Annotated in this window: 52 protein-coding genes, 1 tRNA gene and 2 pseudogenes (2 of these 55 running past the window's edge); 26 read left to right on the forward strand and 29 right to left on the reverse strand. The window is 69.0% G+C overall.

Annotation, left to right across the window (positions count from 1 at the left end):
* The 3 genes in view from ACFY1H_RS23820 to ACFY1H_RS23830 are tightly spaced (at most 21 nt apart) and all read left to right on the forward strand, a layout consistent with a single transcriptional unit that may run on beyond the window.
* On the forward strand, positions 1-145 hold the 3' end of the coding sequence (locus tag ACFY1H_RS23820; RefSeq protein ID WP_386949636.1) for a sensor histidine kinase. 1,202 nt of this gene lie to the left of the window's left edge; the window shows 145 of its 1,347 coding nt (coding positions 1,203-1,347); the start codon falls outside the window, past its left edge; the stop codon is at positions 143-145.
* Positions 142-768 carry a response regulator transcription factor gene (locus ACFY1H_RS23825; protein WP_366581488.1) on the forward strand — a complete coding sequence of 209 codons (627 nt, stop codon included), beginning with the start codon at positions 142-144 and terminating at the stop codon, positions 766-768. Before ACFY1H_RS23820 ends, ACFY1H_RS23825 begins: the two co-directional genes overlap by 4 nt.
* A 21-nt stretch (positions 769-789) precedes the next feature.
* Positions 790-1,365, forward strand: coding sequence for an HD domain-containing protein (locus ACFY1H_RS23830; RefSeq protein WP_386949639.1), 576 nt, complete (start codon positions 790-792; stop codon positions 1,363-1,365).
* Positions 1,366-1,369: 4 nt separating this feature from the next.
* Here the strand turns inward: ACFY1H_RS23830 and thrS are convergent, their stop codons facing one another.
* Both thrS and coaE read right to left on the reverse strand, forming a co-directional pair.
* Positions 1,370-2,611 carry a threonine--tRNA ligase gene (gene thrS, locus ACFY1H_RS23835; protein WP_386949641.1) on the reverse strand — a complete coding sequence of 414 codons (1,242 nt, stop codon included), beginning with the start codon at positions 2,609-2,611 and terminating at the stop codon, positions 1,370-1,372.
* 151 nt (positions 2,612-2,762) lie between these two features.
* Positions 2,763-3,950, reverse strand: a complete 1,188-nt coding sequence (coaE, locus tag ACFY1H_RS23840; RefSeq protein ID WP_386949643.1) for a dephospho-CoA kinase — start codon at positions 3,948-3,950, stop codon at positions 2,763-2,765.
* Between the two features lie 215 nt (positions 3,951-4,165).
* On the opposite strand from coaE, the gene ACFY1H_RS23845 reads away from it, so the two are divergent.
* Positions 4,166-4,381: a hypothetical protein gene (locus ACFY1H_RS23845; protein WP_220242033.1), complete on the forward strand. Its 216-nt coding sequence runs from the start codon at positions 4,166-4,168 to the stop codon at positions 4,379-4,381.
* 16 nt (positions 4,382-4,397) lie between these two features.
* Here ACFY1H_RS23845 and ACFY1H_RS23850 read toward each other — a convergent pair whose 3' ends face one another.
* Positions 4,398-5,387 carry a DJ-1/PfpI family protein gene (locus ACFY1H_RS23850; RefSeq protein ID WP_366581480.1) on the reverse strand — a complete coding sequence of 330 codons (990 nt, stop codon included), beginning with the start codon at positions 5,385-5,387 and terminating at the stop codon, positions 4,398-4,400.
* Positions 5,388-5,404: 17 nt separating this feature from the next.
* A complete protein-coding gene (locus tag ACFY1H_RS23855; protein WP_366581478.1) occupies positions 5,405-5,845 on the reverse strand; it encodes an OsmC family protein in 441 nt (146 codons plus the stop codon).
* Positions 5,846-6,069: 224 nt separating this feature from the next.
* On the opposite strand from ACFY1H_RS23855, the gene ACFY1H_RS23860 reads away from it, so the two are divergent.
* Positions 6,070-6,702 carry a TetR/AcrR family transcriptional regulator gene (locus tag ACFY1H_RS23860; RefSeq protein WP_386949647.1) on the forward strand — a complete coding sequence of 211 codons (633 nt, stop codon included), beginning with the start codon at positions 6,070-6,072 and terminating at the stop codon, positions 6,700-6,702.
* Between the two features lie 141 nt (positions 6,703-6,843).
* Here ACFY1H_RS23860 and rpsA read toward each other — a convergent pair whose 3' ends face one another.
* Complete coding sequence (rpsA, locus tag ACFY1H_RS23865) at positions 6,844-8,346, reverse strand: 30S ribosomal protein S1 (protein ID WP_364060441.1); 1,503 nt, start codon at positions 8,344-8,346, stop codon at positions 6,844-6,846.
* 302 nt (positions 8,347-8,648) lie between these two features.
* On the opposite strand from rpsA, the gene ACFY1H_RS23870 reads away from it, so the two are divergent.
* From ACFY1H_RS23870 to ACFY1H_RS23895, 6 genes are all read left to right on the forward strand, one after another.
* Positions 8,649-9,509 (forward strand): class I SAM-dependent methyltransferase, encoded by an 861-nt coding sequence (locus ACFY1H_RS23870; protein ID WP_386949651.1) that lies wholly within the window; start codon positions 8,649-8,651, stop codon positions 9,507-9,509.
* A gap of 19 nt (positions 9,510-9,528) precedes the next feature.
* Positions 9,529-10,446, forward strand: a complete 918-nt coding sequence (locus tag ACFY1H_RS23875; protein WP_366581472.1) for a GNAT family N-acetyltransferase — start codon at positions 9,529-9,531, stop codon at positions 10,444-10,446.
* A gap of 153 nt (positions 10,447-10,599) precedes the next feature.
* Positions 10,600-11,316, forward strand: coding sequence for an ABC transporter ATP-binding protein (locus ACFY1H_RS23880; RefSeq protein ID WP_386949654.1), 717 nt, complete (start codon positions 10,600-10,602; stop codon positions 11,314-11,316).
* 26 nt (positions 11,317-11,342) lie between these two features.
* A complete protein-coding gene (locus ACFY1H_RS23885) occupies positions 11,343-13,238 on the forward strand; it encodes a YhgE/Pip domain-containing protein (protein ID WP_366581648.1) in 1,896 nt (631 codons plus the stop codon).
* Complete coding sequence (locus ACFY1H_RS23890) at positions 13,235-13,807, forward strand: TetR/AcrR family transcriptional regulator (protein WP_366581468.1); 573 nt, start codon at positions 13,235-13,237, stop codon at positions 13,805-13,807. Before ACFY1H_RS23885 ends, ACFY1H_RS23890 begins: the two co-directional genes overlap by 4 nt.
* 278 nt (positions 13,808-14,085) lie before the next feature.
* Positions 14,086-14,913, forward strand: coding sequence for a DUF72 domain-containing protein (locus ACFY1H_RS23895; protein WP_366581647.1), 828 nt, complete (start codon positions 14,086-14,088; stop codon positions 14,911-14,913).
* Between the two features lie 103 nt (positions 14,914-15,016).
* Here ACFY1H_RS23895 and ACFY1H_RS23900 read toward each other — a convergent pair whose 3' ends face one another.
* From ACFY1H_RS23900 to polA, 3 genes are all read right to left on the reverse strand, one after another.
* On the reverse strand, positions 15,017-15,514 hold the full coding sequence (locus ACFY1H_RS23900; RefSeq protein ID WP_366581467.1) for a MarR family transcriptional regulator: 498 nt from the start codon (positions 15,512-15,514) through the stop codon (positions 15,017-15,019).
* A 57-nt stretch (positions 15,515-15,571) separates the two neighbouring features.
* Positions 15,572-16,126 carry an EF-hand domain-containing protein gene (locus ACFY1H_RS23905; protein ID WP_386949658.1) on the reverse strand — a complete coding sequence of 185 codons (555 nt, stop codon included), beginning with the start codon at positions 16,124-16,126 and terminating at the stop codon, positions 15,572-15,574.
* A gap of 195 nt (positions 16,127-16,321) precedes the next feature.
* The gene (polA, locus tag ACFY1H_RS23910; protein WP_366581463.1) at positions 16,322-19,084 is read right to left on the reverse strand and encodes a DNA polymerase I; all 2,763 of its coding nucleotides are present in this window, start codon (positions 19,082-19,084) and stop codon (positions 16,322-16,324) included.
* Positions 19,085-19,146: 62 nt separating this feature from the next.
* On the opposite strand from polA, the gene ACFY1H_RS23915 reads away from it, so the two are divergent.
* Positions 19,147-19,590: a hotdog fold thioesterase gene (locus tag ACFY1H_RS23915; RefSeq protein WP_366581461.1), complete on the forward strand. Its 444-nt coding sequence runs from the start codon at positions 19,147-19,149 to the stop codon at positions 19,588-19,590.
* Between the two features lie 58 nt (positions 19,591-19,648).
* Here ACFY1H_RS23915 and ACFY1H_RS23920 read toward each other — a convergent pair whose 3' ends face one another.
* From ACFY1H_RS23920 to ACFY1H_RS23945, 6 genes are all read right to left on the reverse strand, one after another.
* On the reverse strand, positions 19,649-20,362 hold the full coding sequence (locus tag ACFY1H_RS23920) for an ABC transporter ATP-binding protein (protein WP_366581459.1): 714 nt from the start codon (positions 20,360-20,362) through the stop codon (positions 19,649-19,651).
* Positions 20,349-21,278: an ABC transporter ATP-binding protein gene (locus tag ACFY1H_RS23925; protein ID WP_386949662.1), complete on the reverse strand. Its 930-nt coding sequence runs from the start codon at positions 21,276-21,278 to the stop codon at positions 20,349-20,351. Before ACFY1H_RS23925 ends, ACFY1H_RS23920 begins: the two co-directional genes overlap by 14 nt.
* Positions 21,275-22,423, reverse strand: coding sequence for a branched-chain amino acid ABC transporter permease (locus ACFY1H_RS23930; RefSeq protein ID WP_386949665.1), 1,149 nt, complete (start codon positions 22,421-22,423; stop codon positions 21,275-21,277). The genes ACFY1H_RS23925 and ACFY1H_RS23930 overlap by 4 nt, the downstream gene beginning before the upstream one ends.
* Positions 22,420-23,430, reverse strand: coding sequence for a branched-chain amino acid ABC transporter permease (locus ACFY1H_RS23935; RefSeq protein ID WP_386949668.1), 1,011 nt, complete (start codon positions 23,428-23,430; stop codon positions 22,420-22,422). Before ACFY1H_RS23935 ends, ACFY1H_RS23930 begins: the two co-directional genes overlap by 4 nt.
* A 93-nt stretch (positions 23,431-23,523) precedes the next feature.
* A complete protein-coding gene (locus ACFY1H_RS23940) occupies positions 23,524-24,702 on the reverse strand; it encodes a branched-chain amino acid ABC transporter substrate-binding protein (RefSeq protein ID WP_386950508.1) in 1,179 nt (392 codons plus the stop codon).
* Positions 24,703-25,151: 449 nt separating this feature from the next.
* Entirely contained in the window at positions 25,152-25,763 is a 612-nt protein-coding gene (locus ACFY1H_RS23945; RefSeq protein ID WP_220242049.1) for an ANTAR domain-containing response regulator, read from the reverse strand.
* Positions 25,764-25,935: 172 nt separating this feature from the next.
* Between ACFY1H_RS23945 and ACFY1H_RS23950 the strand changes: the two genes are divergently transcribed.
* Positions 25,936-26,009: transfer RNA gene (locus ACFY1H_RS23950), tRNA-Leu, on the forward strand.
* A gap of 821 nt (positions 26,010-26,830) precedes the next feature.
* Here the strand turns inward: ACFY1H_RS23950 and ACFY1H_RS23955 are convergent.
* Complete coding sequence (locus ACFY1H_RS23955; protein WP_386949671.1) at positions 26,831-27,541, reverse strand: TetR/AcrR family transcriptional regulator; 711 nt, start codon at positions 27,539-27,541, stop codon at positions 26,831-26,833.
* Between the two features lie 162 nt (positions 27,542-27,703).
* On the opposite strand from ACFY1H_RS23955, the gene ACFY1H_RS23960 reads away from it, so the two are divergent.
* On the forward strand, positions 27,704-28,714 hold the full coding sequence (locus tag ACFY1H_RS23960; protein WP_366581449.1) for an NAD(P)-dependent alcohol dehydrogenase: 1,011 nt from the start codon (positions 27,704-27,706) through the stop codon (positions 28,712-28,714).
* Positions 28,711-29,472, forward strand: a complete 762-nt coding sequence (locus ACFY1H_RS23965; protein ID WP_386949675.1) for a DUF4389 domain-containing protein — start codon at positions 28,711-28,713, stop codon at positions 29,470-29,472. Before ACFY1H_RS23960 ends, ACFY1H_RS23965 begins: the two co-directional genes overlap by 4 nt.
* 350 nt (positions 29,473-29,822) lie before the next feature.
* Here the strand turns inward: ACFY1H_RS23965 and ACFY1H_RS23970 are convergent, their stop codons facing one another.
* From ACFY1H_RS23970 to ACFY1H_RS23980, 3 genes are all read right to left on the reverse strand, one after another.
* Complete coding sequence (locus ACFY1H_RS23970; RefSeq protein ID WP_366581447.1) at positions 29,823-30,266, reverse strand: nuclear transport factor 2 family protein; 444 nt, start codon at positions 30,264-30,266, stop codon at positions 29,823-29,825.
* A 53-nt stretch (positions 30,267-30,319) separates the two neighbouring features.
* On the reverse strand, positions 30,320-30,967 hold the full coding sequence (locus ACFY1H_RS23975) for a nitroreductase family protein (RefSeq protein WP_386949678.1): 648 nt from the start codon (positions 30,965-30,967) through the stop codon (positions 30,320-30,322).
* Positions 30,968-31,028: 61 nt separating this feature from the next.
* The gene (locus tag ACFY1H_RS23980) at positions 31,029-31,376 is read right to left on the reverse strand and encodes a GNAT family N-acetyltransferase (protein ID WP_386949680.1); all 348 of its coding nucleotides are present in this window, start codon (positions 31,374-31,376) and stop codon (positions 31,029-31,031) included.
* 501 nt (positions 31,377-31,877) lie between these two features.
* Between ACFY1H_RS23980 and ACFY1H_RS23985 the strand changes: the two genes are divergently transcribed.
* Entirely contained in the window at positions 31,878-32,801 is a 924-nt protein-coding gene (locus ACFY1H_RS23985) for a LysR family transcriptional regulator (protein ID WP_386949684.1), read from the forward strand.
* Between the two features lie 214 nt (positions 32,802-33,015).
* On the opposite strand, the pseudogene ACFY1H_RS23990 reads toward ACFY1H_RS23985, so the two are convergent.
* Positions 33,016-33,961: pseudogene (locus tag ACFY1H_RS23990) on the reverse strand (NADP-dependent oxidoreductase).
* A 283-nt stretch (positions 33,962-34,244) separates the two neighbouring features.
* Complete coding sequence (locus tag ACFY1H_RS23995) at positions 34,245-35,198, reverse strand: helix-turn-helix domain-containing protein (RefSeq protein ID WP_366581437.1); 954 nt, start codon at positions 35,196-35,198, stop codon at positions 34,245-34,247.
* A 166-nt stretch (positions 35,199-35,364) separates the two neighbouring features.
* On the opposite strand from ACFY1H_RS23995, the gene ACFY1H_RS24000 reads away from it, so the two are divergent.
* From ACFY1H_RS24000 to ACFY1H_RS24010, 3 genes are all read left to right on the forward strand, one after another.
* The gene (locus ACFY1H_RS24000; RefSeq protein WP_366581435.1) at positions 35,365-36,879 is read left to right on the forward strand and encodes a GMC family oxidoreductase N-terminal domain-containing protein; all 1,515 of its coding nucleotides are present in this window, start codon (positions 35,365-35,367) and stop codon (positions 36,877-36,879) included.
* Positions 36,880-36,923: 44 nt separating this feature from the next.
* Positions 36,924-38,411, forward strand: a complete 1,488-nt coding sequence (locus ACFY1H_RS24005) for an aldehyde dehydrogenase family protein (protein ID WP_386949688.1) — start codon at positions 36,924-36,926, stop codon at positions 38,409-38,411.
* Between the two features lie 233 nt (positions 38,412-38,644).
* Positions 38,645-39,439 (forward strand): IclR family transcriptional regulator, encoded by a 795-nt coding sequence (locus tag ACFY1H_RS24010; protein WP_386949691.1) that lies wholly within the window; start codon positions 38,645-38,647, stop codon positions 39,437-39,439.
* A gap of 117 nt (positions 39,440-39,556) precedes the next feature.
* Here ACFY1H_RS24010 and ACFY1H_RS24015 read toward each other — a convergent pair whose 3' ends face one another.
* The 7 genes from ACFY1H_RS24015 to ACFY1H_RS24045 form a co-directional block, all read right to left on the reverse strand.
* Positions 39,557-40,096, reverse strand: a complete 540-nt coding sequence (locus tag ACFY1H_RS24015; protein ID WP_386949694.1) for a hypothetical protein — start codon at positions 40,094-40,096, stop codon at positions 39,557-39,559.
* Positions 40,097-40,330: 234 nt separating this feature from the next.
* Positions 40,331-41,797: an aldehyde dehydrogenase family protein gene (locus ACFY1H_RS24020; protein ID WP_366581427.1), complete on the reverse strand. Its 1,467-nt coding sequence runs from the start codon at positions 41,795-41,797 to the stop codon at positions 40,331-40,333.
* A 28-nt stretch (positions 41,798-41,825) separates the two neighbouring features.
* Positions 41,826-42,587, reverse strand: coding sequence for an SDR family oxidoreductase (locus ACFY1H_RS24025; protein ID WP_366581426.1), 762 nt, complete (start codon positions 42,585-42,587; stop codon positions 41,826-41,828).
* A complete protein-coding gene (locus ACFY1H_RS24030) occupies positions 42,584-42,877 on the reverse strand; it encodes a hypothetical protein (protein WP_366581424.1) in 294 nt (97 codons plus the stop codon). The genes ACFY1H_RS24025 and ACFY1H_RS24030 overlap by 4 nt, the downstream gene beginning before the upstream one ends.
* A complete protein-coding gene (locus ACFY1H_RS24035; RefSeq protein ID WP_386949698.1) occupies positions 42,874-44,868 on the reverse strand; it encodes a hydantoinase B/oxoprolinase family protein in 1,995 nt (664 codons plus the stop codon). Before ACFY1H_RS24035 ends, ACFY1H_RS24030 begins: the two co-directional genes overlap by 4 nt.
* Before the next feature lie 13 nt (positions 44,869-44,881).
* Positions 44,882-46,981 carry a hydantoinase/oxoprolinase family protein gene (locus ACFY1H_RS24040; RefSeq protein ID WP_386949701.1) on the reverse strand — a complete coding sequence of 700 codons (2,100 nt, stop codon included), beginning with the start codon at positions 46,979-46,981 and terminating at the stop codon, positions 44,882-44,884.
* Positions 46,982-47,749: 768 nt separating this feature from the next.
* A complete protein-coding gene (locus ACFY1H_RS24045; protein ID WP_386949704.1) occupies positions 47,750-49,132 on the reverse strand; it encodes a PLP-dependent aminotransferase family protein in 1,383 nt (460 codons plus the stop codon).
* Positions 49,133-49,205: 73 nt separating this feature from the next.
* Here ACFY1H_RS24045 and ACFY1H_RS24050 point away from each other — a divergent pair, with 73 nt between their 5' ends.
* Genes ACFY1H_RS24050 through ACFY1H_RS24060 form a run of 3 tightly spaced genes read left to right on the forward strand, consistent with a single transcriptional unit; the run spans position 49,206 to position 50,769 of the window.
* The gene (locus tag ACFY1H_RS24050; RefSeq protein WP_386949707.1) at positions 49,206-49,358 is read left to right on the forward strand and encodes a hypothetical protein; all 153 of its coding nucleotides are present in this window, start codon (positions 49,206-49,208) and stop codon (positions 49,356-49,358) included.
* 14 nt (positions 49,359-49,372) lie between these two features.
* Positions 49,373-49,843 carry a pyridoxamine 5'-phosphate oxidase family protein gene (locus tag ACFY1H_RS24055; protein ID WP_386949710.1) on the forward strand — a complete coding sequence of 157 codons (471 nt, stop codon included), beginning with the start codon at positions 49,373-49,375 and terminating at the stop codon, positions 49,841-49,843.
* Complete coding sequence (locus tag ACFY1H_RS24060; protein ID WP_386949713.1) at positions 49,843-50,769, forward strand: zinc-binding alcohol dehydrogenase family protein; 927 nt, start codon at positions 49,843-49,845, stop codon at positions 50,767-50,769. The genes ACFY1H_RS24055 and ACFY1H_RS24060 overlap by 1 nt, the downstream gene beginning before the upstream one ends.
* A 34-nt stretch (positions 50,770-50,803) precedes the next feature.
* On the opposite strand, the gene ACFY1H_RS24065 is transcribed toward ACFY1H_RS24060, so the two are convergent.
* Together ACFY1H_RS24065 and ACFY1H_RS24070 are read right to left on the reverse strand one after the other, a co-directional pair.
* A complete protein-coding gene (locus tag ACFY1H_RS24065; RefSeq protein ID WP_386949715.1) occupies positions 50,804-50,998 on the reverse strand; it encodes a hypothetical protein in 195 nt (64 codons plus the stop codon).
* 294 nt (positions 50,999-51,292) lie between these two features.
* The gene (locus ACFY1H_RS24070; RefSeq protein ID WP_386949718.1) at positions 51,293-52,243 is read right to left on the reverse strand and encodes a LysR family transcriptional regulator; all 951 of its coding nucleotides are present in this window, start codon (positions 52,241-52,243) and stop codon (positions 51,293-51,295) included.
* 83 nt (positions 52,244-52,326) lie between these two features.
* On the opposite strand from ACFY1H_RS24070, the gene ACFY1H_RS24075 reads away from it, so the two are divergent.
* From ACFY1H_RS24075 to ACFY1H_RS24090, 4 genes and pseudogenes are all read left to right on the forward strand, one after another.
* Positions 52,327-53,088 carry a sulfite exporter TauE/SafE family protein gene (locus tag ACFY1H_RS24075; RefSeq protein ID WP_386949721.1) on the forward strand — a complete coding sequence of 254 codons (762 nt, stop codon included), beginning with the start codon at positions 52,327-52,329 and terminating at the stop codon, positions 53,086-53,088.
* A gap of 252 nt (positions 53,089-53,340) precedes the next feature.
* Positions 53,341-55,326, forward strand: coding sequence for a SulP family inorganic anion transporter (locus ACFY1H_RS24080; RefSeq protein WP_386949724.1), 1,986 nt, complete (start codon positions 53,341-53,343; stop codon positions 55,324-55,326).
* Positions 55,327-55,329: 3 nt separating this feature from the next.
* A complete protein-coding gene (locus ACFY1H_RS24085) occupies positions 55,330-55,710 on the forward strand; it encodes a hypothetical protein (RefSeq protein WP_386949726.1) in 381 nt (126 codons plus the stop codon).
* A gap of 252 nt (positions 55,711-55,962) precedes the next feature.
* Positions 55,963-56,350 (forward strand): annotated as a pseudogene (locus tag ACFY1H_RS24090) (ATP-binding cassette domain-containing protein); its annotated part runs 53 nt beyond the window's last position; the annotation flags it as partial.

Genomic DNA, 56,350 nt, shown 5'->3' on the forward strand with positions numbered 1-56,350 from the left:
CGTGCAACGGCTCGCGGGCACGCTGCACGTGGAGTCGGAACCCGGTAGCGGCACGGCGATCTCGGTGAACCTGCCCGCCGTCCCGGCTGCCACACTGGGCGGGCTGAAAGACGGCGGGATCGACCACCAGGGGGCGTCAGCATGACCGTCACGCTGCTCATCGCCGACGACCACCCCATCGTCCGCGACGGCCTGCGCGGCATCTTCACCGGCGAGCACGGTTTCGAGGTGCTCGGCGAAGCCGCGAACGGCGCCGAGGCCGTGACGCTCGCGGAGTCGCTCAAACCCGACGTCGTGCTGATGGACCTGCGCATGCCGGGCACCGACGGCGTCTCCGCCATCACCGAGCTCGCCCGCCTCGGCAACCCGGCGCACGTGCTGGTCCTGACCACCTACGACACCGATTCGGACGTCCTGCCCGCCATCGAGGCCGGCGCCACGGGCTACCTCCTCAAGGACGCGCCGCGCGAGGAGCTGTTCCGCGCCGTGCGCGCGGCCGCCCGCGGCGAGGCCGTGCTCTCCCCCGCCGTCGCGAGCCGGCTCATGGGCCAGATGCGCGCGCCGGCGAAGGAACCGTTGTCGCAGCGCGAGATCGAGGTGCTCACGCTCGTCGCGCGCGGCTCCACGAACAAGGACGCGGCGAAGAAGCTCTTCATCAGCGAGGCGACGGTGAAGACCCACCTGATCCACGCGTACGCCAAGCTCGGCGTGAAAGACCGCGCCGCCGCGGTCGCCGTGGCCTTCGAACGAGGCCTGCTCGGCAGCTGATTCCTGTGCGAAGCTGAGCCCATGTTCCCGGAGACGCCCGCCGCCGCGGCCGCGCTGGCCGTGGCCACGCGGTTCTGCTCGCCCGCCCTGCTCAACCACTCCGTCCGCTCGTACCTCTGGGGCGCGCACTACGCGGCGGCCCACGGGATCGCGTTCGACGACGAGCTCTACTACGTGTCGGCGCTGCTGCACGACCTCGGGCTCACCGCCGAGTTCGACAACCACCGCCTCCCGTTCGAGGACGCGGGCGGCCACCTGGCGTGGGTGTTCGGGGCCGCCGCGGGATGGTCGGTGGACCGCGCCGCACGCGTCGAGGAGATCATCGTGCTGCACATGCGCGCCGACGTGCCCGCGAGTGCCGACCCCGAATCCCACCTGCTCCAGGTCGCCACGAGCTGGGACGTCTCCGGCAGCCGCCCGGAGGAGTTCCCGCTCGAGGTGCGGGCGGAGGCCCTCACCCGCTACCCGCGGCTGGACTTCGGCCCGGAGTTCCTGGCGTGCTTCGAAGACCAGGCGGCGCGCAAGCCGGACAGCGCCGCCGGCGGGGCCGTCGCACACGGCATCGAGGGCCGGATCGCGGCGAACCCGCTCGGCTGAGGCGTCAGGGCCAGAGCACCGCGCCACGGGCCGCGACTCGCTCCGCGACCGCGGCCACGAACTCCGCCGCGGGCAAGGGATCCAGGCGCCGGGCATCACGCAGCCGGGGTGCGACGAGGTCGGACTCAGCCTCCCGGGCGCCGATCACCGCCTGGTACGGCACGAGCCGGTGGTCCCGGACCCGGGCACCGAGGCTTCCGCGATCGGGTGCGGCGAGCTCCACCCGAAGACCGGCTTCCTGACCGCGCCGCACGAGCGCGTCGGCCTGCGGGAGCTCGGCGTCGGACACCGGCAGCACCACCACCTGCACCGGCGCGAGCCACGGCGGCAGGGCGCCGCCGTGCTCTTCGAGCAGCTGAGCCATCGCGCGTTCGAGGCTGCCGAGCAGGCTGCGGTGCACCAGCACGGGCCGGTGGACGGCGCCGTCGGGGCCGACGTAGCCGAGGTCGAACCGCTCGGGCTGGTGGAAGTCGACCTGGACGGTGGAGAGGGTGGCCGAGCGCCCGGCGCTGTCGATGACCTGGACGTCGATCTTCGGGCCGTAGAACGCCGCTTCGCCCGGCGCCACGTCGTAGTCGAAGCCGTCCAGCGCCTCGACGAGCAGCGCTTCGGCACGCGCCCAGTGTTCGGCGGAACCCACGTAGTCCCCCGAGCCGCCGGCGAGCGAGAGCCGGTAGCGCGCCGGACGCAGCCCGAGGTCCGCGTGGACGCGGCGGATGAGCTCCAGCGCGCCGCGGGCCTCGTCGGCGACCTGGTCGAGGCAGCAGAACAGGTGGGCGTCGTTGAGCTGGATGGCGCGCACGCGGCCGAGCCCACTGAGCACCCCGGACAGCTCCGCCCGGTACATCCCGCCCAGCTCGGCGATCCGCAGCGGCAGCTCGCGGTGACTGCGTGACCGGGAGCGGTAGATCAGCGCGTGGTGCGGGCACAGGCTGGGCCGCAGCACGAGCTGCTCGCCGCCCACGTCCAGCGGCGGGAACATGTCGTCGCGGTAGTGCGCCCAGTGCCCGGACATCTCGTACAGCTCGCGTTTGCCGAGCACCGGCGAGTACACGTGGCGGTAGCCCGCGCGGCGCTCGACGTCGCGGACGTACTCCTCCAGCTCGTGCCGGATCACGGCACCGTCGGGCAGCAGGTAGGGCAGACCGGCGCCGAGCAGCGGGTCGGTGCCGAACAGGCCGAGCTCACGGCCGATCCTGCGGTGGTCGGGCATCGGGGTCTCCTCGTGGACGGCCGAGGCGGGCACCCGGGGACACGACGAAGCCCCGGGGTGACCACCCCGGGGCTTGGTTCGCTCAGGTTTCAGCGCGCCGGGACGGTGTCCGGCGTCGTCGTGCTGGCCGAGCGCTGCATGCCGGCGACGCTAACAGCGCCACCGCCGGCCGCGCACCCGGTTTTCACGGCTGCCACGACGTCTGCCCGGCCCAGACCTCCGCGCGGGTGAACGCGTCGTTGACCCAGCCCTGCTTGGCGTCGGCGTACGGCGCGACGGTGCCGTCGGCCGCGTGCTCGCGCGCGAGCTGCTCCTTCACCGCCGCGTACGCGTCGCGCTCGGCCGGGTTCGCGCGGATCCAGTCGCGGAACAGCAGCGCGAGGCGCCACGCCGGCGTCTCGGGCGTGCGGACGTGCAGGTTCACCGGGCGCTTCGGGTCGGCGCCCACGTGCAAGCGCTTCGGCCACGGTGACGCCGAGCCGTCCTGCGGGTCGTCCCACCAGTCGCCCTCCAGACGAGGGAAGCCGGCGTCGGCCAGAGGCTCGGCGAGCGCGTCGGCGTCGGCCAGCGTGGGGACCGTGAGCTGCAGGTCGAGGACGTCCTTGGCGGGCAGCCCGGGTACGGCGGTGGAGCCGATGTGGTCGGCGCGCAGCAGGCGCTCCCCCGCGATCTGCCGCAGGCGCGCGAGCCGGCGTTCGGCCTGCAGCGGCCACGTCGGGTCGGACGGCGCGATCATCGGCGACATCGGCGGACGCGGCTTGCGCAGCCGCAGGTTGGCCTCGTACGGCACGAGCCGGTCGGCCCACAGCGCGTCGACCTCGGCGAGCACGGCGTCCTGCGCGCCGCCGTTGTCGAGCCAGACGTCGGCGACCGCGCGGCGCTGCTCGTCGCTGGCCTGCGCGCGGATCCGCGCCCGCGCGTCGGCCTCCGCCATGCCGCGCACCTCCACGAGCCGGCGCACGCGGACCTCCACGGGCGCGTCGACGATCACCACGAGGTGGTACGCCGGCGCCAGGTTGCCCTCCACGAGCAGCGGGATGTCGTGGATGATCACCGCGTCGTCGGCGGCCTCGGCCATCAGCTCGGCCGTCCGCTTGCCGACCAGCGGGTGCACGATCCCGTTGAGGCGCTTGCGCGACTCGTCGTCGGCGAACGCCCTCGCGGCCAGCGCCCGCCGGTCGAGCGACCCGTCGGCGGCGAGGATGTCCTCGCCGAACGCCTCCACCAAGGCCGCCAGCCCGGGCGTGCCCGGCTCCACCACCTCGCGCGCGATCCGGTCGGAGTCCACCAGCACGGCGCCGTGCTCCGCGAACCGGTTCGCCACCGTCGATTTCCCCGCGCCGATCCCGCCCGTCAGACCCACTCGCAGCATGACCTCACCCTAGCCAGACCCGGGCGCCACCCGATCAGGGGACGTCAGAGCCCTGCACGTGCACTCGCACGGGTACACGCACACCCCCAGTCGAAAATCAAGAACATTGTCCGGAACTCGCTGACTGATCCGGGTGACACGCCGGGCGGCTCCGCGGATTTACCGGCGCGATTGCGTACCGTGCGCGGCGGAAGGGTCGCCCACACGGAGGAACGATGGCGGAAAAGCACGTCGGGAAGCACCGGCTCGGAACGCCGGGACTGGTGCACTGCGTCGGCTACCGCCCCGTGGCGGAAGCCCTCGCCGAATACCGGCGAACGTGGCTCAGCGCCCTGCTCGTCCCCGCCCAGCACAGCTTCGCCGGCCTCCGCCGCCGCGCCCGCGCCGCGGCTCTGGAACGCATCTGGGTTCCGGTCGTCTCGACGTCTTGAGCGGTGCCCGCCTGACCTACCGACCCGCACCGGCCAGCGCCGGTGTGCCCGTGGTGCGGAAGCGCGCGCGGTAGGCGCTCGGCGGCACCCCCAGCTCACGCGTGAACACCCGGCGCAGCGTCTCCGCCGAGCCGAAGCCCGTGCGGCGCGCGACCACGTCGAGCGGGTCCGTGCCCGTCTCCAGCAGCTGCTGCGCCGCCTCCAAGCGCGTGCTCTCCACGAACCGGGCGACCGAGGTGCCCATCTGGTCGCGGAACAGCCGCGTGAGATGACGGACGCTGACGCCCGCGTCGTCGGCCAGCAGCGACAGGCTGTGGTCGGCCGAAGGATCGGCGGTGATGCGGTCCATGATCCCGCGCAGCAGGTCGTTGCGCGCGGGCTGGGCGGCCAGGCGCACGCTGAACTGCGACTGCCCGCCGGGCCGCTGCAGGAACACCACGAGGTGCTTCGCGACGAGCCGCGCGGCCTCGGAGCCGAGGTCCTCCTCCACGAGGGCGAGCGACAGGTCGATGCCGGAGGTGACGCCGGCCGAGGTGATCACCGGACCGTCGCGCACGAAGATCGCTTCGCAGTCCACCTCGACGCCCGGGTAGCGACGCGCGAGCTGGTCGGCGAGCTCCCAGTGGGTGGCCGCGCGGCGACCCTCCAGCAGGCCCGCGGCCGCGAGCGTGAAGGCGCCCGCGCACACCGACGCGGTGCGCCGCGCCTGGCGGGACAGGCGGCGGACCTCGTCGAGCAGGTGCTCGTCGGTCACGGTGATCTGCCAGTTCGGGCTGCCCGGCACCACGAGCGTGCCGCCCTCGACGTCGACGTCCTCGAGCGCCACGTCGGCACCGAGGCGCGTGCCGGTGGTGGTGCGCACGTCGGTGCCGCCCGGCGACGCGGTGAGCAGCTCGTACCGCGCGCCGTGCTCGTTGGCCATCCCGAACACCTCGAGCGGCCCGGTCACGTCCAGGAGCCGCACCGCGTCGTAGACGACCACGACGACCCGCTCGCTCCGCTCCATGGCGCGCACCCCGTTCCTCAGACCAGCTTGGTCTGGACGTCGATCTCGTGCTCCAGCGTGCGGTGCACGGGGCACTTGTCCGCGATCTCCAGCAACCGCGCGCGCTGCTCGTCGTCGAGGTCGCCCTCGAGCTCGATCTCGCGGGTGATGCGGCTGACCATGCCGACCTCGGTCTCGCAGCGCTCGCAGTCACGAGCGTGGATGCGGTCGTGACGAAGCCGGATGCTCACGTTCGCCAGCGGGATGTTCTTGCGGTCCGCGTACATCCGCAGCGTGATCGCCGTGCAGGAGCCGAGGGCGCCCAGGAGCAGGTCGTACGGAGTCGGGCCGGTGCCGTCGCCGCCGACCGACTTGGGCTCGTCCACGACGAGCTCGAAACCGCCCGCGGTCACGTGCTGGGTGAAGCGGCCTTCGCCTGCTTCGCTGACGACAACAGTGCCCGGTTCCGGCTCAGTCATCCGGTCTCCTCCTGCTCGGGGTTCTCGACGGCGCCACCGCGCCGCTCCACCTAACCGAACGTCGCTTGTGGACGAAGTGGTGCCACGCCGTGGCGAGGTCCACAGGACGAAGATCCCACAGATCCGGCCGCATGGCGAAGTTCCCAAGCGAGCGTGAATATCGTATCTTCGGCAGGCGAGACGCGGATCTGTCCTGCGCGGCACGGGCGAAGGGGGGAACGGTCGTGGCCACCCGCCATCTGTCGACGCAGCCTGCCGACCAGCACAACCGGAGCCGGTTCCTCGACGCCGCCTTGACCGTGCTCACCGACCGCGGCGTCGGCGGCCTGACCGTGCGCGGGGTGGCCGAGGCGGCCGGCGCGTCCACCATCACCGTCTACACGCGCTTCGGCGGCCGCACCGGTCTGCTCGACGCGCTGTACGAGCGCGCGTTCGACCTCCTGCGCGACGAGCTGCTCGACGTGCCGCCGGAGACCGACGACGGCGTCGCGGATCTCCTCGAGGTCGCGCTGGCCTACCGCCGGTTCGCGCTGGAGAGTCCGGCCCGCTACGCGATGATGTTCGAACGCTCGGTCCACGGCTACGACCCGGACCCGGAGCTGCGCACGGCGGTGCTGCGCACGACGTTCGCGATGTTCGTCGGGAAGATCCGCCGCGTCAGCGATCCCGGCACGGACTCGCGTGACTACGGCTATCTGCTGTGGACGGCCATGCACGGCCTGGTGAGTGCCGAGCTCACGATCCGCTCGCAGACGCCGCTGAGCGACTGGTTCATCGAGCCGACGGACGAAGCCAACGAGGCCATGTACCGCACCGGTGTGCTGTCGATGATCACCGGGCTCGGCCTCCACAACTGACCTCGCCCCACGCCGGCCTTCCGGCAACCCCTCGGGGTGGTCCACTTCGCACACCTCATACGCGAAAACACCGCGGCCCCGGTCCGAACTGGACCGGGGCCGCGGTGTCAGAGCTCAGTGCTGCTCGGCGTCAGGCTTGACTCAGCCCTGGCCGCCCGAGAGCTTCTCGCGCAGAGCCGCGAGCTGCTCGTCGCTGGCCAGCGTGCCGCCGCTCTTGGCCTCGGCCGGAGCGGAGGTGTAGGTCTGGTCGCCCCCGCTGCCACCCTCGATGCCGGTGGCGGCGTCGGCAGCGGCTTCGGCGTCGGCCTCGGCAGCCTTCTTGACCTGCGCCATGTGGGCCTCGTAGCGCGTGAGGGCCTCGGCGTACTGCCGCTCCCACTCCTCGCGCTGCTTGTCGAAGCCGTCCTGCCACTCCTGGGTGTCCGGGTCGAAGCCTTCGGGGTAGATGTAGTTGCCCTCGGCGTCGTACTCGGCGGCCATGCCGTACTGGGTCGGGTCGAACTCGGTGTCCGGCGTGACGCCCTCGTTGGCCTGCTTCAGCGACAGCGAGATGCGACGGCGCTCGAGGTCGATGTCGATGACCTTGACCATGACGTCGCCGTTGACCTGCACGACCTGCTCCGGGATCTCCACGTGGCGCTCGGCCAGCTCGGAGATGTGCACCAGGCCCTCGATGCCCTCCTCGACGCGCACGAACGCACCGAACGGGACGAGCTTGGTGACCTTGCCCGGCACGATCTGGCCGATCGCGTGGGTGCGGGCGAACTGACGCCACGGGTCTTCCTGCGTCGCCTTCAGCGACAGCGAGACGCGCTCGCGGTCCATGTCGACGTCGAGGACCTCGACCGTGACCTCCTGGCCGACCTCGACGACCTCGGACGGGTGGTCGATGTGCTTCCAGGACAGCTCGGAGACGTGCACCAGGCCGTCGACGCCACCCAGGTCCACGAAGGCACCGAAGTTGACGATGGAGGACACGACGCCCTTGCGGACCTGGCCCTTGGCGAGGTTGTTGAGGAACTCGCTGCGAACCTCGGACTGCGTCTGCTCGAGGTAGGCGCGGCGGGACAGGACCACGTTGTTGCGGTTCTTGTCCAGCTCGATGATCTTCGCCTCGAGCTCGCGGCCGACGTACGGCTGCAGGTCGCGCACGCGGCGCATCTCGACCAGCGAGGCGGGAAGGAAGCCGCGGAGGCCGATGTCCAGGATGAGACCACCCTTGACGACCTCGATGACGGTGCCCTTGACGGGCTCGTCCTTCTCCTTGAGCTCCTCGATCGTGCCCCAGGCGCGCTCGTACTGAGCGCGCTTCTTGGACAGGATCAGGCGGCCTTCCTTGTCCTCCTTCTGGAGAACGAGAGCTTCGACCTCATCGCCGACGGAGACAACCTCAGCCGGGTCGACATCGTGCTTGATGGAAAGCTCGCGCGAGGGGATGACGCCCTCGGTCTTGTAGCCGATGTCGAGCAGGACCTCGTCGCGGTCGACCTTGACGATCGTGCCCTCGACGATGTCGCCATCGTTGAAGTACTTGATGGTCTTGTCGATAGCCGCGAGGAAGTCTTCCTCCGACCCGATGTCGTTGATGGCGACCTGCGGGGCCCCGATGGGGGCGGTCGGGGCGGTGGCGGTGTCGGTGGTCATTAGGCGGGTTGCTCCGGTGGATGGGATCGTAGGGTGTCCAGTTGGCGGCGCGATGGGGCGTGAGACGGGAACATGCGACGACCCCACGAGCAACGTCCACCAGTGAACGACCGCGGCATGACCCGCAAACGGTGCGCTCCCCCGGCAAGTGAAGACCCAGGCAGCGCGAACCCACTGCGCTAACACGTATCGTACGCGGGCCCCGGTAGGGCACACAATCAGGGTCCCCACAGCTCCCGGTACCCTTCCGGCAACGTTTCGGCCGGTGCCGGCATTCCCCGTCATTCCCGGAAGGACCCCGCATGTCCGACCACTCGGCCGCCCCCGCGGGCACAGCCGACCGCCACGCGCACGCCGAGCTGCAGCTCGGCACGGCCGGCGTCGCGTACCGCGCGGTCGGCGGCGGCGAAGCGGCGGCCGCGAACCTCGCCTGGTGGGACGCCGACGCCGACGACTACCAGGCCACCCACGGCGAGTTCCTCGGCGACGCCGACTTCGTGTGGTGCCCGGAGGGCGTGCGCGAGGAGGACGTGCGGCTGCTCGGCGACGTCCGCGGCCGGCGCGTGCTGGAGGTCGGCTGCGGCCAGGCGGCGTGCTCGCGCTGGCTCGCCTCGGCGGGGGCCGACGCCGTGGCGACCGACCTGTCCGGCGGGATGCTGCGCCACGCGCGCGAGGGCAACGAGCGCACCGGCGTCGCCGTGCCCCTGGTCCAGGCCAACGCCGAGTACCTGCCGTTCGCCTCGGGCAGCTTCGACGCCGCGTGCTCGGCGTTCGGCGCGCTGCCCTTCGTGCCCTCGCCGGCGACGGTGTTCGCCGAGGTGCACCGCGTGCTGCGCCCCGGCTCGCCCTGGGTGTTCTCGGTGACCCACCCGATGCGGTGGATCTTCCCCGACGACCCGGGCCCGCTGGGCCTCACCGTCACGCAGCCGTACTTCGACCGTACGCCGTACGTGGATGTCGACGACGACGGCGAGGCCACCTACGTCGAGTACCACCGCACGCTCGGCGACTACGTGCGCGCACTGGCCGCCGGCGGGTTCGCGCTCGAGGACCTGCTGGAGCCCGAGTGGCCCGAGGGCCACACGCGCACCTGGGGCCAGTGGAGCCCGTTGCGCGGCAAGCTCTTCCCCGGCACGGCGATCTTCCGCACGCGCCGCTCCTGAGCGGCTACGCTGCGCTTCCGTGGCCACCACCGAACCCGCGGCGCGGTTCGCCGCGCTCGACCCGCTGCTGCCGCCGCCCGCGCCGTCGCTCGCCGACACCGCGGGCGAGCGCGTCAGCGCGGTGACGGGGGCGGGCGAACGCGTGTCCGGGATCGTGCAGCGCCACCGCCACGGCCCGGGCGACACTCCCCTGCTGTGGTCGGCCGCGCAGGTGTGGCAGCTGTTCCCCGACGCGGACACCGCCGGAACCGGGGGATTCGACCTCCTGCTGGGCGAGCTGCGGTCCCTCGTGGACACCGAACCGGCCGAAGCCGACTCCGCGTGCGTCGTGAACTGGCCGAGCCGCGACGCGGAGGCGATCCGGGCGTTCCTCGACCACGGGCTCGCCCCGATGTCCGCGCTCGCCGTGCGGACGGACCCGCCGCCCCGCACGCCCGCCGGAACCGACGGGATCGCCGTGCGCCTGGCCGGGCCGGCCGACTTCGACACCGTGCTCCGGCTGTGCGCGGCCACGTTCGACTACACCGGCCTGGTGGCGCACCGCCGCCGGGACCAGACCGCCGAACTGCTCGCGCCCGCGTTGCGCCGCGCGCTCGACGAACCGGCCACCTGGCTCGCGGAAGCCGGCGGGCGGCCGGTGGCCCTCGCCCAGTGCGCGTGGGTGGACTCGGCGCCGGGTACCGAGGCGGCCGAGCTCCTGCCGCCGGGGCTGTGGGCGTACGTGAACAACGTCGTGACCGCGCCCGGCCACCGCGGCGGCGGGATCGGGCGCGTCCTCATGGACCACGTACACCGCGAACTGCTGCGTCCCGGCACGGTCGGCGCGTACCTCTACTACAACCCGATGAACCCCCTCTCCTCGGTGTTCTGGCACCGGCAGGGCTATCGTCCACTGTGGACGTCGTGGGAAGCCCACCCGGCGACCGCGCTGCGCTGACCAGGACCGCCGACCGGCACCGCTGACCGGGACACCACCACCCCGTCGTGTGACGTGCGACCACCCGCCTTGCCGCCCGTTGATCATGTGCGCTAACTTTTTGCACTGACCGGTCAGTTCAAAATTCCGGTCAGTGGAGAAATTGGAGTCCCCGTGCAGGTACGAGCCGACCGGGTGTCCCTGGAGGGACCCCACGGCACACTGTTGCCACCCACCTCGCTGACCGTCGAGGACGGCTGCGTGACGCTGGTCCACGGCGAGCCCGGCGTCGGGATCACCGCGCTGGGCCTCGCGCTGGCCGGCCGCGTCAAGCCGAGCACCGGCACGGTCACCGCCGACGTCCCCGGCCTGCTGCGCGACCTCGTCGCCGTGGTCGACGCCCCGGGCGTGAGCGAGCCCGACGAGGCGCTGACGCTGCGCGTGGTCGCCGGCGAGGAGCTCGCGCTGGCGCACCGGCCCGCGGGCAAACAGGACGTGGCGCGCTGGCTCACCGAGCACGACGCCGCCCCCTTCGCCGGCACCCGCTTCGAGAACCTTGAGCCCGCGATGCGCACGAGGCTGCTCGCCGAGCTGGCCGCGGAGCGCACCGGCGTGCGCGTGCTCGTGCTCGACACCCCCGACCGGCACACGAGCCTCGTCGAGACGTGGACCGCGGTCGCCGAGGAGCACGCGAAGCGCGGCCTCGCCGTCGCCGTGCTCACCGCGACGACACCCGCGTCCGCCCTCCCGTATCCCCCGGCCCGCATCGGGTCGACCGACCAGCCCGCGCCGGTGCGCCTGCTCGCCCTCACGGAAGAGCCGGCTGCCGAAGATCCCGCCGTCGAAGAGCCCGTCGCCGAACACGTCAGCGCTGAAGGAGAACCGGCATGACCGCCCCCGACAAGCGTGCCGGCGGCCTGAACGCCTTCCGCATCGCGCTCAACGAGCTGCGCCGGCTCTCGGCCGGCACGCTGCCGAAGCTGGCGATGGCCGCGCTCGTGCTGGTGCCGCTGCTCTACGCGTCCTTCTACCTGTACGCGAACTACGACCCGTACGGCCGCCTCGACAAGCTGCCCGCCGCCGTGTTCACCAGCGACGCCGGCGCGAAGGACTCGACGGGCGCCACGCGCAACGTCGGGCGTGAGGTGACCGACGAGCTGGTCAAGTCCGGCACCTTCCAGTGGCACGAAGTGTCCGAACAGGACGCTCGCGACGGCGTGCGCGACGACAAGTACTCCTTCGCCATCGGCATCCCGCGCGACTTCTCCACCGCGCTGCTGTCGTCGGGCAACTTCACGCCGCAGCAGGCCACGATCACGCTCACCACCAACGACGCCAACAACTACCTCGCGGGCACCATCGCGAAGCAGGTGGCCGACCAGGTGCGCAAGACCATCGCCGAGAAGGTGGGCGGCGAGGCGGCCGACCGGTTCCTCGTGGGCTTCTCCACGATCTACGGCAAGATCTCCGACGCCGCCAACGGCGCGAAACAGCTCGCCGACGGCGCCGCGCAGCTGCAGACCGGCCAGCACCAGCTCGCCGACGGCGCGAGCCGGCTGGCCACCGGCTCGGGCACGCTCGCGACCGGGCTGAACACGCTGAAGACGAGCACCGCGCAGCTGCCGAGCCAGACGCAGCAGCTCGCGACCGGCGCCGGCCAGGTCGCCGACGGCAACCAGCAGGTGGCCGACGCCGCCTCGCTCGCCGCGTCCGCGTCGGCCGACATCCAGGGCAAGCTCGACGGCTACCGCGCCCAGCTGAACACCGACCTGCACAACGCGGGCCTGTCCGACACCCAGGTCAACGGCATCCTGGCGCAGCTCGACCAGCTGCGCTCGCCCGTCGACCAGGCGAACACCAAGATCCAGGCCGCCAACGGCGACCTCGCCAAGCTCGCGAGCGGCGCCCGCCAGGTTTCGGACGGTGCCCACCAGCTCGCCTCGGCCACACCGCAGCTGACCAGCGGGATCGCGCAGGCGTCCGACGGCGCGAACCAGCTGCGCGACGGCGCGGCCAAGCTCGACGACGGGGAGAAGACCGCCGTCACCGGCACCGACCAGCTCGCGAGCGGGGCGAACCAGCTGCGCGACGGGCTGTCGTCGGGCCTGTCGCAGATCCCGAACCCGGACGACCCGACGCGCACCGCCACGGCGAACACCATCGCCGACCCGGTCGCGGTCACGGCCAACGGCGTCGCTTCGGCGGGCACGTACGGCGCGGGGCTGGCCCCGTTCTTCATCTCGCTGGCCACGTGGATCGGCGCGTTCGTGCTGTTCCTGCTCATCCGGCCGCTGTCCACCCGGGCGCTCACCGCGGGCGCCGCGCCGCTGCGGGTCGCGCTCGGCGGCTGGCTGTCCTCGGCCGTGCTCGGCATCGCGCAGGTGATCGTGCTGTTCGCCGCGGTGACGTGGCTGGTCGGCATCCACATCGCGCATCCGCTGGGCGCCATCGGGTTCGCGATCCTCGTCTCGCTGGCGTTCACGTCGGTGGTGCACGCGCTCAACGCGTTCTTCGGCGCCGTCGGCAAGTTCCTCGGTCTGGTGCTGCTGGTGCTGCAGCTGGTGAGCGCGGGCGGCACGTTCCCGTGGCAGACGATTCCCGACGCCCTCTACCCGCTGCACGTCGTGCTGCCGATGGGCTACGCCATCGACGGTTTCCGGCACCTGCTCTACAGCGGCGCGTCGCTGCAGATCCTCGGCGACGTCGGGGTGCTGCTGGCCTACCTCGTCGGCGGGATCGTGCTGTCGACCCTGGCGGCGCGCAAGCACCGGGTCTGGACGGTGTCCGCCCTCAAACCCGAGCTCAGCCTGTGAGGGAGACGACCAAGCGGAAGCTCTTCGAGGCGACCCTGCGGCTTTCGGCCAGCAGGGGCCTCGTGGGGCTGACGGTGGACGAGATCGCGACCGAAGCCGGCGTCGCCAAGGGCACGGTGTACTACAACTTCGGGTCCAAGGACGGGCTGGTCGACAGCCTGCTCCGGTTCGGCGTCGACCTGCTGGCGGGGCGCCTGCGCGCCGCCGTGACGGACGGCGAGCCGCTCGACGTGATCGAGGCGCAGGTCGACACGACGCTGCAGTTCATCGCCGAGTACCCCGGGTTCTCGCAGATCGTGGTGAGCGAGTTGTGGCGCACGCCGGGCCAGTGGCACGACACGCTGGCGCTGTTGCGCGAGGAGATCATCTCGATCGTGAAGGGGCAGCTGCACCGGCTCGACGAGGCCGGCCGGCTGCCCGCGGGCGTCGCCATCGAGACCGCGGCGGCGGGCCTGTTCGGCACGATGCTCGTCGTCGCGCTCGACTGGCAGGTCTTCCAGCCCACCCGCACCCGGGCCGACGTGCGCGACTCGGTGATGGTGCTGATCCGGGGCCTCGGCCGTGGCTGAGACCCCGGACGGTTCTTCCGCGCGCCGGGTCAGCCGCAGTTGGCGCAGCAGCCGCAGCCCTTGCCGGTGCACGCGGCGCAGCAGCCGTGGCGCATGACGAACTTGAAGAGCCGCTTGATCATCTCTCGGTCCTCCGCTATCGATCGACACCAACGCATGTCACGCTAAGTGAGGCGACCGTGACGCGGGTACCGCTGACCGGGCGGGTGACACGGGTGAATCACCCCACCGTGGTGCCCCACTAGGCTGGCGCCGTGAAACTCCACGTCGGCTGCGCGATGTGGACGCACGCGCCCTGGCAGGGCCGGCTCCTGCCGCACCCCCTGGCACCTCGGGAGCGCCTGCGCGCGTACGCGACGTGGTGCAACGCGGTCGAAGGCAACACGACGTTCTACGCCACGCCGTCGCGCGCCACGGTCGAGACCTGGGCCGAGCAGACGGCGGCCGATTTCCGGTTCGTGCTCAAGCTGCCGAAGGCCATCACGCACGAGCGCGGTCTCGGCGACGTCGACGCGGTGCTGGCCCCGTTCCTCGCGGCGATCGAGCCGCTGGGCCAACGCGCCCACACGCTGTGGATCCAGCTCCCGCCGTCGTTCTCACCGGAGGCCCTCGGCGCCCTCGCCGGGTTCCTGCGGCGCTTGCCCCGCGAGTACCGCTACGCCGTCGAGGTCCGCGACCGCGCGTTCTTCGAAGACGCACGCGCCGCCCAGGCTCTGGAACGCGTCCTCGCCGGCGCCGCAGCCGAGTGGATCACCTTCGACACCACGGTGTTGTTCTCCCGGCCGCCGACGTCCGAAGCCGAACAAGAGGCGTGGCTGAAGAAGCCCCGCATGCCGCGGCGCATCCGCGCGCTCACCGCGAACCCCGTGGTCCGCTACCTCGGCCGCGACGACCCCGAGGAAACCGCCGCGGGCTGGCACCCCTGGGCCGACGCCGTGGCGCACTGGCTGCGCGAAGGGCGCTCCCCCACGGTCTTCCTCCACACCCCGGACAACGCCGACGCGCTGCTGCTGGCCCGCCGCTTCCACGACGACGTGCGGGCGCGCGTGCCCGAGCTGGCGCCCCTGGCCGAACCGATGCCGGTGGGACCGCCGACGTTGTTCTGAGCCGCACTGTCCACACCGGACGTTCGGTCTGCACCGTGGCGGCGCCATTTGGTGCTCGGTCTCGCGCGGTCGCTCCACACGCACCTTCACGATCACCGCGCACTCACTCGTCCGGCGCCGCCCGCAACGCTTCCTCGGCGGTGAGTGGTCCGGACCTTCCGCGGCGTTCCGCGACGGAGCGGAGCTCGCGGGCCAGCCGTTCCGCGGCGGGACCGAAGAAGGCGCTGTCGAACTCGGTCGCGATGGCCGCGGCGTCGGCCGCCAGGTCGCGGCCCGCGGGGGTGAGGGAGACGCGGACGGCGCGGGCGTCGCGTTCGTGGGCGGTGCGGGTGAGCAGGCCGCGGACTTCCAGCGCCCGCAGGACTTTCGACGTCATCATGCGATCGGCGCCGGCGTGCTCGGCCACTTCCTGCTGGGTGGCGGGGCCGGCGGTGCGCTCGAGGCGGGCGGCCGTGGACAGCAGGAGGAACTGCGTGGGCGTCAGGCCCAGCGGGCGCAGCCGGACGTCGAGCGCGGCGCGCCAGGCCAGGGCCGCCTGGTGGAGCCAGAAACCGGCGCCGGAGGCCGCGCCGTTGTCCGCGATGTCGGAGATCTCGTACATCGTGTCTCCCGTTCGCGGGCCGCGGCCGCCGCAGGTGCGGCCGCGGCGCGCGGGTCGTCAGCGGGCGGCCAGCGGCAGGTCGAACCGGCCGAACACCCAGGTGCCCGGGGCGTCGGCGTTGTCGCCGGCCCAGAACTCGAGCCAGTGCTCGGTGAACTCGTCGGCCGTGAGGTAGCCGTCGCCGTTGAGGTCCAGCACCGGGAACACGGTGTCGGTGTCGGTGGCCGTGCCGCTCCAGGTCTCGATGAGCCGCCGGTACTCCTCGCGCGAGATGCGCTCGTCGCCGTTCTCGTCGATGGCCTCGAACATCGCGGCCGCGGTGCCGCGCACCGAGTCGGGCATGTCCCCCAGCTGGTCCACCACGAGCAGGACCTCGTCGAGTGTCACCTTCTCGTCGCGGTCGATGTCGGACGCGGCGAGCAGCGTGGTCCACCAGCCCATCATGATCTCGCTCAGACGGGCGGCCTGCGGCGAGTCGGGGGCGAGGCCGCGCGCCTTCGTCCAGCGGTCGGTGAGCGCCTGGAAGTCGGCCTCGGTCAGGTATCCGTCGCCGTCGACGTCCATCGCCCCGAACACCGTGGAGATCTTGCGTCTCTGCAGTTCACTCGCCATCGTTCGCCGTCCTTTCTCCGATCCCCCTTGGCCGGGGACCCCGTGGGCGAAGCTCAGCGTTGTCGCGACTCAAGATCACCTGCACCGGCACCCGGGTTCTCCCCCGGCCCGACCCGGTGATTTCGTTAGTGACGCGAAGTAACCAAAAAGGCTCCTCCCCCGCGGGGAAGGAGCCGCTCTGGTCCGTTCGGAGTCCTAGTGCGCCGCTTCGTTCCACGAACGGCCGTAGCCGACGGAAACCTCCAGCGGCACAGCCAGGTCGTAGGCCGACCCCATGCCCTCGCGCACGAGCTTCTCGACCTCGGCGCGCTCGCCTTCGGCGACCTCCAGCACGAGCTCGTCGTGCACCTGCAGCAGCACGCGGCTGCGCAGCTTCGCCTGCACCAGCTCGCGGTGCACGTTGAGCATCGCGACCTTGATGATGTCGGCCGCGCTGCCCTGGATCGGCGCGTTGAGCGCCATCCGCTCCGCCATCTCGCGGCGCTGGCGGTTGTCGCTGTTGAGGTCGGGCAGGTAGCGGCGGCGGCCGAAGATCGTCTCCGTGTAACCGGTCTTCCCGGCTTCGCCGACCACGGACTGCAGGTAGTCGCGCACGCCGCCGAAGCGGTTGAAGTACGCCTCCATCTGCGACTTCGCGTCCTCGGTCGAAATGCGCAGCTGCTGCGAAAGCCCGTAGGCCGACAGCCCGTAGGCCAGGCCGTAGGACATCGCCTTGACGCGGTAGCGCTGCTCCGCCGTGATCTCGTCGGCCGGCACGGAGAACGCGCGCGACGCGACGAACGTGTGCAGGTCCTCGCCGCTGTTGAAGGCCTCGATCAGACCGTCGTCCTTCGACAGGTGCGCCATGATCCGCATCTCGATCTGGCTGTAGTCCGCGGTCATCAGCTCGACGTAGCCCTCGCCGACCACGAACGCGTCGCGGATGCGCCGGCCTTCTTCCGTGCGCACCGGGATGTTCTGCAGGTTCGGGTCGACCGACGACAGCCGTCCGGTCGCGGCGATGGTCTGCTGCAGCGTGGTGTGGATGCGCCCGTCGTCGGCGACCGACTTGATCAGGCCTTCGACGGTGGTGCGCAGCCGCGTGGCGTCGCGGTGCTCCAGCATGTGCTGGAGGAACGGGTGCTCGGTCTTCTCGAACAGGCTCTGCAGCGCCTCGGCGTCGGTGGTGTAGCCGGTCTTGGTGCGCTTGGTCTTCGGCATGCCGAGCTCTTCGAACAGCACGACCTGCAGCTGCTTCGGCGAACCCAGGTTGATCTGCTTGCCGATCACCTTGTACGCCTCTTCGGCGGCCTGCGTGACCCGGCTGAGGTAGTGGGCCTCCAGCTCGGTGAGCTGCTCCACGTCCACGGCGATGCCCGCGGCCTCCAGCTCGGTGATGACCTCGAGCAGCGGCAGCTCCAGCTCGGCGAGCAGCTTGGCCCCACCGAGGTCCTCCAGCTCCTTGCCGAGCGCGCCGGCGAGCTCGAAGATCGCGCGGGCCTTCACCAGCTCGTCGGAGATCTCCTTCTGCTCCAAGCCTTCCGCGCCGCCGTCGAGCAGCGACAGCTGGCCGTCGCCTTCGGCCGCCTCGGAGCGCAGCTCGCGGTGCAGGTAGCGCAGCGCGAGGTCGTCGAGCTCGAAGGTGCGCTGGCCGGGCCGCACGAGGTAGGCCGCGAGCGCGGTGTCGAGCACCAGCCCCGCGAGCGTCCAGCCGCGGGCGCGCACCGCGTGCAGCGCCACCTTGAGGTCGTGGCCGATCTTGCGGATCTTCTCGTCGGCCAGCCACGCGGCGAGCGCCTTGTCGTCGGCTTCGTCCATCGCCGTGACGTCGACGTACGCGCCTTCGCCGTCAGCGCACGCGAAGGCCAGCGCGCGCAGGTCGGAGCGGATCGACGTGCCCGTGGCGCGGAACGCGAGCGCCACCGGCTCGCCCTCGCCGGCGTGCGCGGCGAGCCAGGCGCCGAGCGCGCCGGGCGCGAGCGCTTCACCGGAGACGTCGAAGCCTTCCTCGGCCTCGGGCTCGGCGCTGCTGAGCGTGGCGAAGAGCCGGTCGCGCAGCACGCGGAACTCCAGCTCGTCGAACAGGCGGTGCACCGCGTCGCGGTCCCACGGCCGCAGCTCCAGCTGGTCGGGGACCAAATCCAGCGGCACGTCGCGCACCAGCTCGGTGAGCTGGCGGTTGAGAGTGACCGACGTCAGGTTCTCGCGCAGCGCGTCGCCGACCTTGCCCTTCACCTCGTCGACGCGGTCGATGAGGTCGGCCAGCGTGCCGAACTGGCGGATCCACTTCGCCGCCGTCTTCTCCCCCACGCCGGGGATGCCCGGCAGGTTGTCCGACGGGTCGCCCCGCAGTGCCGCGAAGTCGGGGTACTGGGCCGGCGTGAGGCCGTACTTCTCTTCCACCGCGTCGGGCGTGAAGCGGACCAGGTCCGACACGCCGCGCTTCGGGTAGAGCACGGTGACGTGCTCGTTGACCAGCTGCAGCGCGTCGCGGTCACCGGTACAGATCAGCACGTCGAAGTCCGACGCGCCGGCCTGCGTGGTGAGGGTGGCGATGATGTCGTCGGCCTCGAAGTTCTCCTTCACCAGCGACGGGATGCCCAGCACGTCGAGCACCTCCTTGACCAGGTCGACCTGGCCGCGGAACTCGTCGGGCGTGGTGCTGCGGTTGGCCTTGTAGTCGGCGAACGTCTCCGACCGGAACGTCTTGCGCGAGAGGTCGAAAGCCACCGCGAGGTGCGTGGGCTCCTCGTCGCGCAGCAGGTTGATGAGCATCGAGGTGAACCCGAACACCGCGTTGGTGACCTGGCCGGTCTTCGTCTTGAAGTTCTCCGCGGGCAGCGCGAAGAAGGCGCGGTAGGCCATCGAATGACCGTCGATGAGCAGCAGGCGGGGCCGCTCGGCCGTGCTTTTCAGCCGCTCCGCCGTGGTCGTGGCTGCTGTGGCGTTCACTACGGTTCGGTTCTCACTCGGGCTCACGGGAGCGAGTCTAAGGTGAGGGTCCGACACTCTTACGTGTCGCATAGGTTGAGGAGCATTGCGTGACCGAGCAGGCCGGCGACTTGGCGCTGGAAACCCGCGCGGGGATCGACCCCGCCGCCGCCGACCAGCAGCTGAACGACAAGATCGGGCTGAAGATCCTCGAGGCCACGCCCGAGCGCGTCGTCGGCACGATCCCCGTCGAGGGCAACCTCCAGCCCTACGGCCTCCTGCACGGCGGAGCCAACGCCACCGTCGCCGAGGCGCTCGGCTCGTACGTCGCCGCGCTCAACGCGGGCGCCGACCGCGCCGCGATGGGCCTCGAGCTGTCCTGCACCCACCACCGCGCCGTCCGGTCGGGCGTCGTCACCGGCGTCGCCACCCCGTTGCACGTCGGGCGCGGCACCATCACCGCGGAGATCGTGCTCACCGACGACCAGGGCCGGCGCACCTGCACGGCCCGCCTTACGTGCGTCGTCCGGGACAAGCCGCCGGGCGCGAAATAGGAAACCGGCCCCGAGCGCCGAAGCGCGCGGGGCCGGTCCGTGGAGCGGGTCGCCTCCCTCAGCCGACGCCGAGGTAGGCCTCCTTGATGCTGGTGTCGGCCAGCAGTTCCTTGCCGGTACCGGACTTCGTGATGCGCCCGGTCTCCAGCACGTACGCGCGGTGCGCCCGCGAAAGGGCCTGCTGCGCGTTCTGCTCCACCAGCAGCACCGTGGTGCCCTGGCGGTTGATCTCCGTGATGATCCGGAAGATCTGCTGGATGAACTGCGGCGCGAGCCCCATCGACGGCTCGTCGAGCAGCAGCAGCCGCGGCTTCGCCATCAGGGCGCGCCCGATGGCGAGCATCTGCTGCTCGCCGCCGGACATCGTGCCGCCCATCTGGGTCTTGCGTTCCGCGAGCCGCGGGAACAGCTCGAAGACGCGGTCGAAGTCCGGCTGCAGGTTCTTGCGGTCCTTGCGCGCGTACGCACCCATGTCGAGGTTCTCGAGCACCGTCATGCCGGGGAAGATCCCCCGGCCCTCGGGCGACTGCGAGATCCCGCGGACCACACGCAGGTCACCGCGCAGCCGCGAGATGTCCTCGCCGTCGAAGCGGATCGCGCCGCCCGAGATCGGCCGGATGCCGGAGATGGCCCGCATGGTGGTGGACTTGCCCGCGCCGTTGGCCCCGATCAGCGTGACGATCTCGCCCTCGTCGACCGTGATGGACAGGTCCGACACGGCTTGGATCCGGCCGTAGTGGACGGAGACCTCGGACAGCTCAAGCAACGTCATCGTCGGGCACCCCCAGGTAGGCGGCGATCACGGCGGGGTTCTGCCGGATGGCGGCAGGCACCCCTTCCGCGATCTTCTTGCCGAACTCCAGCACCACGATCCGGTCGGTCACGCCCATGACCAGCTTCATGTCGTGTTCGATCAGCAAGACGGTGTAGCCGTCGTCGCGGATCGTCCGGATCAGCCCCATGAGCTCTTCCTTCTCCGCCGGGTTGAACCCGGCGGCCGGCTCGTCGAGGCACAGCAGCTTCGGCTCGGTCGCGAGCGCCCGCGCGATCTCCAGGCGCCGCTGGTAACCGTAGGGCAGGTTCTTCGCGCGGTCGGCCGCCCGGTCGGCGATGCCGACGAACTCCAGCAGCGCCATGCCCTTCTCGATCGCCTGCTTCTCCTCGCGGTGGTGGCGAGGCGTGCGCAGCAGGGCGCCGACGAGGCTGGTCTTGTGGCGGGCGTCGGTGCCGACCACCACGTTCTCCAGCGCCGTCATCTCGGAGAAGAGCCGGATGTTCTGGAACGTGCGCGCGATGCCGAGCTGCGTGATGGCGTGGCGGGAGGCCTTGCCCAGTGGCTTGTCCTCCAGCAGCACCTGACCCGACGTGGGCCGGTAGACGCCGGTCATCGCGTTGAAGCACGTGGTCTTGCCGGCGCCGTTGGGCCCGATCAGGCCCAGGATCTCGCCGCGGCGGATGTCGAACGACACGCCGTCGAGCGCCACGAGACCGCCGAAGCGCACGGTGACGTCGTCGACCTTCAGCAGCGTCTGCCCGACCGCGACGTCGATCTCACGGTCCGCTGCGACGACCTCGGCGACCTCCGCCTCGTGCTCGGCGAGCTGTTCCTCGTTCATCCGGGCGACCTCTGCCACGAGGCCGCCCTCGGCCGGGACCTCCGGGCCCGTGCCGCTGCCAGGGGCCGTCATGCCTTCTCTCCCGGGGTCTCGGAGGCCAGCGAACCGTCGCTCGAGATCTGCTCGCCGCGGCCGAGCAGCCGCTGGTACGCCTGCCTGCCGTACGTGAGCAGCCGCTGCCGCGCGCCCAGCAGGCCCTGAGGACGAAAGATCATCAGGATGATCAGCGCCAGCCCGAAGATCAGGTACTTGTAGTTCGCGATCGCCTGGAACCGCAGCGGGATGTACGCCACCACGATCGCGCCCAGCAGCACCCCGACCTTGTTGCCCGCGCCGCCGAGGATCACCGCGGCGAGGAACAGCATCGACGTGACCACGTCGAACTTCTGGTTGTTCACGAAGCCCAGCTGGCCCGCGTACAGCGCCCCGGACAGGCCGCCGATCGCGGCGCCGGAGACGAACGCCCAGATCTTGAACTTGTACGTCGGCAGGCCCATGATCTCGGCCGCGTCCTCGTCGTCGCGGATCGCGACCCAGGCCCGGCCGACCCGGCTGCGCTCCAGGTTTCCGACGAGGAACAGCACCAGGATGATGAGCGTGACGCACAGCCAGTACCACGGCGTGCCGTCGGAGTTGTTGAACAGGGCGGTGCCGTCGGCGTTGGTGCCCGGCGGGTGCCCCACCGACTGGAACCCGCTGTTGCCGCGCAACGGGTCGACGTTGTCCGCCAGCAGGCGCACGATCTCGCCGAACCCGAGCGTGACGATCGCGAGGTAGTCCCCGCGTAATCGGAGCGTGGGTGTCCCGAGGATCACGCCGAAGATCATCGTGACCACCATGGCGATCGGGAGCACGACGAGGAACGGCAGGTGGTGCAGGGACGAGTCGGGGCTCGTGAACAGCGCCATCACATACGCGCCGACCGCGAAGAAGCCGACGTAGCCGAGGTCCAGCAGGCCGGCCTGGCCGACCACGATGTTGAGCCCGATGGCGACCAGCGCGTAGCGGGACACCTCGAACATCGCGATCGGGAAGTTGTAGCCCGGCTGCGTGCTGATGATCGGCGGGTTCAGCACGGGCAGCAGGTAGATCAGCACCACCAGCGGCACGAGCACGAGCCACTGCTGCACGCGCGGCAGGTTGTTCCACCAGTCCGAGATCGGCCGCTTGCGCTTCGCGGGGACGGCCGCGGCCGGCGGCGTCGAGGTCACCGTCATACCCGTGCCTTTCCGAGCGATTCGCCGAGGATGCCGGTCGGGCGCACCATCAGCACGAGCACGAGGAGCACGAACGCGACGACGTCGCGCCAGCCACCGCCGAACAGCGTCTGGCCGTAGTTCTCGACGACACCCAGCAGCAGGCCGCCGAGCAGCGCGCCGCGCAGGTTGCCGATGCCGCCCAGCACCGCGGCGGTGAACGCCTTGATGCCGAGGATGAACCCGCCCTGGTACGAAGCGCCCTGCGGCACCTTCATCATGTAGAACAGGGCCGCCGCGCCGGCGAGCAGGCCGCCGATGAGGAACGTGAGCGTGATGACGCGCTCCTTGTTCACGCCCATGAGCGTGGCGGTGTCCGGGTCCTGCGCCACCGCGCGGATGCCGCGACCGAACTTGGTGCGGTTCACGAACACGTTGGCGGCGATCATCAGCACGACCGACGCGACGATCGTGATGATCGTGACGTTGGTGACGTCGGCGCCGAAGATCTGGAACACCGGCTCGTTGCGCATCAGGCGGATGCCCTGCTCGGCGTTGCCGCCGCGCCAGATGAAGAGGATCTGCTGCAGCACGAACGACGCGCCGATCGCGGTGATCAGGAAGACCAGCTTCGGCGCTCCGCGTTTCCTCAGTGGACGGTAGGCCACGCGTTCGAGCAGCACGGCCGTGCCGCCCGAGACGGCCATCGCCGCCAGCAGGGCGAGCAGCAGGAAGCCGATCAGCTCGAACACCCCGAGGGTGGGCGTGTCGCCCGGCCGGAAACCGAGGCCGAAGAAGGTGAACCACACCGCGTAGGCGCCGTAGATGAACACCTCGGAGTGGGCGAAGTTGATGAGTTTCAGGACGCCGTAGACGAGGGTGTAGCCCAGCGCCACGAGCGCGTAGATGCTGCCGTAGGCAAGACCGTCGATCGTGTTGGCCCAGAACTGGTCAACGAAGCCTTTCACGTCGAAGGTGATCCAGCTGTCGCCCTGCGCGAGGACGAGCGAGCTCAGGTCATGGGTCATCGACACACTAGTTCTCCATGTGGGTCCGGGGTGCGGGTCCGGCGGGATCTAGCCGCCGGACACGCACCCCGGTAACTGGAACGGAAGCTGGAGCTACTTGATCTCGGTGTTGCGGACGATCTTCCCGTTGTCGACCTTGTAGGTCCACACCGTGGTCGACGACAGCTCACCCTTGTCGTTCCACTTGAAGTGCTTCGTGATGCCCTGGCCGTCGTAGGTCTTGACGTAGTCGAGCAGCGCCGGGCGCGTGGTCTTGCCCGAGTCGATGCCCTTCAGCAGGATCGTGGCGAGGTCGTAGGCCTCGGGCGAGTAGGTGCCCGGGTCCTTGCCGGTGGCGGCCTTGTACGCGTCGGTGAACTTGGTGAACTGGTCCGCCGGCACGCACGGGCAGGTGAAGTAGGCGTTCTTGGCGGCTTCGCCGGCGCCCTTCACGAACTCGTCGTCCTTCACGCCGTCCGGGCCCACGAACTTCGCGGTGACGCCGGCGTCGTTCAGCTGCTGCGCGAACGGAGCGGCTTCCTGGTAGTAACCGGAGTAGAACACCGCGTCGGGCGCGTTGGCCTTGATCTTGTTGACCACGGCCGAGAAGTCGGTCTGCTTCGTCTTGACCTTGTCCTCGCACGACAGGGCACCGCCGAGGGCCGCCTTGGTCGAGGTGGCCAGGCCGACGCCGTAGTCGGAGTCGTCCTGGATGACGCAGACCTTCTTGGCGCCGAGCTCACCGGTCATGAACTTCGCGGCGGCCGGGCCCTGCGTGTTGTCGTTGCCGAGACCGCGGAAGAAGGTCTTCCAGCCGTTCTCGCTCAGCGTCGGGTTCGTGGCCGACGGGGTGACCGTGACCAGGCCCGCGGTGTTGAAGATGTTGCCCGCGGCCTTGGACTCACCCGAGAACGGGAGACCCACGACGCCGATGATGCCCGGGGTGTTCACGATCTGGGTCACGATGCCGGGCGCCTTGTCGGGCGTGCCCTCCGTGTCGTACTGCTCCAGCTTGACCTGGCAGCCCGGGTTCGCCTTGTTGTGCTGGTCGACCGCGAGCTTGGCACCGTTCAGGATGTTGATGCCGAGGGCCGCGTTGGCGCCGTTGATGGTGCCGGCGTAGGCGATGGAGGTCGGCGAACACTGCGCCTTGCCGTCACCCGCCGGGTCGGCGGCGTCGGCGGCGGCCGACGGGGCCGCGGCCTGCGGCGCGCTGCTGTCGGATCCGCCGGATCCGCTGTCGGTACGCGCCGCGCACGCGCTCAGGGAGATGGCCCCCGCAGCCGCCAGCACGAAGATCTTCGTGAGTCGTGCTCTCTGCACTCTTCCTCCAAATGCCACCCAACCGTTCGAAGTGAACGGCTCGTCCCTATGTGGGAACTGACTGGCCGCTGAAAGTAGCCGCCCCGTGAGGTGTTGCACAGAGTTACCCGCTGTCTTGTATCCACATCGTGACGGTCGTCACCGGCAGTAATGGATGTTCTCCACCCGATTGTCGCAATCTGACAACCGGGTGATGACAATGAGTACTCGGATCACGCCTCGATCGGGGCACTTGACTTACGGCCAGATCGATGTAGGCAGTCTAGGGACTCCGCTCAGCAGGGGAAGAAGCAACGGGCCAAGATCAGACTCGAAGGTAGCAAACTTGCCCTCCCGGACCCCGCACAGCGACGGAAGACCACACCAAAACGGGCGCGACCCCCTGGTCACGCCCGTTTTGCCACCCGGATGGGTGAGGCCTAGCCGATGCTCTCCACCACGGCCTCGGCCACCGCCTTCATCGTCGTGCGGCGGTCCATCGCGGTGCGCTGTATCCACCGGAACGCGTCCGGCTCGGTGAGCCCCTGGCGGCTCATCAGCAGGCCCTTCGCTCGGTCGATGACCTTGCGGGTCTCGAGCCGGTCGGTGAGGCCCGCGACTTCGGCCTCCAGCGCCTGCAGCTCGGAGAAGCGGCTCACGGCCAGCTCGATGGCCGGCACGAGGTCACGCTTCGCGAACGGCTTCACCAGGTACGCCATCGTGCCCGCGTCGCGGGCCCGCTCGACGAGGTCGCGCTGGCTGAACGCAGTGAGGATGACGACCGGCGCGATCCGGTCGCTCGTGATCTTGGCGGCCGCCTCGATACCGTCGAGTTTCGGCATCTTGACGTCGAGGATGACGAGGTCGGGCTTGAGGTCGGTGGCCAGGTTGATGGCTTCTTCACCATCGCCGGCCTCGCCGACCACCTCGTAGCCCTCCTCACGCAGCATCTCGACCAGGTCGAGCCTGATGAGCGCCTCGTCCTCGGCGACGAGCACCCGACGCTGCGGCACGGTGGCGGCACCGTTGGCCTCGGTAGCCTGTTCGGTCACCGGGGTCCTCCTGAAGGCTCGGCGGGACGGTTGACTCGCGGTGACCCGCGAAAGGTCAGCCTACCGGGAACGATCCAGTTCCCAAGATGGCGTTCACCACGAAGTGGCGACCGCGACACCCCCGCCCCGCCACACGCGCGTCACCGGTGATCGCGTAAAGTTCCCCGCGCTCGCCCCCGTAGCCCAACTGGCAGAGGCAACGGATTCAAAACCCGTCCAGTGTGAGTTCGAATCTCACCGGGGGCACGAGCAGTGACCAGCACAAATCGGCCACTGACCAGGCGAAACCCGGTCAGTGGCCGATCTTGTGTCGACCGGCGGCGCGTGACGGCGACCGGCGGAGACCGGCTACGCGCGGTCTATTCGCGGTCCACACGACCGCGTCGGCTGAGCATCCACACCAAGATGTTCGTGCCGGTGGCCGGCCGCCGGCACTCGCCGTGCAGCGGATGCCGACCGCGGTGAACGAGACTCCGTTGCGAAGATCATGACTCCGCGCCGCACTCGTCGTCCTGGCTACCGCCGTTCGACGGGTTCCTGCGTCCTCGGACCTTGGCAACGCCCCAGACACCTACCTGAATGGCCAGCCCGAGAAGCGGCGAAACCCATCCCGGGACACCAGATGCCGCGCAACCGACCTGAGCCAGCGTCTGCACAAAGTAAAGCCGCGGCGGGTCGGATGTCGTTGTGGTCGTTCAGGCCCAGGCTTCGGGCAATCTTCTCCACCGCGACCTCATAAGGCCACGTGTCACGCGCGGCCGGAACGGGACTGCGGGCATGCTCACGGCCCGGGCGGGCCGCACGTCGACGAGCCAGTAGCTGCGGTCGGCGAGAGCGAAGAAGCCCGGGCTGTGCTCACGGACGCCGTCGGCGGTGCCGAATCGAAGCCGCATGGGCTGCGACACAACGTCCAGCCGGATGGTCTGGCCGCGTCAGGTGGCCGGGTATTTCCTCGAGGGTTCCGACGCCGCTAGAAAGAGTGTGTTCGACCGGTCTCCGCTTGTCCGCTCGGATTCGGTGCCCGGCAGGGGCGAGGACCGGGCGGACCGGTGATCATCGGGTGTGGCTCAGTCGGATCCGGCGGACTTGCGTCCCGTGGCCACGCGGGCGGTGAGGCCCTCGAGGATCCGGCGAAGGCCCCAGAGGTACTGCTCGGTGGAGATGTAGCCGGCCATTGTTGCCGCCGCCGCGGCGCTGAGCGGGAACTGGTCGGGCGGTCTCGCAGAGAAGGCGAGCTGGCGGGTGGCGATCCGTTCCGACTCCGCCGGCATCGGGACCTTGTGCCGCACATCGGCGACTTCCAGGGCGAGGGAGCCGAAGATGTAGACGAACAGCAGGTAGGACGCCCGCGCGGCGTCGGTGGCGTCGAGTCCGGCGTCGGCCAGCAGTTGCAGGAGTCGTTCGGTGAGGGCCTGCGCGACAGGCCCGTCCATCCGGCTGCCGACCATCAGGCTGACCGCGCCCGGATGTGCGGACAGTTTCGCTCGCAGTTCCAGGGCCAGCGCCTCCACGCGTTCGCGCCAGGGCTGCGCACGGTCGGCGAAGACGTCGTGGTCCACCTCGCTGAGCAGCCGCTCGACGAGTGCATCGATCACGGCGGCCTTGTCCGGGAAGTAGGTGTAGATCGCGTTCGGGACCACGCCCACCCGCGCGGCAATCGCCCGCACGGACGCCGCGTCCGGGCCGTGGTCGAGCAGGCTCAGCGCCGCGTCGAGGATCTCGTCCTCGGTGAGGGCGCGTCGCGGACCGCGAGGGCGTCGCCCACCTGATTCGGACACGGGTGCCTCCCTCCCCTTGACTTCGGTACCAGCAGGGTAGACGGTTCTTTGTACGGCGTACAAATCATGTACACCGTTCAGAGATCAACAAGGAAGGTCACGATGCGCACCACGCACGTCGACAGACTGAGGGGTCCCCCTCGCGAGACCGGAGGGTCAACGATGACGGCGGTCGTGCAGGACCGCTACAGCGCCGCTCCCGAGGGCCTCTTCCACGTCGCGCAGATCGACATACCCACCATGGGAGACGACGACATCCTGGTGAGGGTGCGCGCGGCCAGTGTGGATCGGGGCACCTGGCACATCATGTCCGGCCTGCCGTATCCGATCCGGCTCGCCGGCTTCGGACTGCGCCGCCCGAAGTACTCCAACCCCGGCCGGAACCTGGCGGGAACGGTCGAGGCGGTCGGCCGCAGCGTCACGGGCTTCACCCCCGGCGACGAGGTGTTCGGGATGTCGACCAGCACCTTCGCGCAGAATGCGACCGCCCGACCCGGCAAGCTCGCCCCGAAGCCGGCGAACCTCTCGTTCGAACAGGCTGCCGCTGTCCCGGTCTCAGGGGTCACGGCCCTGCAGGCGGTCCGCGACCATGGACGCGTCCGGGCCGGTGAGAAGGTGCTGATCATCGGCGCCTCGGGCGGTGTCGGGACGTTCGCCGTGCAGATCGCGAAGGCGTTCGGCGCGGACGTCACCGGCGTCTGCAGCGCCGGCAAGGTGGAGATGGTCCGCGCCCTGGGCGCCGACCACGTCATCGACTACACCCGTGCCGCCCTCGCCGACGGCGGACACCACTACGACGTCGTCCTCGACATCGGCGGCAACGCCCGGCTGTCCGATCTACGGCGGGTTCTGACACCACGGGGACGACTGGTCATCGTCGGCGGAGAGAGCGGCGGCCGGCTGCTCGGCGGCAGCGACCGACAGATCCGGGCGAAGCTGCTTTCGCCGTTCGTCCACCAGCAGCTGGGCACCTTCGTCGCGAAGGAGAACGCCGGCGACCTGATCGCGCTCGGCGCGCTCATCGAGGGCGGAAAGCTCACCCCCGCGATCGAGCGCACCTACCCACTGACCGAGGTCGCCGCGGCCATCCGCCACCTGCTCGACGGGAAGACCCGAGGCAAGCTCGTCGTCTCCGTCCTCCCCCAGGCACCCGCCACCGGGAGCACACCATGACCGATCCCCGCACGTCCTACCCCGTCCGTGTCGACGCGGCGCTCGAGCCGTCGGGCTCCCGCGGCCTGTGGCTGGTCAAATGGCTGCTGCTGATCCCGCACTTCGTCGTGCTGTTCTTCCTGTGGATCGCCTTCAGCGTAGTCAGCGTGATCGCGTTCTTCGCCATTCTGATCACCGCGCGCTATCCGCGACCGTTGTTCGACTTCAACGTCGGCGTGCTGCGATGGAGCTGGCGGGTGAACTACTACGGCTACAGCGCCCTGGGCACCGACCGCTATCCGCCCTTCAGTCTCGCCGACGCGGCCGACTACCCGGCGCACCTCGACGTGCCCTACCCCGAGCGGCTGTCCCGCGGCCTGGTGCTGGTCAAGTGGTGGCTCCTGGCCCTGCCGCACTACATCGTGCTGTCGATCCTCGTCGGCGGCGGTCTGTGGGCCGGCTCCGGTGCGACCACCGACCCTGGCTGGAACGCCGTCGCGGGCGGTGCCGGCCTCATCACGCTGCTCCTGCTGATCGCCGCGATCGTGCTGCTGTTCACCGGCCGGTACCCGAAGTCCCTCTACGACTTCGTGCTCGGCATCAACCGCTGGGCGCTGCGCGTGGCCGCCTACACCGCACTGATGACCGACCGCTATCCGCCGTTCCGACTCGACCAGGGCGGCGCCGACCCGGTACCCGCCCACCCCGCCCCGCCATCGCCTTCCGGACCGCCGTCCGCAGGACAGCCGGCCGAGGAAACCCTTGGCCAGGCCGGATAGCGGCAAGCGCCCACGCTGGTCTCGATCATTGATCCGCGCCACCTGATCGTCGCTTTCGAACGGAGGACCGGACTGTCCGATGTGGACAGTCCGGTCCTCGTGCCGAACGTCGCGCTGGCGCCCGACGCTTCGTCGAGGAGATCCACCCCAGCCGGCCTCTGGGAATCGTCGCAGGCTCTCCAGCACCCCGTCGGTGAACACCGGCAACCTCCCGCCAATGCCCAGAGATTTCCAAGTCAAGAGCCTGCTCAGCCAGATCCGCCCGATTTTCCCGAGTACTGCGGCGGCCCCTCGTCGACGCCACGCTGAAGAGCGGGTTCTCGCCGAGGGGCCGCCGTGGCGGACACGGGTCAGGCGGGCCGCCGGACCGCCGTCCCCTGGTTGTTGTCGATCAGGTAGCGCCAGACTCCGTCCGCGCCGCGGCGCAGGACATCGCTTGCCGAGCCATGGAAGTGCATTTTCTCGCCGTCGGGGCCGGTGCCGTCGATCGACCAGTCCAGGATGATCTCGGCGGTGTCGCCGGCGACGAACACGTGGCGTGTCTTGGCCGTGAGCGACAGGCCGAGCGTGAGGAAAGGCTCGAGATCGTCAACGATCCCGGCGTGGCCGGTGACGGTCCGACCGTCGGGCTTGACGAGCACGACCTCCTGCTCGTACAAGGGCATCAGCTCGCTGATCTTGCCGGAATTGAATCGCTCGACCAGCGCCGTGACAATGTCTTCGGGCTTGGTGGGCAGTGAGCAGGACTCGGACATCAGGATTTTCCTGTTCGCGTTGGCGAACTGTGGTGTCACAACGACAATCTATAATCGGACCATTTAATGGTCGTTTCCGATGCCGTGATTTTTCAGACGAAGGTGAACAATTGGTCGGCTTCGAAGCGCGAAATCGGGCCGTTGTTCACTTTCGCCCGGTCGGGGTAGCCGAGAGCCAGTAGCACGGTCGTGGTGTGACCGGTTTCGCGGATCATGAACGCCTTGTCGACACTGGTCGGGTCGAACCCTTCGAGCGGCATGGCCTCGACGCCGAGCTCAGCGGCCGCCATCATGGTCATGCCCAGCGCCATGTACGCCTGCTTGTCCATCCAGTGGTTCAGGTCCTTGTAGCGGTAGATGTGCAGGTCGAGGAAGTCGCGGCTCTTCGACTCCCGCAGCCCCTGCTTTACCGGGTCCGGGAACCGGCCGTCGGCTCTCTCCTTCGAGAACACCGCCTCGACATGACTCTCGGGCAGATCTGCCCGGGTGGTGAGGATGATGACGTGCGACGCGTTCAGGATTTTCTCGTTGTTGTGCTCGAATTGTTCACCCAGGTTGCCGGCCAGCCGCTCTTTGCCTTCGGGTGTGGCGACGACGTAGAAATGGTTGGGCTGGATGTTCGTCGACGTGGGCGTCGAGCGAAGGAACCTCAGCAACTGCTGAAGGGTTTCCTCCGGAACGGTCTTGCTGGGGTCGAAATACCTGGTGAGATGCTTGCTCATGAGCTTGTCGAGGTTCAAGTAAATCCGCCTTGTTCTTGCAACCAGCGGGTGAGGGGTCAGCGACGGTCGGGCACGTCCGTCAATTGGTGCGCTCGCGCGGCGCGCGATCAGGCACCACCGCACGGCCCGGGAACCGGCCATCAACCAACCCCTTGTACTCAGGGTGATCGGCAATGTAATCCGCCACAAAGGTGCAGTAATTGGTGAGCTTCAGGTCCCGCGCCAGCAGATCGTCCAAAGCATATTTCACCAGCCGCGTCGCGATCCCACGACCGCGATACTCGGGCTCGACAATCGTATGGCTGAGCGTCACCCGCTGATCACCACGCGGCGTGTGGTAGACGATCATGCCGACCACCTGCCCGTCCACGACAGCCTCATACGAACCATTTTCGGCGTTCCTCTGTACATCCATCTCAAAATCCACTTCATCTCTCCTGACGCCTTCTCGAGCAATGGCCGGTCGCGTACGAGCACCACACGGGACTGGGAGTCCGTGCCGGCCACGCCGACCGGCCGCCTTGTCCGCGCAGCGCGCTTGATGCGGGGGTGTTCACCGCGGTGACGTTTTTCTCCTGTCACAGGGCGCGCGCGGAGGGAGCGCTGCCGACGTCAACGAAGTGGCTGAACGGCACCGTCAGAAGCTCACCAGCAGCGCGTAGGAACGCGCCGGCGAGCACACGGAGTGTCCCCGACAGGATCGGAGCGCAGCTCGGCTTCGTCCCGAACATGTTCAAGACCATCACGGGGCATGGGAGATCAGCCTCCGGTAGGTGCGCACGGGTACCTCCGTCGGCGCGAACCCGCCGCCGTGCTCGGTGCGGGTCGTCATGCTCGGGTGAGAATGCTGCACAGCCATCGAGACCAGGGTTCGGAAAACACGAAGTGTGAACGTGCCGTGCACGTATCACCAAGACAGGAACTGTCAGTGGACCTCATCGATCTCGACCTCGTGACGGCGGTCGCGGAGACCGGCAGTATCACGCACGGCGCGGCCCGGGCCCGGCTGTCCGTACCCTCGGCCAGCGGGCGCATCAGCAACCTGGAGCGCACCCTGGGCGTGACGCTCTTCGACCGTGGCCGCCGCGGAGTCGCCCTCACCCCGGCGGGACAGGTGCTGGTCCGCCACGCCAGGTCCGTGTGCCACGCGGTCGGCCGGCTGCGCACAGAACTTGACGAGTATGCGCAGGGACACGGCGCCACCGTCCGCGTCCGGGCCAACGCCGCCGGCACCGCGAGCCTCATGCCGGCCGCCGCCGTCTCGTTTCTCGCCCGGTACCCGCACGCCCGCATCGACCTGGAGGAACGCCCGAGCCACCGCATTGTCGCAGCGGTGGCCGGAGGCCGCGCCGATATCGGAATCGTCGCCGACTCCCACGAACTCGTGCAGCTCGAAACCCCGGTGATCCGCCCGGATCCGCTGGTGGTCGTCACCCTCCCCGACGACCCGCTGGCCCGCCTGTCCCGGGTACCGTACGCCGACGTGCTGGGTCGCGCGTTCGTCGGCCTGAACGTCGCCAGCCCGTTGCAAGAGCACCTGGAGACGCACGCCCAGCCGCTCGGCACCCAGCCGAGGTATCGCGTCCGGCTGCCCACCATCGACGCCGCCTGTCACGCCGTGGCCGGGGGAATCGGCATCGCCATCCTGCCCTGGTACAGCGTGCGGCGCTGGCGCACCAGCGGCACCCTGGCCGCCGCCCCCCTGGCCGAACCATGGGCGGATCGGCGGCTGCTCGCCTGCTTCACCAGCGACCGCGATCTCTCGGACACGGCCCGCGCACTCCGCGACCACCTGCTGGCCCACGCCGACGACGAAGACGGCACGGACGAACCGACATCGGGCGGCGACTGAGGGTAGGAATGTTCGCCCAGAAGGTGAAACGCCCCTGTCAGCAAAGGATCCTTTGCTGACAGGGGCGTTCGACGCGGCCGGCGCGGCGACCAGGACATTCGTCTACTTGGTTGATCTCCGCAATCTCCAGAAAGCGAATCCACCCTCTTCAACGATGGCGATGCTGCTGACGTGGATCCGACAAAAAACAGAATCGGCCACTGTGGCCGAACCCTTACGAGCGGACTTGGATGATCGTCTTGCCCTTGGGCGGCACAGTGGGGTTGAACGCCGCGACGGCGTCATCGAGGGGCGCGACATTGCCGATGTTCGTCCGCACCCTCCCGTCGCGCACCCGCTGGGCGATCTCGCCGAGTTGGGCGCGATCGGGCTGTACAACGAAGTCGACCGCCAGACCGGAACGGGGCCGTGCCTCCGGCGGTCCGGCGACGGTCACCAGCGATCCGCCATCTCGGACCAGCGCCGCGGACCGCTTCCCGATATCGCCGCCGAAAACGTCAAACACCAGGTCGACTCCGCCGACGTCCTCCAGCGTGTCGTTCTCGAGGTCAACGAACTCCTGTGCGCCGAAGTCGAGTGCCGCCTGGCGGCCGGAGGCGCGCCCGGTACCGATGACGTAGGCACCCGCTTCCCGCGCGAGCTGCGTTGCCATCGATCCGACCACGCCGGCCGCACCGTGGATGAGAACGCTTTGCCCTGCTTGCAGGCGGCCGTGTTCGATCAGCCCTTGCCACGCGGTCAAACCCGACATCACCAGGCCCGCGCCGGTGGTGAAGTCGACATCGCCCGGCAACGGTGCGAGGTTGCGCGCCTCGACGACCACGTATTCCGCGAGGGTGCCGTCACGGGGTCCAGTCCGTGAGGCCGAACACGCGCTGACCGACGGACAGGCCGGCCGCGCCGTAGCTGAGAGAAGTGACCACTCCGGCAACTTCGTGCCCTGGGATCGACGGCGTGCGGTCACGCCCGAGCCGATCGATCCACGTGGACGGCCACGACAGCTCATCCCAGGTAAAGCCCGAAGCGTGAACCTGAACGACGACATCGCCGTAGTTCGCGCCCGCGAGGTCGGCGAGCTTCGCGGTATCCGGATCGGGTCGTTCAGCGAGCTTCATCCCGGCCCGTCCCGCGACCTCGTCCGTCACCGTGATCGCCTTCATCCGGCACCCTTCTCTCTTCGTTCGGCCGTCGTGCCACTTATTGTGGACGATATAGTCCATCATGGCCGTCTCCGGAAGAACCTGCCAACCCCAACCGCGAGGTGCCGCGGGCCGACCAGTTTTGCCGCCGCGTTACGCACATCTTGCGGGTGGGTGCAAGGGAGGACAAATGCTGTTATGCGGCTCGCCCATGTCCAAACCGGCATATCGCAGTAGCTCCGCCGGAGGACGTCTTCGCCATCGCGTCGGACAGCGGTCAGATCCACAATAGGCGGCGTTCACTTCACCCAAACGGGGGTGTTTCCGGCGTGAGTGCCGCCCGAGCAGCTACCGATCCGGCCGCGGGGTCCGCTCGCAGCTGTGACGGACTGAGACCGTACTTGGCGCGACACAACCGGCTGAAATGCGCCGGGTCCGCGAATCCCCAGCCGGAGGCCAAGGATGCGATCGTCCGGTGCGCCTGCGACGGGTCGCCCAGATCTCGACGCACACCTTCCAACCGCAGATGCCGTATGTAGTCAGCGACCGTGCAAGGCTCGTCAGCGAACAACCGATCGAGAGTTCGGGCCGACATGTGGTGAGCTGCGGCGACAGACGCGTGGGACAGATGCGGATCGGCCAGGTGAGCACGAACGAACGCGAGGATCTCCAGGCGAAGTGTCGATGCTGGTGCGGGGGCAGCAGGTTCAGCGTTTGCCAGCGTCGCACCCAGGAGCGCGAGGCCGGCATCACCCATGCGTGCAGCCGTATCGAGCTGCAATCGGTCACGCTGCGCCACGCTGCTCACCAGAAATTCAGCCAGCACGGCGCCGGCCCCGTCTGAAGCGGGGAACGGATGGTCCATCGCGGCAGCAACAGCCTGGTGACGCATGCCGAGGGCATGCCGAGGCAGCGTCAGCACAGCGCAAGACCACATTCCACCGAAGCTCAGCGAGTACGGCTTCCCCGTGTCGTACACCGCCAACTGGCCCTGTTCGATGGCAACTTCACGACTGCCCTGGCAGACGATCGCGCTGCCACGCAGCTGCAAACAGACCTTGAGGTGATCACTGCCGATCCGACCGATATCGGCCGCCGACCGGACGAATACCTGCGGGTTGCCCGCGACGTTGAACGCTTCGACCAGGCCCAGCTTGGCTTGGTAGACGTTCCCGAGCGGCTCGCGGGTCCCGACCCCCTCGGGCGTCGTTCCCGCGAACACCGACTGCACATGCGCGCGCCAGGAATCACCTTTCAAGACGTCACGTCGGTCCGGTGACCTCTGTCCGACTGGCTGTGACATCGGCGGAAACCTCCTACACCGTGGCGCAAATCGACAACCGGCGACGCGGCTTCATGGCGTCTACTAGCGGTCAACCAGCCCAACCCCGGTGGAACACCGGACGAAGAAGAAGGGTAGGGCAGTGTCGGAAAACTGTTACACCTACATCGTCGTCGGTGCGGGTTCCGCCGGCTCTGTGGTCGCGGCGCGGCTGTCCGAACGCCCCGACGCGACCGTTCTGCTGCTCGAAGCCGGCCCGCCCGACACGCTGCCCGACATCAGCGTGCCGGCAGCATGGCCGGCGCTGTGGGGAACAGCCGTCGACTACGCATATCGGACGGTACCTCAGCAGCATGCCGGCGGCGTCGAGAAGTACGTGCCCCGGGGACGGACACTCGGCGGTTCGAGCGCCATCAACGCCATGCTGTGGCTCCGAGGACACCGCGCGGACTTCGACGCATGGGCCGCCGCGGGTTGCGGCGGCTGGGACTACGAAGGCGTGCTGCCCTACTTCAAACGACTCGAATCAGTACCCGACGGTGACCCGAAGTACCGCGGCGACAGCGGTCCGATGCGGCCGGCCGTCGCGGAGAACCCGCATCCCTTGACACAGGTCTTCGTCGACGCGGCGGTCGCCGCGGGACATCCGCGCACCGACGATTTCAACGGCCCGCACCAGGAGGGGGTCGGCCTGCACGATCTCAACATCGTCAACGGGCGCCGCCAAAGCAGCGCCGACGGTTACCTTCACCCGATCATGGACACCCGTCCGAATCTCACCGTCGCGACGAATTCACGAGCTCGGAAGTTGGTCTTCGACGGTGATCGATGTGCAGGCGTCGAGTTCGTGAAGGACGGGAGGCTGGTGTCGGCCGAGGCCTCGAGCGAGGTCATCCTCAGCGCGGGCGCCATCGACACCCCCCGTCTCCTGATGCTCTCCGGCGCAGGGCCCGCCGACGTGCTGACGGCGGCCGGGGTCGACGTGGCCTTCGACCTTCCGGGCGTCGGCGCGAACCTCCACGAGCACCCGCTGTGCAGCGTCGTGTTCGAGCTCGCCGAACCGGCCGCCGACAGCCTCGGGTCGCACACCGAGGCGTCCATGGTTTTCCGCAGCAATCCGGCTCTCGAAGCGCCCGACATGCAGTTGGTGTTCATCGAGGTGCCGTTCCATCAACCAGAGCTGCAGGCCCCTGCCAACAGTTTCACCATCGGCGTCACGGTCGTTCCGAAGAGCCGCGGCTCGCTGCGCATCGTCAACGCCGACCCTGAGACTCCCCCGCAAATCGATCTCAACTTGCTCGCCGATGAACACGATGTAAGCCGGCTCGTGCACGGAATCCGTGTTATCCGGGAAATAGCCGCAACCGAACCGTTCGCCGGCCTGATAAAACAGGAATCACTCCCCGGCCCCGCGGCAACTGACGGCGCCGCTCTTCGCGACTACGTCACCCGTGGAACGGGCTGCTACAACCACTCGAGTGGCAGCTGCGCGATGGGTGTGGGACCGACGGCAGTGGTCGGCCCCGATCTGCGCGTCCACGGGATCCGCGGGCTGCGAATCGCGGACGCATCGATCATGCCACGCCTTCCCGTCGTCAACCCGAACGCGGCAGTGATGATGATCGGGGAAAAGGCCTCCGACCTCATCGGCTCTTGACTTGACTCCCCTGGCCGGATCATTCACCTCCGAAGGAACGATTCATGACGCTCACCAGCTCACCCGAGATCGATCTCGGCGTCCGCGAATACGACCAGCTGATCGACGGGACTTGGACCTCAGCGCGGAGCGGCGCCACGTTCGACTCTCTGAACCCACTCGACGGGTCCGTGTTCGCGCGGGTACCGGCCAGCTCTCGCACGGACATGGCCGATGCGGTCGCCGCCGCCGATCGGGCCCAGCCGAAGTGGTCAGCGATGTCACCCTCCGCCAAACAGGCATTGTTCCTCCGGGCGGCCGAACTTCTCGAACAGCGAAGCCAAGCGGTTGTGCAGGCGTTGGCGACGGAGACCGGGGCCGGCTTTGGCTTCGCGATGTACCAGATGACGTGGTCCGCTCAGCTGCTGCGGCTGGCCGCCGGCTGGGTCTTCGAAAGCAAAGGCAAGATCCTCACCACCGATCACCCCCACACGATGCAGTTCGCGGAACGAAAGCCACTCGGGGTTGTTGCCAGCTTCTCTCCGTGGAACGGCGCAAACCTGCTGGCCTGGCGCGCCGTGGTCGCGCCGCTCGCGGCCGGGAACACTGTGGTGCTCAAGCCATCGGAGGAAGCCCCGGTGACCGGTGGTGTGCTGATCGCGCAGGTTCTGCACGACGCCGGATTCCCCGCGGGGGTGATCAACGTCGTCACCCATGCCGCGGCCGACGCCGCTGCCGTCTCGGAGGAGTTCTACGAGAACCCCGCAGTGCGATGCCTGTACTTCACCGGATCGGCTGCCACCGCCAAGATCATCGCAGCCCGTGCGGGGGCCGCGCTGAAACGAACAGTGCTTGAGCTCGGCGGCTACAACCACATGATGGTCCTCGACGATGCCGACCTCGACCATGCGGCCAAGCTGGCGGCATTCAGCTCATTCTTCCACCAAGGCCAGACTTGTATGAGTGCCCGCCGGATTCTCGTTCAGCGCTCGGTCTACGACGAGTTCCTCGCCAAGTTCTCCGCGGTGGCCCGGTCCATGCCGATGGGAGACCCGAGCGAACCGGACACGATCTTCGGCCCGTTGATCAACGACCGAGCCGCGGGCGCCGTACGCGCGAGGATCGATGACGCGGTAAATGCCGGCGCTCGAATCTTCTCCGGCGGCGTCAATGACGGTCGGATGTTCGAGCCCACCATCATCGTCGACGCGCCCGATGAGAACGATCTTTCGTGTGAAGAGACGTTCGGGCCGGTGGTGGTCGTCCGGCCGATCGATAATGACGACGAGGGCGTGGAGCTGGCGAACGCGAGCCGCTACGGGTTGTCGTTCTCCGTGGTCACCGGCGACACGAGCCGCGGGATGGCAGTGGCATCGCGGATCAACAGCGGTGCCGTGCACGTGAACGGCCCGACGATCGACGACGAACCGCACCTGCCCAACGGTGGCACCAAGGAGAGTGGTTGGGGACGTTCAGGGCCTGACGCGCTCAACGACTTCAGTGAGCTGCGATGGATGAGCGTGGAGCTGGGTACCCGTAACCTGCCATTCTGAGACTCACGTTCGTCACGCTGAGGCGCGGTGGCCCCGATAGAGATCTACCGGGGCCACTGTGCGACACGGAAGGAGAAGGTCGGCCATTGTCGGTCACCGTTCTTCCGCAATCCCACGCGGCGTTCATGGGCGGCAAACTCGACAACCGTAAGCTGGCAGTGAGTGGGACAGCTTGGAGTGGAAACCAGCGATTACGGGTTCACCGGACCAGCCCCGTGCCGTAAGCTTTTATCATGAAGAAGCCCGCTCTCGACCCCGCCCGGGCTCATTCGCCTGCGCCGCAATACCCGATTGATTCGGTCGACAAGGCTCTTCGGGTCCTGTTGCTGTTGGGGGATCGTCCCGAGCTGCGGATGACAGAGGTAGCCGAGTACTTGGAGGTGGCATCTTCCACCGCACACCGGCTGCTGGCGATGCTGCAATACCACGGTTTCATCCGGCAAGACCCCCGAACCAAAGCGTACCGGCCGGGCACGACGCTCACAGCCGTGGCGTTCTCCGTCATGCAGCGGTTTGACGTGCGCGAAACACTCCGTCCATTTCTCGAGGAACTCAAGAACGAGTTCGCCGAGACCGTCCATCTGGCGATCCTCGACGGCACCACGGTGCGGTTCATCGACGCCTTCGAGAGTACGCGCGCGGTCCGCGTCGCGTCGCGGCTGGGCCAGGCGATGCCGGCCAACTGCACATCGACCGGCAAGGCGCTGTTGGCGGAGTTCTCGACCGAAGACCTGCACCGGATGTATCCCGACGAGCAGCTCGAAACCCTGACCGTCAATTCGGTGGGAACGCGCAGCGAACTGAAGCGAGAGATCGAACGGGTCCGGCGGCGCGGGTACGCGACGAGCAACGAGGAGAGCGAGGACGGCGTGGCATCGATCGCCGCCGCCTTCCCCGCCGGCAACCTCCCGGCCCGGCTCGCGATCAACGTTTCGGTGCCGGTGGGACGCCTGTCGCGGGTGGAGGTCCGGCATGTCGGCCAGCGTCTCAAAGAGACGATCGCCCAAGCGGTCCTTCTACTGCACTAGTACTTGTCTGACAAAGGGTCTTGGCGTGTGACTGCCATGCAGTCCGTGTGTCACGGTTCCAGTTGCTGTCAGACGATCAGTGGGCGTTGATCGAGGACCTGCTGAGCATTCGGTGGGCTATTCCTCGATTGTCAGCTGCGTCGGGCCCGCGATGTGAAGCTTCTGTTGGACAACGACGTGGTCGAGCTGCGCCGCCAGGCGCGGGATCGTCGTTGATGCCAGGTAGGTCTCGGCGCCCGCGTCGATCATGCGGCGGATCGGCCCCTCGTAGCGGATGCCCCATTCCGGGTCCTCGATCTCGGCGACAACGACACGCGCCTTCGGGTACGTCTCGCGCAAGGCGCTGATCAGCTGCGGGCTCACCGGCGGCACCAGCACCACATCCGCCGTCTTCGGCGCGGAGTGCAAGTCCAGCACGATGTAATCCGACCCCAACTGCTCGGACAGCGCCGCACGGGCCGCACGGGACAGCTTCATCGTGGTGGCCACGACCGTCGGGTTGTCGTAGCCTTCCCGCGTGCCGGGATCGACGTCGAACGCGGTGCTTGTCACGGTCGCGATCGGTTCGCCGTCCCTCGTGATCACGAGGTCCTCGCCGCCGATGATGAGGTCCGCGACGTCCTGAGGCAGCTGCCGCACATCGATACGGGTCGTCATGACACTCGATCATGGCACAAAATGCGGTGCAGCAACTCGGCCGGCGAATCACCGACGCCGTCAACGCCCACATACCCGGGCTGCTGCAGCGATACGGCGTCGGTCCCGGCGCCGCCGCAGCGCTGCTCCCGGCCGCCGACGCGGCCCTCTCCACGATCGTCACATTTCACGGCCCCACCCTGCGCACTTGCGAGTGCAGGGAGTGCTCAGGGTGAGGCCCGCGACGTACCGCTTTCACTCCATCACAACGGTCACTGCCTTGGTTTCAGTGTAAGACAGCAGCTCGTCCACCGACTCTTCACGGCCGACGCCCGACGACTTCACGCCGCCGAACGGGAGGCCCCAGTAATGCCGGGAACTTCCGTTGATCCATACGTAGCCGGCCTGCAACTCGCTCGCGATCCGGTGAGCGCGGGTGACGTCACTGGTGAAGACTCCCGCGGTAAGTCCGTATTCGCTGCTGTTGGCGATGGCGACCGCTTCGGCTTCGTCCCGGAATGTCAGCACCGACAGCACCGGACCGAAGATCTCGGCAACCGCGGCTGGATTGTCGGGAGAAATTCCCGCCAGCACCGTGGGAGAGACGTACCACCCGTCCGGTCCGACAGTGTCGGGTCGACCGCCTCCCGCGAGCGCCTTGCCGCCCGCAGAGGTTGCCGCAGCGATGGCGTCCAGGGATTTGTCGTACTGGTTGCAGGAAATCACGGGACCCATCTGAGTGTCCGCGTCGAGCGGGTGGCCGACGCGAATCGATCGGACATGTTCGACGACCGCCTCGAGAACCTGATCGGCGATCGATTCGTGCAGCAGCAGCCGGCTGGTCGAGCCACAGGACTGACCGGCCGTGGCCGTGTAGTTCATCCCGAACACCGCGCTCTCGACAGCTCGGTCCAGATCCGCGTCGGGCAGGACGACAAGGGCGTTCTTGCCACCCAGTTCGAGGCTGACGTACTTGACACCGGCCTCGGCGGCTGAGCGTTGAATCATCCGGCCGGTGTCGGGAGCACCGATGAAACCGATGCGCCGGATCAGTGGATGCGCGACAAGCGCGGCTCCGCTGACCGCGCCGCGCCCGCTGATGACCGCGCAGAGATCGGGGCCGAAGACTTCGGCTGCCAGCTCCGCCATTCTCAATGCGGACAGAGGCGTCTGGTCGGGAGCCTTGAGCACGACCGCGTTGCCTGCAACCAGTGGCGCCGCGACCTTGGAGGCGGCGAAGAACAGCGGGTGGTTGAACGGCACAATGCGCGCGACGACGCCGTAGGGCTCCTGCAGGCTGTAATGCAGGTTGCCCGACAACGGATAGGTCGACCCACCGAGCTGCAGTGCGTGGTCGGCCATGATGTCGACGATCGTCGCCGCGGCGCCGACATCCGCCCGCATCACCGGCAGCGGGAAGCCGGCGTCGATCGTGTCGATCGTCGCCAGTTCCTCCTCATGAGCGCGGAGGAGCTCGGCGAATGCGCGAACCTTCGCGGCGCGGGCACGCACAGGTAGTTTTGCCCACTCACGCTGGGCTTCGGCTGCCGCGCGGACGATCTCGTCCACTTCGCCGGCCGAGCAGTCGGGCGCGTCGGTCAGGCGCCGGCCGGTCGTGGGGTCTTCGATCTCGTATCGGTTCCGCGTCGGCATCGGGCGGCCGTGAAGCTGCACCTCCCAAGACCGGTCGACGACGGTGGAGAGCAGGTCCCGCGTGGTCATGTGGGGAGTCCTTCACTTGTCGGAGGAGTCATCGGTGAAGCAACCCACCGCTGACGGAGAGGACTTGTCCGGTGATGAAACGGCTGTCGTCGGAGAGCAGGAACGCGACAACACCGACCATGTCCTCGGGTCCGGCGTCCCGGTGGAGTGCTTGCGCGGCGTGCATCGCTTCCTTTTGAGCCGCCGAGACAGTCCCCCGGGGCACCTCGGTGTAAGTGGGGCCGGGCGAGATCGCGTTCACGCGGATTCCGTCGCCACCCAGTTCGCGTGCCATCGAGTAGGTCATCCCGGTCACGCCGCCTTTGCTCGCGGTGTAGTGCAGGTACCCGGCGCGGCCCAGCCACACGGCGTCGGAGGAGACGTTGACGATGCTCGAGTCACCACCCAGCCTCAGGGCGGGCAATAACGCGGTGGTCAGCAGGAACGGCCCACGCAGGTTTACGGCCATGAGGCGGTCCCACTCTTCGACCGGGATCTCCCAGAACGGGCGCATCACGATCGTCGAGAAGATGGCCGCGTTGTTCACCAGGCCGTGCAGGCTGCCGAACTCACGGTCGACGAACTCGGCGAAGGCGCGACACGAAGCCTGGTCGCCGACGTCGAGGTAGTGGAAGCAAGCATTGCCACCCGCTTCGGTGATCTCGGCGGCGACCTTCTCCCCGGACTCGGTGTTGATGTCGGCGATGACGGCGGTCCCACCGTCCGCCGCGACGCGCTGGGCGTAGGCGCGCCCCAATCCTTGCCCTCCGCCGGTGACGACGACGGTGCGTCCCTCCAGCGAGGTACTCATGCGCCCACCACCAGGGAGCGGTGCCGTGAGGACGGTTCGTCGCCGGGCACGATTTCGGCCTGGAGCTGGGTCAGGCACTGGGGGCAGAAGGTTTGCCGGAAGACCACGGGCCGGTCGGTGAACCGGGCCGCGTCTTCCCGGACGGACGGTCCGGCGTTGGCGGGCAGGGTTTCCCGGACCAAGGCGTCGCGCATCGGTGCCGCGGCATCACCGAGAACCTGTGCGCAGTGCCGGCAGACGACTTGCCCGTCCGGTTGCTGTTCGAGGTTGTCGTCGAGGAAGAGCGTCATGCGTTGGCCTCCTGGCGGTCTTCGTCCAGTCCGGCACGGCTGCGCCGGAGTGCTGCGCGGCGGGTTCGCGTCGCTTCGGTGTCGACGGTGCCGTCTGCCGTGAGGACGACGCCGTAGACGTCCGCCGCTCCGGCCGGCGAGACCTTGTGCGCGATCACATCGGCCGCGACCGCCTCCGGATCACGCAGCATCGGGTCCCCGTATCCGCCGCCGCCCTGCCAGTGCGTGAAGTAGACGTCGCTGCCGCCGAGCTCCGTCTCGTGGTGCGTGGGCAGCACGTCCGGCTCGCCGCCGAGCTCGGCAAGCGACGACGGGATGCGCCCGTCGGCGAAATCGGCGTGGACGGTGGTGGACCTCAACAGGACGTCGTGCTGGGTTCCCGCGGGGAGCCCACCGGCGAGGCCGCCGGCCAGGGGAAGAGCCTTGCCGGGTGCGGAGACGACGAGGTGGACGCCGCCCAGCGGGCTGTCATAGGGGATGAAGCAGCTCGAAGCGCCGACCCCACCGCGGTAACGACCCGGGCCACCCGAGTCCGCCTCTTCTCGACGCCACAGGTAGAGCATGGGAAAACTGAACTCGTTCATCTCGACGTCCGCGACGCGTCCCATCGGGATGCACGCCAGGCCACCGGTATCGACGCCGTCGGAGTGGGTCCGTGCACCAAGGCCGCCGGCCATCGAGTCGCACAGCATCGTGACGAAGCCACCGCCGCGTTGGTCGACGCCGGCGAGCAAGGCGAAGTCCCACGTGCCGCAGCAGACGCTCATCAGGCGCTCGCGGTGCCGGGGGTGGGCGTCGAGCAGCCCGGCCAGGCATTCGGTGACGACGTTGGTGGTCGCCCAGGCGGACGCGACCGAGGCCTTGCCGATCCCCGCCGGGAAGGTGCAGTTGTTGATCGTGCCGGGTTCGCTGACGATGTCGAGACAGCGGTAGAGGCCGCCGGGCGCCCAGGGGATGTCCCCGCACAGCGTGGTCAGCAGGACCGGCATGATGCCCCCGCGCAGGCCCGCGTAGGTGCAGTTGATCAGGCCGTCGACCTGAGGATCGGTGCCGGTGAAGTCGAAGGTCAGCTGGTCGCCGGTCTTGGTGAGGGTGCAGACGATCTTGTAGATGCCGCGGTCACCGGAGCGGGCGGAGTCCTGGTGTGCGACCGAAGTCCAGGAACCGTCGGGCAGTTCGGACAGTTTCGTGCGCAGCCGCGACTCCGCGTCGTTGAGCACGCGGCGCATGACGGCTTTGACGGTGGCGGCGCCGTACTTGTCGCAGAGCGCGCGCAGCCGTTCGTGCGCGACGTTGTTGGCCCCGATCTTGGCCCGCAGGTCGAGCGCGACCAGCTTGGGCACGCGCGAGCGCCGCAGGTACATGTCCTCGATGTCGGCACGGATCTCACCGCCTTCGACGATCTTGACCGGAGGGGTCGGCACGGACTCCCAGAACACGTCGGTCGCGCCGACGGACCAGCTGCCCGGCGAAACGCCGCCGAGGTCGACCTGGTGCGCGACCGCTCCCGTCCAGGCGAAGAGCTCGCCGTCGACGAACAGTGGCGCGAACAGGCTGACGTCGTTCTGGTGAAGGCCGCCGCCGACCCAGGGGTCGTTGCACAGAAGCATGTCCCCCGGGCGAATTCCGGGACGTGCGGCGCGGTGCCGCAGTGTCCAGTTCGCCGCCATGTCCAGTGACGCGGCCAGTTCGGTGTTGTAGAGGCCGACCTGGACGACGTCACCGACCTCGTCCATGATCGCGGCGTCGAAATCGTTGCAATCGGTCACCACGACCGAGCCGGACATGCGTTTGAGGGCCTCCCCCATCTCCTCGGTGATCGAGGTGAGGCGGTGGCGGATCACCTCGTAGGTGAGGGGGTCGAGGCCGTCCACGACGGACTGATCGATGTCGTGCAGGCGCACGGCGTCGCCGACGATCCGGCGGGTCTCGGCGGGAGACGTGGGCAGGTTCGCGAATTCCTCGGAACCTGAAACGGGGATGACGGGCATCGGCGCGTTCCTCTCAGGCCTTGGTGTAGCTGATGACGAGGTTGCCGAGCCGATCGACGCGGCCGATGCAGCCTTCGGGCAGGGCGACCGTCGTGGTCGGGGCCTCGACGACGGCGGGGCCCTTGATTTCCTGGCCGGCCCCGAGGGCGCGGTAGTCGAAGATGTCGGCGCGCTGCCAGCCGCGGCGCGCGTCGAGGAAAACCTGGCGGGTGCTGGACGGGACCGGCGCGTCGGTCGCGACGCCGACCTCTGCCAGCCGAGGTCGGATCGGCAGCTCGCCGACTGCCTGCGTGCGGTAGGTGATCAGCTGCAAACCCGCCTCGGCGAACCCGGACCCCTTGCCGTACAAGCGTTCGTAGAGCTCACCGAAGGCGGTGGAGACGTCCTCCAGCCCGGTCGTGTCGATCGCGCCGGCCGGGACCGGTGTCGGGACTTCGGCGAGCTGCATCGTGTAACGAAGGTCGGCCTCGTTGCGGTAGATGACGTTGCCGAACGCCAGTTTCTGCACGCCCAGCCGGCCATCGAGCTCCGAACGCAACTGCGCGAACGCCGCGTTGAAATCCTCCACCGGGTTGGGGAAGTTGCTCGGCGACGACATCTCGGCGGTGAGCACGATGTCCGACGCGGCCAGGCCGTAGGCGGAAAACACCGCGGCGGTCGGTCCGAGCGGGACCACCACCTCCGCGACATCGAGGTCGGCCGCATAGCTGGCGCAGTGCATGGGACCCGCGCCGCCGAAGGCGTAGAGCGCGAAATCGCGTGGGTCCTGCCCGGAAGTGACGACGACTTTGCGGACGAGGTCCGCGGTCTGGGCGTTCTGGATGGCGTAGATCGCGGCCGCGGCGTCGTCGACGGACAGGCCCAGTGGCTCGGCGATGTGCGTCCGCACGGCCTCGGCCGCGAGGTCCTTGGACAGCTTTTTGCGGCCACCGAGGAAGTTGTCCGGGTTGATGATGCCGAGCAGCAGGTCGACGTCGCTGACGGTCGGTTCGGTGCCACCCTCGCCGTAGCACGCCGGGCCCGGCCGCGCACCGGCGCTGCGCGGACCGACGCGCAGGTTGCGCCCCGGGTCGACCCAGGCGATCGCGCCGCCGCCGGCGCCGATGGTGTGCACGTCGACCATCGGCACGTTCAGCTGGTACTGGTTGAGCACCGTGCTCGTCGTGGCCACCGGTTCACCGTCGACGACGAGCCCCGCGAGGAACGTGGTTCCGCCCATGTCGGTGGAGATCACGTTGCGGTGCCCCAGGGCGTCGGCCAGGCGGGTGCAGCCCACCACACCTCCGGTCAGGACGGAGCCGATCGTGGTGATCGCCCGCGACGGGGCGTCACCGGAATCGACGCAGCCGCCCGAACCCTGCATCACGAGCAGCGAACCACCGAAGCCGAGAGAGCGCAGCTCGGCCTCCAATGGCCGCAGGTAGTCCCGCAGCCGCGGGCCGACCTGGGTGTTCATGATCGTGGTGGCGCTGCGGGCGTACTCGCGAATCCGTGGGCTCACATCGCAGGACAGCGCCACGTACAACCCGGGCGCCTCCTCCGCGATCAACTCGCCCACCCGCCGTTCGTGCGCGTCGTTTCGGAAGCTCCACAACAAAGACACGGCAATGGCCTGTGCGCCGGCCGCGACGAGCTCGCGAATCGCGATCCGGGTTGCCGCTTCGTCCAGGGCCACGACCTCGTGTCCCTTGTGGTCGATGCGCTCGTCGAGCTCGCGAATCAACTGCGGCGGCACCAGCGGCTTCGGCTTGTTCGTCAGCACCATGTCCTGGACCTGGTCCGAGCCGAGTCCCGCGTAGCGCCCTTCGAGGTTCATGATCGCGATCGAGTCCGCGTGCCCGCGCGTGGTGAGGAAACCGACCGTGGCCACGTCCCCGGTGACCAACGCGTTCAAGGTCGAGGTCGTCCCGTGCACGATGTAGTGGGTGTCGGCGAGCAGCTCGGCGGTCTCGATCTCGAGCGCTCCGGCCAGTTCGTCCAGAACCGCGAGGAACCCCCGGGAGAAGTCGGGCGGAGTGGACGGAGTCTTGGTCGCGGCCACCCGTCCCGCCTCATCGGCGGCGAAGGCGTCCGTGAACGTGCCCCCGATATCGATGCCTATCACGTACGCCACGGATTGCTCCCTCTACTCGACATTGACCAGAGCTCCACTTGGGATGGAGACACGGTAGACAGCCGCGTGCTCTGTTGTCCAGTGCGAGTTTCTGCCTGGCAGAGAACACCGCGCGTCCGGGTGACGGGTTCCCGACGTTTCGGCCCAGGTCCGGCGGAAGCAGTGGACCTCGCCACCCGCTTGACGTCGGTCAGGCGGAACGCGTTTCGAAGTGATCTCCGGCTCGACGCGGAGTGGTCCGCCACGCAGCGGAACGGCAGCAGTTGCCGTTGTCCGACAACGCTTTGTCAATCAGTGACGTTGCAGTCGGCCAAACCGATCGGCACCGCGCACACCGTGGAACCGGCCGGCACGAACCGGCCGTCGATCCGCACGGGCGTGGGCCGGTCGCAGCCGAAGGTTCGCGGTTCGGGACTTGGGCGCGCGGATGCGCTGCCGGGCCGTGCAGCGCCACATCGTGGCGCTCGGCGCAAGAATCAAAACTACTTCGCGTCTCCGCGAGGAATGTTTTCGCGCAGCTCGAAATACTTCGAACGTCCTATGTCCGACCGGCGGCAGCCATGTGAGGCAGCATGCAGCACCGGCGACAGAACGTGCCAATGCACCTTCTGTCGTCGGACATACCAGGACCGGCATATCACCGTGCTCGGACAAGCTCTCGCGGGATGCCGGCCGCGGCCGGCGGCAAGAGTGATGCCGACGGCGCCGGATCGAGAGCCGGACCCAGCCTCGCCGGTCCCGGCAACCTGTCGGAGTTCGATCCTGAGGTCACCGGAGCGTGAGGGCGGCAAGCAGGGCGATGGCCTCGTCGATGGCGTGGGGGCTGATGTTGCCGTAACCGATCACTACACCGTGCGGGTTTGCATCGGGGTTGAGCTGGTAGCGGGTGATGGAGTCGAATGCGATCCCGACCGCACGGGCGCGCGCGGTCAACTGATCGGGGTGCGTGTCGTCGAGCTGGGCGGCGAGAGTCTGGACACCGGCTGGTGTCCCGACGAGCCTCAAGGGCGCGTTGTGGCGGGCGATGGCCTGTTCGAGTGCCTGCCGCGCGGTTCGGTAGCGGTTCCGGGCAGCGCGGATGTGGCGGTCGTAGTCACCGACCTCGATGAGATGCGCCAGAGCGAGCTGATCGATGGCCGGGCTGCCGTGATCGGCGAGGAACTTGTTGGGCACCAGCTCGGCGTGCAACTCGGCCGGGCTGACCATCCAGCCCAGGCGAACCGCCGGGGCAAGGGTCTTACTGGCGGATCCGAGGTAGACGACGCGGTCGGGTGCACGGCCTTGCAAGCAGCCCACGGCGCGACGATCGAAGCGGAACTCTCCGTCGTAATCGTCCTCGACGACTAACGCACCGCACCGCCCGGCCCAGGCCAGCACCGCCTCCCTCCGGGCGGGTGCCATGATCGCGCCGGTCGGGAACTGGTGCGCCGGGGTGGTCAGTACAGCGTCGACGCCCCGCTCCGGAAGTTGGTCCACGAGGACACCGTCGGCATCGACCGGGACCGGCAGGACCGTGAGACCAGCCTGGCGCAGGATCGGCGCGCGGTGCGGCAATCCTGGGTCCTCGATTGCGACGGTCCGGGCGCCCCGGGCACGCAAGGTGTGGGCGAGTACGTGGAGACCTTGGGTGAAGCCCGCGCAGATCAGCAGCCGCTGTGGGTCAGCGTCCACTCCGCGGACCCGGCCGAGGTAACCGGCCAGCACCCGACGCAGCCGGGGATGCCCGGCGGGGTCGGGGTACTCCAGATCGGAATCCGCGGCGGCATCCACGGCGGCAGTCCACGCGCGCTTCCAGAAGCGGCGCGGGAATCCCGACAGCGTCGGAAGGCCCGGACGCAGGTCCCATCGCACCGCGCGCTCGAATGTCCGGGGCGGAGCGGGCGCGTTGGTCACCGGTGGCAGGGGAAGGTCGGAGACGCGGGTGCCGGAGCCGGTCCGGCTGATCAGATAGCCCTCGGCGGTCAGCTGGGTGTAGACCTCGACCACCAGGCGCCGAGAGACTCCGAGGTCTTCGGCCAGTACGCGGCTGGCCGGCAACCGCTGGCCGGCCGCGAGCCGACCGGTTCGCACCGCGTCACGCAGGGCGCTTTCGAGCTGGACCCGACGGGGCCGTCCAGGCCGCGGCGGTTCGATCGGCAAGAAGAGTTCCACCCCGGAAGTGGTACCCATATCCGTCATGGATTTGGACTCTACCCCGGGTCCGAATGCTGACTAGCCTGCTGACATGGAAGAAACCAGCGTGCTTTCGGACATCCCGCTGGTGACTGTCGACCTCCGTGAACTGGAGCACGGCGAAGGCGACGATCAGGTGTCGCCGTGGGCTGCCAGGCGCTCGAACCGGATTCGGGTGTGGCCGACCGGGGCACATTCGAAATGACAGGAGTCGAGGAGATGATCAACGCCGACATGCGGCTGATCGTTGAGGCCGCCAAGCTCACCTTCGTCGCGACGGTGCGACCCGACGGCTCGCCCAGCCTGTCGCCGAAGGGGTCGGCACGGGTGTACGACGACGAGCACATCGCGTTCATGAACATTGCCTCACCCGGGACGATCGCCAACCTCACCGCGGACCCACGTCTCGAGATGAATGCGGTGGACTTCCTCCGAAGACGAGGCTACCGCTTCACCGGAACGGCGACGATTCATGGTCGTGGAACGTCGATTCACCAGTGGCTGCACAGCTGGCTGCTCGACCTGAACGGACCGGATTACCCCGCCCACGAAGCGGTTCTGGTCCGCATCGATCACGTCCAACCGATCACATCGCCCGCTTACACTTTCGGCGGTGCCGATGAAGGCGCACTCGTTGCCGAATGGTCCGACAAATATCGGGTTGTTCAAAATGAAATGGAGAAAATGTGATGCGTGCCGCTGGTGTGCGCGAAATCGGTGGCCTGGTCGAGGTCTTCGACCTCCCCGAGCCTGATGCCCCGGGTCCGGGCGAGGTGGTGATCGAGGTTGCCGCGGCCGGTGTCGGCAACTGGGACAACATCGTGCGGACGGGGGCGTGGGACGTCGGGCTGACACCGCCGATGGCGCTGGGCGTGGAAGTCGCCGGAACGGTTGTCGCGGTCGGTTCGCAGGTCACCGACTTTCGGGCGGGCGACGAGGTCCTCGGTCACCCGCTTCCGCTGAGCCACCAGGGTTGCTGGGCCGAGCGCGTGGTTGTGGACGCGGGCCTGATCGCGCGGAAGCCTGCCGGCGTGTCGTGGGAGACGGCGGCCGCATTCCCGGTTCCCGCCCTGACCGCGGAGCAGGTCCTGTCGGAGTCACTCAAGCTCGCCGAGAACCAGACCTTGCTAGTCCACGGCGCGGGCAGCACCACTGGCGGATTGGCCGTGCAGCTCGCCGCGCTGCGTGGCGCCCGCGTAATCGCCACAGCGGGACCGTCGAGCGCCGCTCGGGTCACGCAGGCCGGAGCGGCCGAGGTCCTCGACTACCACGACAGCGAGTGGCCCGACCGCGTCCGTGAACTGACCGGCGGCCTCGGCGCCGACGCCGCCCTCAACGCGGTTCCCGGGGGCAGCACCGCCACCATCGCTGCGTTGCGGGAAGGTGGCCGGATGGCGACCATCACCGGCGACCCGCCGGCGGCCGAACGCGGCATCGGCGTCACCAACGTCTACGTGCGCCCAGACGCCACCCAGCTCGCAGAGCTCTCGGCGTTGCTGGGCGATGGCCGGCTGACGCTGTCGGTGGGCGCCGTGTTGCCACTGGCCGAGGCAGCGACAGCACTCGAGCACGCCATCTCCGGCACGAAGGGCGGACCGGTCGTCCTTCGTACCTGACCACGATTTACCGATAACTGAACCCGCTCACCTCTCACACATCGGCGCCGGCGTCGCAACACCCCGTGTTGTGCACCGGCGCCGACCCGATCACCGGACAACCGATGCCTTGGCGTAGCCGGTGGTCCAGCTCCCGGAGGGCTGCGCGGTTGGAATCCCACCGCACAGCCTTCGCCGCGCCGTTCAGGGTGAACCAGCCGTACTCGGTGTGCTCGCCCGACAACGTCATCTCGGCGTCCTCCGCGCCTGGCCGATCACCGAGCCGACGGACGGCGCGGGGGCCATCGCGGCGGGCGCCGCGTCGAGTGGGCGGCCACGGGTTCTGCCCCTGAGTCAGGCCGATGCTGACGAAGCAGGATGATGGCTGCCTGCCGTCGGGTCGCCTTCCCGCGCGGCGCAATCTGCAGCTGCCCCAACGAGAAAGTCTGCTCCGTCGCCTTAGGTCGGAGCTCGACTTGTTCTTTGCGTACTACCAGCACGCGACGCCGGCACGTTGCGCACCCTGGCTGTGACCGGTGCTCCGTCAGGCGTCGTCGAAGGATTGGCGGCCGGCGGGGTCTGCGTGCACGTTGCGGAGAGAAGGTTCGGACAAGGCAGCGCGGCGCAGGTGTTCTGCGAGTGCTTCGGCGGCCGCCGATGCGGGGCCTTCCTTGACGGCCCAGGCCAGCAGGTGGTGGCGGTTGGCCCAGGGGTCCTGCAGTTCGCACACGTCGAGTGGCTGGCCGGGGTCGATGGCGCGACGTGGCACGACGGCAAGTCCGACGCCGGCGGCGGCGAGGGAGACGAGGACGCTCAGGTTGGCGACGGTGGTGCGGTGGCGCACCACCGGGGCGTGGGGCCCCAGGTGCTTCTCGATCCAGCGGCGCAGCGAGGAGTCGGCGTCGAGGCCGACGAGCGGGTGTTCGGCAACTTCGCTGTAGGTCAGCGAAGTCCGCCCGGCGAGGATCCCCCCGGCCTGGCCGATCACGACGAGGCAGTCGTCGCCGAGGGGCTCCACCCGCAGGCCGCAGCCGTCGGCCTCGTCGTCGAGGACGACCCCCAGATCGGCCTCTCCGTCGGCCAGCATCCGCACCGTCTGTGGAGTGCGGCTCTCGGCCACGGTGACATCGATGTCCGGGCGGGCGCCGAGGAACGAGATCAGGGCTTGCGGCACGAGCCGGTGCATCGCGGAGCCCCCGCCCAGCAGAACCAGCGGAGCGGCCGGAGACCGGGTGTAGCTCGCGACGGCGTTTTCCAGCCGGACGGTCTGGTCCAGTACGTCGCGCGCGTGGCGGGCCAGGGTCGTCCCCGCGGGCGTGGGCCGCACGCCTCGCCGACCGCGGACCAACAGCGCCACGCCGGCGTGGTGTTCCAGCGAGCGCACCCTGGCGCTGGCCGAGGGCAAGCTCAGATGCATGCGATGCGCGCCCGCCGTGATCGACCCCTCCGTGACGATGTGGAGAAAGAGCCGCAGGTCGTCCAAGTCGTAACGCATGGCCGCAGCCTAAGCCACAGCCTTAGGCTGGGTACGTTGATTCCGCATTGTGGAATCCCTTGTCCGTGGCTGATGCTCGGCAGGTGACCGAGTCTTTCCTCATCCTGCTGGCCGGCGTCGCCGCGGGAGCGTTGAACGCCATCGGGGGCGGAGGAACCTTCGTCGCGCTGCCCGTGCTCGTCGCCGCCGGAATGCCGCCGGTGACGGCCAACGCGGTGGCGCGGATCGCGCTCGCACCCGGCGCCGTGGCCAGCGCGTGGATGTACCGACGCGACCTCACCCCCGTCGGGCCCACGTCCACGAAGAAGCTGACAACGGTCAGCGTGATCGGCAGCGGCGTCGGTGCCGGCCTGGTGCTGGTGCTGCCCGCATCGTCATTCGACGCCGCGGCGCCGTGGCTGCTCGCCTTCGCCACCGTGACCCTCGCCGTCGGCCGCCACGTCTCCAGGGCAGTGAGCAGCGTGCGGGGCCGCTCGGTCGGCATGAGTTCACGAGCGGTCCTGATCGCACAGTTCTTCCTCGCCGTCTATGGCGGATACTTCGGCGGAGCCGTAGGCATCCTGACGGTGGCCCTGTGGAGCATCGGCCTCGGCCTGGACACGGCGGTCAGCAACCCGATGCGCGTCACCCAACTCGCGGCGATCTTTGTCAGCTCGAGTGTGCTGTTCCTCATCGCCTCGAACGCACTGAGCGCCCCGCTCCTGCTCGCCGCCATGCTGGCCGGCGCCGTGGCCGGAGGCTTCGCCGGCGCCTACCTGGCCCGTCGTTTTCGCGCCTGGCTGCTGCGCGGTGTCCTCTTGGGAACCGCCGTGGTCACGACCATCCTGTACTTCCTGCATGCCTGACGGGCAGGTCATCGGCAACGCGCTGAAGGTGTCACCCGAGACTGTGCGAGCGCGCTGTGCAATGTCCTAGACCGGTCACAGCTCTCGCCGATCACATCCGCCTGACGACGGACCTGATCCTGAAGCCCCGGCCGAGGTGATCGGCAGATTCTCGGATACGGCTGCGAGTATTCCTCCGGGTCAGGCCGCCGGACACTGGAGCGGCACCGGGTTCGCCGTCGCCATCCCCGTGGCGAAGCACCCAGTCGTCGCGTGACCGGTCAGCGGGTGGTCCGTGACGGCCGTGTCCGCGACGTGGTCAGCGTCCACTGTGTACTCCTTCGATCCGACCTCCGCACCCGGCTCTTCTTCCGCGACCGCGCATCTGTTGCAAATATCGCGTTGTGGTTGCCGACCTTCAGCGCTCAGCCAGGCTCGATCTCGTCGGCGTCGGCGCGCGTTCGTCGAGTCAGTGCGCTGCCGACCGAAGATCGCCACAGGAGACCGCCTGGCGGCAGCGAAGATCTTCCTCATCGCGCCAACCCGCGTGCCACAATCGCGGAGATGACCGATCAGGACAGGCCGGCGCCCAGCCGCGCACGACGGATCCCGCTGTTGGCCGGGATCCTGCCGATCCGACGGCGTGCCCTGGGTACCGACGTGCTGGCCGGTGTCACGCTGGCCGCGCTGGCCGTCCCCGAGGTGCTCGGTTACGCCAAGATCGCCGGAATGCCGCCGGTCACCGGCCTGTACACGATGCTCGTGCCGGTGGTGCTGTTCGCGTTGTTCGGCGCGTCCCGGCACCTGGTGGTCGGCGCGGACTCGGCGACCGCGGCGATCCTCGCGGCCGGTCTGGCCACCTTGGCCGTCCCCGCCTCGGCCGCCTACGTCCGGCTCGCCGGCACGGCCGCGTTGCTGGTCGGCGCGATGCTGCTGCTGGCCCGGCTGATCCGGCTCGGCTTCCTGGCCAACTTCCTGTCCCGTACGGTCCTGGTCGGCTTTCTCACCGGAGTCGGCATCCAGGTCGCGGCGGGCCAGCTGCCCGACATGCTCGGCGTGGACGCCGGCGGCGGCCAGACCGTGCCCAAGCTGATCAACCTCGTTCGCGCGCTCGGCCAGACCAATGCCGCGGCGGCGTTGGTGTCCGCGGCGGTGGTCGTCGTGGTCGTCGGAGTCCGCCTCGTGGCGAAGAAAGTGCCGGGCGGGTTGATCGCCGTCATCGGCGCGATCGTGGTCAGCGAGCTCGTCGACCTGTCCGCGCACGGGGTCGCCGTCCTGGGCTCGGTTCCGGAGGGCATCCCACACGTCACGCTGCCCGCCTTCGACCTGCACGACATGTCCGCGTTGCTGGGCACCGCGGTGTCGATGTTCGTGGTGATCCTCGCGCAGAGTTCCGCCACCTCGCGCGCCTACGCCGCCCGCTACGAGGAAACCGTCGACGAGGACGCCGACCTGGTCGGCCTCGGCACGGCGAACGTGGCCGCGGCGTTCACCGGCACCTTCGTCGTCAACGGCAGCCCCACCAAGACGCAGATCGTGGACGGCGCGGGCGGGCGCAGCCAGATCGCTCCCCTGGCCGCCGGGGTGATCGCCGTGGTGGTGCTCGTTTTCCTGACCGGTCCGCTGGGCGCGCTGCCTCTGGCGGCGCTGGCAGCCGTGGTGTTCCTGATCGGCGTCGACCTGATCGACATCGCCGGGATGCGCCGCATCTTCCGGGTTCGGCGCGCGGAATTCGTGGTGGCTTTGCTGACCGCGGCCGCCGTGGTTTTCACCGGCGTCGAGCAGGGCGTCGTGCTGGCCATCATCGTGTCCGTCGTCGATCACCTGCGGCACAGCTACCGCCCGCACAGCGGCGTTCTGGTCAAATCTCCGGCAGGTCACTGGCAACCCGAGCCTGTCACGCCCGGCCGCCGCACCACCGAAGGCATGATCGTCTACCGCTTCGGCAGCAGCCTGTATTTCGCCAACGCCATGCGATTGGGCACCGACGTGGCCACGCTGCTCACCGACGGCCCCACCGTGACCTGGTTCTGTCTTGACTGCGCTGCCGTCGGCGACGTCGACTACACCTCGGCAGGCGTTCTGTCCACGGTCGCCAAACGCCTGGGCACGCACGGCACCCGCCTCGTGCTCTCCGGCGTCCTGCCCGAGGTCCGCACGCAACTGGACCGCTACGGACTGACCCGGACGATCGGCGCGGACAGCTACTTCGACACCGCGGGCGCGGCTCTGGACGCGTTCGACAATCGAAAGGCCTGACACATGACCACCGTGACCTGGCTCGACGAACCCCAGCACCACGACTACCCCGCTGCCGCCTCGTACCTCGCCCTGATCGCAGGCACCGACCTCGTCGACCACCTCATCGAAGAGCTGAAGGACGGCCGCAACGCCGCCTTCTTCAAGGCCAAGGACATCCTGCGCGCCGCGGGCCTGGCACTGCTACCGGTCGACAACCCGCACGTGAGCTCCGACCTGCGCAAGATCCACGACCACAAGGATCTCTCGCCGATCCTGCTGGTGCGCGGCGACCTGCGCCTCGGCATCGCTCTGGAGATCGCTGACGGCTACCACCGGGTGTGCGCGAGTTACCACACGGACGAGAACACCGACATTCCCTGCCGAATAGCGTCGGCCGCCTGAGCGCGAGTCACGAGGCGGGTGATCAGGGCCGGGCGACCTCCGCCGGGCATCAACTCGGGCACGCCCGCGCACGGGTGCGGGTCCACGGACGCGGGTGGGCCGGCAGGTCAGCCTCGATGCGACTTCCGGCGTAGCAGCTACGCCGGAAGTCGCATCCAGGCCGGCCGGAAATCGGCCCTGCGGGCGTCGGCCGGAAGCCGGTGCGCGGCCTAGATTTCGCTCCGCTCAGTATGCGGAACGGAACGAGGCGGCATGATCGAAGCACGGGCAGTGTCCAAACGATACGGCGAGAAGGTGGCCGTGGACGACTTGACCTTCACGGTGAGGCCCGGTGCGGTGACCGGTTTCCTCGGCCCGAACGGCGCCGGGAAGTCCACCACGATCCGGATGATCATGGGTCTCGACGCGCCGACGTCCGGCACGGTCACGGTCAACGGCAAGCGCTACGACCGGCACGTCGCGCCACTGCGGGAGGTCGGCGCGCTGCTGGAGGCGAAGGCCGTCCACACGGGACGGTCGGCCTACAACCACTTGCTCGCGCTCGCCCTGACCACCGGCATTCCCCGCCGGCGCGTCGACGAGGTGATCGGGCTGGTCGGCCTCGCCGACGTGGCAGGCAAGCGCGTCGGTGGCTTCTCCC

It is taken from the genome of Amycolatopsis sp. NPDC001319, assembly GCF_042896185.1.
Lineage (GTDB): Bacteria > Actinomycetota > Actinomycetes > Mycobacteriales > Pseudonocardiaceae > Amycolatopsis.

Excerpts from the sequence above, each read along its gene's own strand:
- ACFY1H_RS23855 (WP_366581478.1), bottom strand. The coding sequence starts at position 5,845 with ATGACTGAGCCGGAACCGGGCACTGTTGTCGTCAGCGAAGCAGGCGAA.
- ACFY1H_RS23845 (WP_220242033.1), top strand. The coding sequence starts at position 4,166 with ATGGCGGAAAAGCACGTCGGGAAGCACCGGCTCGGAACGCCGGGACTG.
- ACFY1H_RS24020 (WP_366581427.1), bottom strand. The coding sequence starts at position 41,797 with ATGACCACGCGGGACCTGCTCTCCACCGTCGTCGACCGGTCTTGGGAG.
- ACFY1H_RS24085 (WP_386949726.1), top strand. The coding sequence starts at position 55,330 with ATGACCACCGTGACCTGGCTCGACGAACCCCAGCACCACGACTACCCC.
- ACFY1H_RS24005 (WP_386949688.1), top strand. The coding sequence starts at position 36,924 with ATGACGCTCACCAGCTCACCCGAGATCGATCTCGGCGTCCGCGAATAC.
- ACFY1H_RS24025 (WP_366581426.1), bottom strand. The coding sequence starts at position 42,587 with ATGAGTACCTCGCTGGAGGGACGCACCGTCGTCGTCACCGGCGGAGGG.
- ACFY1H_RS23825 (WP_366581488.1), top strand. The coding sequence starts at position 142 with ATGACCGTCACGCTGCTCATCGCCGACGACCACCCCATCGTCCGCGAC.
- ACFY1H_RS23930 (WP_386949665.1), bottom strand. The coding sequence starts at position 22,423 with ATGACGGTGACCTCGACGCCGCCGGCCGCGGCCGTCCCCGCGAAGCGC.
- ACFY1H_RS24010 (WP_386949691.1), top strand. The coding sequence starts at position 38,645 with ATGAAGAAGCCCGCTCTCGACCCCGCCCGGGCTCATTCGCCTGCGCCG.
- ACFY1H_RS24065 (WP_386949715.1), bottom strand. The coding sequence starts at position 50,998 with ATGACGTTGTCGGGCGAGCACACCGAGTACGGCTGGTTCACCCTGAAC.
- coaE (WP_386949643.1), bottom strand. The coding sequence starts at position 3,950 with ATGCTGCGAGTGGGTCTGACGGGCGGGATCGGCGCGGGGAAATCGACG.
- ACFY1H_RS23935 (WP_386949668.1), bottom strand. The coding sequence starts at position 23,430 with ATGACCCATGACCTGAGCTCGCTCGTCCTCGCGCAGGGCGACAGCTGG.
- ACFY1H_RS23925 (WP_386949662.1), bottom strand. The coding sequence starts at position 21,278 with ATGACGGCCCCTGGCAGCGGCACGGGCCCGGAGGTCCCGGCCGAGGGC.
- ACFY1H_RS24030 (WP_366581424.1), bottom strand. The coding sequence starts at position 42,877 with ATGACGCTCTTCCTCGACGACAACCTCGAACAGCAACCGGACGGGCAA.
- ACFY1H_RS24050 (WP_386949707.1), top strand. The coding sequence starts at position 49,206 with ATGGAAGAAACCAGCGTGCTTTCGGACATCCCGCTGGTGACTGTCGAC.
- ACFY1H_RS24060 (WP_386949713.1), top strand. The coding sequence starts at position 49,843 with ATGCGTGCCGCTGGTGTGCGCGAAATCGGTGGCCTGGTCGAGGTCTTC.
- ACFY1H_RS23965 (WP_386949675.1), top strand. The coding sequence starts at position 28,711 with ATGACCGATCCCCGCACGTCCTACCCCGTCCGTGTCGACGCGGCGCTC.
- ACFY1H_RS24015 (WP_386949694.1), bottom strand. The coding sequence starts at position 40,096 with ATGACGACCCGTATCGATGTGCGGCAGCTGCCTCAGGACGTCGCGGAC.
- ACFY1H_RS24055 (WP_386949710.1), top strand. The coding sequence starts at position 49,373 with ATGATCAACGCCGACATGCGGCTGATCGTTGAGGCCGCCAAGCTCACC.
- ACFY1H_RS23850 (WP_366581480.1), bottom strand. The coding sequence starts at position 5,387 with ATGGAGCGGAGCGAGCGGGTCGTCGTGGTCGTCTACGACGCGGTGCGG.
- ACFY1H_RS23920 (WP_366581459.1), bottom strand. The coding sequence starts at position 20,362 with ATGACGTTGCTTGAGCTGTCCGAGGTCTCCGTCCACTACGGCCGGATC.
- ACFY1H_RS23895 (WP_366581647.1), top strand. The coding sequence starts at position 14,086 with ATGTGGACGCACGCGCCCTGGCAGGGCCGGCTCCTGCCGCACCCCCTG.
- ACFY1H_RS24070 (WP_386949718.1), bottom strand. The coding sequence starts at position 52,243 with ATGCGTTACGACTTGGACGACCTGCGGCTCTTTCTCCACATCGTCACG.
- ACFY1H_RS23960 (WP_366581449.1), top strand. The coding sequence starts at position 27,704 with ATGACGGCGGTCGTGCAGGACCGCTACAGCGCCGCTCCCGAGGGCCTC.
- rpsA (WP_364060441.1), bottom strand. The coding sequence starts at position 8,346 with ATGACCACCGACACCGCCACCGCCCCGACCGCCCCCATCGGGGCCCCG.
- ACFY1H_RS23905 (WP_386949658.1), bottom strand. The coding sequence starts at position 16,126 with ATGGCGAGTGAACTGCAGAGACGCAAGATCTCCACGGTGTTCGGGGCG.
- ACFY1H_RS23900 (WP_366581467.1), bottom strand. The coding sequence starts at position 15,514 with ATGTACGAGATCTCCGACATCGCGGACAACGGCGCGGCCTCCGGCGCC.
- ACFY1H_RS23870 (WP_386949651.1), top strand. The coding sequence starts at position 8,649 with ATGTCCGACCACTCGGCCGCCCCCGCGGGCACAGCCGACCGCCACGCG.
- ACFY1H_RS24035 (WP_386949698.1), bottom strand. The coding sequence starts at position 44,868 with ATGCCCGTCATCCCCGTTTCAGGTTCCGAGGAATTCGCGAACCTGCCC.
- ACFY1H_RS23830 (WP_386949639.1), top strand. The coding sequence starts at position 790 with ATGTTCCCGGAGACGCCCGCCGCCGCGGCCGCGCTGGCCGTGGCCACG.